The sequence below is a fragment of the Kitasatospora sp. NPDC057692 genome, from assembly GCF_042799475.1.
In the GTDB taxonomy this organism is placed as follows: domain Bacteria; phylum Actinomycetota; class Actinomycetes; order Streptomycetales; family Streptomycetaceae; genus Kitasatospora.
This window is the reverse complement of record NZ_JBHVIV010000025.1, coordinates 1-57,671: the sequence shown is the minus strand read 5'-3', so window position 1 is coordinate 57,671 and position 57,671 is coordinate 1. Positions and strand designations below refer to the sequence as shown.

39 protein-coding genes (1 of these 39 running past the window's edge) are annotated in these 57,671 nt (G+C 76.4%); 33 read left to right on the top strand and 6 right to left on the bottom strand.

The annotated features are described in order from the left end of the window. Both ACFVFS_RS16435 and ACFVFS_RS16430 read right to left on the bottom strand, forming a co-directional pair. Positions 1–282, bottom strand: partial view of a serine hydrolase domain-containing protein gene (locus ACFVFS_RS16435; RefSeq protein WP_380624592.1) — the 5' end (the start) only. 924 nt of this gene lie to the left of the window's left edge; 282 of the gene's 1,206 nt are visible here — the first part of the coding sequence; it begins with the start codon at positions 280–282; the stop codon falls past the left edge of the window. Positions 283–598: 316 nt separating this feature from the next. Continuing rightward, positions 599–1,159 carry a hypothetical protein gene (locus ACFVFS_RS16430; protein ID WP_380624590.1) on the bottom strand — a complete coding sequence of 187 codons (561 nt, stop codon included), beginning with the start codon at positions 1,157–1,159 and terminating at the stop codon, positions 599–601. Between the two features lie 324 nt (positions 1,160–1,483). Between ACFVFS_RS16430 and ACFVFS_RS16425 the strand changes: the two genes are divergently transcribed. The 3 genes from ACFVFS_RS16425 to ACFVFS_RS16415 all read left to right on the top strand — a co-directional run bounded on the left by ACFVFS_RS16425 (position 1,484) and on the right by ACFVFS_RS16415 (position 6,978). Further along, the gene (locus tag ACFVFS_RS16425; protein WP_380624588.1) at positions 1,484–1,930 is read left to right on the top strand and encodes a hypothetical protein; all 447 of its coding nucleotides are present in this window, start codon (positions 1,484–1,486) and stop codon (positions 1,928–1,930) included. A gap of 137 nt (positions 1,931–2,067) precedes the next feature. After that, positions 2,068–2,751, top strand: a complete 684-nt coding sequence (locus ACFVFS_RS16420; protein ID WP_380624586.1) for a hypothetical protein — start codon at positions 2,068–2,070, stop codon at positions 2,749–2,751. Positions 2,752–2,796: 45 nt separating this feature from the next. Then, positions 2,797–6,978 carry a CHAT domain-containing protein gene (locus ACFVFS_RS16415; RefSeq protein ID WP_380624584.1) on the top strand — a complete coding sequence of 1,394 codons (4,182 nt, stop codon included), beginning with the start codon at positions 2,797–2,799 and terminating at the stop codon, positions 6,976–6,978. A 315-nt stretch (positions 6,979–7,293) separates the two neighbouring features. Here ACFVFS_RS16415 and ACFVFS_RS16410 read toward each other — a convergent pair whose 3' ends face one another. Continuing rightward, complete coding sequence (locus ACFVFS_RS16410; protein WP_380624582.1) at positions 7,294–9,822, bottom strand: ABC transporter permease; 2,529 nt, start codon at positions 9,820–9,822, stop codon at positions 7,294–7,296. A gap of 438 nt (positions 9,823–10,260) precedes the next feature. On the opposite strand from ACFVFS_RS16410, the gene ACFVFS_RS16405 reads away from it, so the two are divergent. From ACFVFS_RS16405 to ACFVFS_RS16360, 10 genes are all read left to right on the top strand, one after another. Beyond that, positions 10,261–13,566 (top strand): amino acid adenylation domain-containing protein, encoded by a 3,306-nt coding sequence (locus ACFVFS_RS16405; protein ID WP_380624580.1) that lies wholly within the window; start codon positions 10,261–10,263, stop codon positions 13,564–13,566. After that, entirely contained in the window at positions 13,563–19,196 is a 5,634-nt protein-coding gene (locus ACFVFS_RS16400; protein ID WP_380624578.1) for an amino acid adenylation domain-containing protein, read from the top strand. The genes ACFVFS_RS16405 and ACFVFS_RS16400 overlap by 4 nt, the downstream gene beginning before the upstream one ends. Further along, positions 19,193–20,740 carry a class I adenylate-forming enzyme family protein gene (locus ACFVFS_RS16395; RefSeq protein ID WP_380624576.1) on the top strand — a complete coding sequence of 516 codons (1,548 nt, stop codon included), beginning with the start codon at positions 19,193–19,195 and terminating at the stop codon, positions 20,738–20,740. Before ACFVFS_RS16400 ends, ACFVFS_RS16395 begins: the two co-directional genes overlap by 4 nt. After that, complete coding sequence (locus tag ACFVFS_RS16390) at positions 20,737–23,757, top strand: amino acid adenylation domain-containing protein (protein WP_380624574.1); 3,021 nt, start codon at positions 20,737–20,739, stop codon at positions 23,755–23,757. The genes ACFVFS_RS16395 and ACFVFS_RS16390 overlap by 4 nt, the downstream gene beginning before the upstream one ends. Positions 23,758–23,798: 41 nt before the next feature. After that, on the top strand, positions 23,799–24,023 hold the full coding sequence (locus ACFVFS_RS16385) for an MbtH family protein (RefSeq protein WP_380624572.1): 225 nt from the start codon (positions 23,799–23,801) through the stop codon (positions 24,021–24,023). After that, on the top strand, positions 24,020–24,292 hold the full coding sequence (locus tag ACFVFS_RS16380; protein ID WP_380624570.1) for a hypothetical protein: 273 nt from the start codon (positions 24,020–24,022) through the stop codon (positions 24,290–24,292). Before ACFVFS_RS16385 ends, ACFVFS_RS16380 begins: the two co-directional genes overlap by 4 nt. Beyond that, positions 24,289–25,758 carry a condensation domain-containing protein gene (locus ACFVFS_RS16375; protein WP_380624568.1) on the top strand — a complete coding sequence of 490 codons (1,470 nt, stop codon included), beginning with the start codon at positions 24,289–24,291 and terminating at the stop codon, positions 25,756–25,758. The genes ACFVFS_RS16380 and ACFVFS_RS16375 overlap by 4 nt, the downstream gene beginning before the upstream one ends. After that, positions 25,755–27,695, top strand: a complete 1,941-nt coding sequence (locus ACFVFS_RS16370) for a N,N-dimethylformamidase beta subunit family domain-containing protein (RefSeq protein WP_380624566.1) — start codon at positions 25,755–25,757, stop codon at positions 27,693–27,695. Before ACFVFS_RS16375 ends, ACFVFS_RS16370 begins: the two co-directional genes overlap by 4 nt. 493 nt (positions 27,696–28,188) lie before the next feature. Next, positions 28,189–29,172 (top strand): RICIN domain-containing protein, encoded by a 984-nt coding sequence (locus ACFVFS_RS16365; RefSeq protein WP_380624564.1) that lies wholly within the window; start codon positions 28,189–28,191, stop codon positions 29,170–29,172. 82 nt (positions 29,173–29,254) lie between these two features. Further along, positions 29,255–29,761 carry a MarR family winged helix-turn-helix transcriptional regulator gene (locus ACFVFS_RS16360; RefSeq protein WP_380624562.1) on the top strand — a complete coding sequence of 169 codons (507 nt, stop codon included), beginning with the start codon at positions 29,255–29,257 and terminating at the stop codon, positions 29,759–29,761. On the opposite strand, the gene ACFVFS_RS16355 is transcribed toward ACFVFS_RS16360, so the two are convergent. Next, positions 29,734–30,264: a GNAT family N-acetyltransferase gene (locus ACFVFS_RS16355; RefSeq protein WP_380624560.1), complete on the bottom strand. Its 531-nt coding sequence runs from the start codon at positions 30,262–30,264 to the stop codon at positions 29,734–29,736. The genes ACFVFS_RS16360 and ACFVFS_RS16355 overlap by 28 nt on opposite strands. Positions 30,265–30,660: 396 nt before the next feature. Then, positions 30,661–31,623, bottom strand: a complete 963-nt coding sequence (locus tag ACFVFS_RS16350) for a BTAD domain-containing putative transcriptional regulator (RefSeq protein WP_380624558.1) — start codon at positions 31,621–31,623, stop codon at positions 30,661–30,663. Positions 31,624–31,927: 304 nt separating this feature from the next. On the opposite strand from ACFVFS_RS16350, the gene ACFVFS_RS16345 reads away from it, so the two are divergent. The 14 genes from ACFVFS_RS16345 (at position 31,928) to ACFVFS_RS16280 (ending at position 48,469) form a co-directional block, all read left to right on the top strand. After that, positions 31,928–32,671: a hypothetical protein gene (locus tag ACFVFS_RS16345; protein ID WP_380624556.1), complete on the top strand. Its 744-nt coding sequence runs from the start codon at positions 31,928–31,930 to the stop codon at positions 32,669–32,671. A gap of 48 nt (positions 32,672–32,719) precedes the next feature. Further along, the gene (locus ACFVFS_RS16340; RefSeq protein WP_380624554.1) at positions 32,720–33,859 is read left to right on the top strand and encodes a hypothetical protein; all 1,140 of its coding nucleotides are present in this window, start codon (positions 32,720–32,722) and stop codon (positions 33,857–33,859) included. A gap of 38 nt (positions 33,860–33,897) precedes the next feature. Continuing rightward, positions 33,898–34,329 carry a hypothetical protein gene (locus ACFVFS_RS16335; protein WP_380624552.1) on the top strand — a complete coding sequence of 144 codons (432 nt, stop codon included), beginning with the start codon at positions 33,898–33,900 and terminating at the stop codon, positions 34,327–34,329. 173 nt (positions 34,330–34,502) lie between these two features. Continuing rightward, positions 34,503–34,649, top strand: a complete 147-nt coding sequence (locus ACFVFS_RS16330; RefSeq protein WP_380624550.1) for a hypothetical protein — start codon at positions 34,503–34,505, stop codon at positions 34,647–34,649. Between the two features lie 15 nt (positions 34,650–34,664). Then, a complete protein-coding gene (locus ACFVFS_RS16325) occupies positions 34,665–35,186 on the top strand; it encodes a hypothetical protein (protein ID WP_380624548.1) in 522 nt (173 codons plus the stop codon). Between the two features lie 127 nt (positions 35,187–35,313). Continuing rightward, complete coding sequence (locus ACFVFS_RS16320) at positions 35,314–35,754, top strand: hypothetical protein (protein WP_380624546.1); 441 nt, start codon at positions 35,314–35,316, stop codon at positions 35,752–35,754. Next, entirely contained in the window at positions 35,751–37,400 is a 1,650-nt protein-coding gene (locus tag ACFVFS_RS16315; RefSeq protein WP_380624544.1) for a hypothetical protein, read from the top strand. The genes ACFVFS_RS16320 and ACFVFS_RS16315 overlap by 4 nt, the downstream gene beginning before the upstream one ends. After that, the gene (locus ACFVFS_RS16310; protein ID WP_380624542.1) at positions 37,397–37,930 is read left to right on the top strand and encodes a hypothetical protein; all 534 of its coding nucleotides are present in this window, start codon (positions 37,397–37,399) and stop codon (positions 37,928–37,930) included. The genes ACFVFS_RS16315 and ACFVFS_RS16310 overlap by 4 nt, the downstream gene beginning before the upstream one ends. Beyond that, complete coding sequence (locus ACFVFS_RS16305) at positions 37,923–39,263, top strand: baseplate J/gp47 family protein (RefSeq protein WP_380624540.1); 1,341 nt, start codon at positions 37,923–37,925, stop codon at positions 39,261–39,263. The genes ACFVFS_RS16310 and ACFVFS_RS16305 overlap by 8 nt, the downstream gene beginning before the upstream one ends. After that, on the top strand, positions 39,260–41,641 hold the full coding sequence (locus ACFVFS_RS16300) for a hypothetical protein (RefSeq protein ID WP_380624538.1): 2,382 nt from the start codon (positions 39,260–39,262) through the stop codon (positions 41,639–41,641). The genes ACFVFS_RS16305 and ACFVFS_RS16300 overlap by 4 nt, the downstream gene beginning before the upstream one ends. Then, on the top strand, positions 41,638–43,401 hold the full coding sequence (locus ACFVFS_RS16295) for a hypothetical protein (protein WP_380624536.1): 1,764 nt from the start codon (positions 41,638–41,640) through the stop codon (positions 43,399–43,401). The genes ACFVFS_RS16300 and ACFVFS_RS16295 overlap by 4 nt, the downstream gene beginning before the upstream one ends. After that, complete coding sequence (locus ACFVFS_RS16290) at positions 43,398–43,733, top strand: hypothetical protein (protein ID WP_380624534.1); 336 nt, start codon at positions 43,398–43,400, stop codon at positions 43,731–43,733. The genes ACFVFS_RS16295 and ACFVFS_RS16290 overlap by 4 nt, the downstream gene beginning before the upstream one ends. Beyond that, a complete protein-coding gene (locus ACFVFS_RS16285) occupies positions 43,730–47,536 on the top strand; it encodes a hypothetical protein (RefSeq protein ID WP_380624532.1) in 3,807 nt (1,268 codons plus the stop codon). Before ACFVFS_RS16290 ends, ACFVFS_RS16285 begins: the two co-directional genes overlap by 4 nt. A gap of 156 nt (positions 47,537–47,692) precedes the next feature. After that, positions 47,693–48,469: a peptidoglycan-binding protein gene (locus ACFVFS_RS16280; RefSeq protein ID WP_380624530.1), complete on the top strand. Its 777-nt coding sequence runs from the start codon at positions 47,693–47,695 to the stop codon at positions 48,467–48,469. A 91-nt stretch (positions 48,470–48,560) separates the two neighbouring features. Here the strand turns inward: ACFVFS_RS16280 and ACFVFS_RS16275 are convergent, their stop codons facing one another. Beyond that, on the bottom strand, positions 48,561–49,205 hold the full coding sequence (locus ACFVFS_RS16275; protein ID WP_380624528.1) for a GntR family transcriptional regulator: 645 nt from the start codon (positions 49,203–49,205) through the stop codon (positions 48,561–48,563). Positions 49,206–49,345: 140 nt separating this feature from the next. Here ACFVFS_RS16275 and ACFVFS_RS16270 point away from each other — a divergent pair, with 140 nt between their 5' ends. From ACFVFS_RS16270 to ACFVFS_RS16245, 6 genes are all read left to right on the top strand, one after another. Then, entirely contained in the window at positions 49,346–51,331 is a 1,986-nt protein-coding gene (locus ACFVFS_RS16270) for a beta-galactosidase (protein WP_380624526.1), read from the top strand. A 9-nt stretch (positions 51,332–51,340) separates the two neighbouring features. Further along, the gene (gene gcvPA, locus ACFVFS_RS16265) at positions 51,341–52,726 is read left to right on the top strand and encodes an aminomethyl-transferring glycine dehydrogenase subunit GcvPA (RefSeq protein WP_380624524.1); all 1,386 of its coding nucleotides are present in this window, start codon (positions 51,341–51,343) and stop codon (positions 52,724–52,726) included. Then, positions 52,723–54,297, top strand: coding sequence for an aminomethyl-transferring glycine dehydrogenase subunit GcvPB (gene gcvPB, locus ACFVFS_RS16260; RefSeq protein ID WP_380624522.1), 1,575 nt, complete (start codon positions 52,723–52,725; stop codon positions 54,295–54,297). The genes gcvPA and gcvPB overlap by 4 nt, the downstream gene beginning before the upstream one ends. Beyond that, the gene (locus tag ACFVFS_RS16255) at positions 54,294–55,397 is read left to right on the top strand and encodes an ATP-NAD kinase family protein (protein ID WP_380624520.1); all 1,104 of its coding nucleotides are present in this window, start codon (positions 54,294–54,296) and stop codon (positions 55,395–55,397) included. The genes gcvPB and ACFVFS_RS16255 overlap by 4 nt, the downstream gene beginning before the upstream one ends. Further along, positions 55,394–56,167: an SDR family NAD(P)-dependent oxidoreductase gene (locus ACFVFS_RS16250; RefSeq protein WP_380624518.1), complete on the top strand. Its 774-nt coding sequence runs from the start codon at positions 55,394–55,396 to the stop codon at positions 56,165–56,167. Before ACFVFS_RS16255 ends, ACFVFS_RS16250 begins: the two co-directional genes overlap by 4 nt. An 82-nt stretch (positions 56,168–56,249) precedes the next feature. After that, positions 56,250–57,569, top strand: coding sequence for an ABC transporter substrate-binding protein (locus ACFVFS_RS16245; protein ID WP_380624516.1), 1,320 nt, complete (start codon positions 56,250–56,252; stop codon positions 57,567–57,569). The last annotated feature ends 102 nt before the right edge of the window (positions 57,570–57,671 follow it).

Below are 57,671 nucleotides of genomic sequence, written 5' to 3'. Positions count from 1 at the left end.
GCCGAAGGCCCGCAGGTAGGCGCCCCGGCCGGGCATCCACAGGCCGACCTGTACGCCGGGGATGCCCGCCTGCCGCATCACCCGCTGGATCGCCTCGTCGAGCTGCTTCTGGAGCGCCGGGCTCAGTTCGGGGGTGCCGCCGGCGTCCCCGGCGGCCGTGGCGGCTGCCGTGGTCACGGGCGCGGGTCCGGCGGCCGGTGCGGCGCCGAGCGTCAGCGGCACGAGCGTGGCGACGGCGAGCACGGCCGCGGCGAGCGTGCGGGTCGGGGAGCGTCTTCTCATGGTGCGGGGCCTCTCTGCGGTTCGGAGGGGGTCTGCTGAGCCGATCGTCGGCGACGGCGGGCCGACGGGCCGTCCGTCCGAGGCGCGGGCAGGGTGAAAGGACCGGTGTTCCATCCGATCGGCCCTGCGAACGGTCCCGCCGACGGGTCAGCCGCCCGCCGGACGGTTCGCGCGGTGGCGCCGGACGGCGTCGCGATCGGCGCAGCGCCGGGAGCAGCAGCGGCGGCGCCCGCCCTCGGCCTTCTCCGCGACACGACCGGCGGCTACACCCCCGCCCGGACCGTCCTCGCGGCCGCCACCGCCCCGGCCGCGGCCCTCACCGACCGGCAGCGGCGGTCGGGGCAGCCCAGGCGGCGAGGGCGGCGAAGTCCTCGGCGGTGAGGCCGATCCGGGGGTCGACCCGGTGGAGCAGGGCCGGACCGTCGTGGTGCGCGCGGACCCAGTCGCGGTCCGCGTCGGTGATCTGGTCGTCCACCCAGGCGAACGGCCGGCCGGCCGCCCACGCGACGATGTCGGGCGTCTTCCAGAACACCCCGCCCTCCGGCTGCGGCCGGGGCTCGGACCAGGTGATGACGGGGAGCACGGGCAGCCCCAGCAGGGGCGCGAGGAAGTCGTTGGCCTCGTGTTCCCATGTCGTCGCCCAGGCAAGGTCGAACGGCAGCGCGGCGAGGGCCGGGCCGTGTTCCGGGTTGAGCCAGACGCGCAGGGGTTTGGCGGGTTTGTTCGGAAGCCCGTACGCGGTCAGCCGGCGGCGCTCGGCGGCCTCCCAACGCGGCGTCAGCAGCCGGTGCGTGCCGTAGCCCTCGGGTCGCCGGTGAGGCTTGGCCGCGTACGGATTCAGCGGTCCGTCGACGTCCATCAGCAGCAGCGGCCGCATCGTGCACCCCCTCGGTGTGGTCCGTGCACGATAGCGGCCGGCGGGTGGCGCGACCAGCGGATTTCCGCTTCCCGTGGCGGCCCGGGCTCGGGTGTCCGGCCTCGGTGGCGAGGTCGGCGAAGTGCTTCGGAATCGAAATGATCCATGAGGATCGAACGTGTGCGTCAATGCGTTTCGGATTGCCGGTTCCGAAAACGGGCTCGAATTTTTTGCGCCATTATCAAATTTCGCCAAGGGATCTCGTGCGCCAGTGCTCCGGCCGTGGTGGAGTTGGCCTCGAAACGCGTATCCCCAAGCACAGTTGACGCAGCGAAAGAGGACTCCATGCCCCCGATCCCGATCAAGCCCGGCGTCTACAAGATCCACGCCCACATCATCGGTCCGGGCGCCGTTCTGACCGCGACCGAGTACGCCGTCAAGCACGGGGCGCCCGTCATCGTCGACCGCATCAACCCCCTCCCGATCGAACAGGAGTGGGTCATCGAGCCCGCCGAGCCCGTGCCGGGGGCGCCCTACGTCTTCCGGCTCGCCTACCAGGACGCGGCCGGCCTCGTGACGGCCGAGGACAAGCTCTGGGTCAACAACGTCCCCCGCGAGGAATGGGCGAAGTTCACCTTCGAGACCGTCCTCGGCGGTGTCAAGGTGCTGTCGGAGGCCGGTCTCGCGCTGAACGCCGGATTCCGCGGCCAGCAGGCCGATCTCGTCGAGCCCAAGCCCGAGTTCCAGCAGACCTGGACGCTGGAGTTCGTGCGCCCGCTCGACGCGGAATAGGCCGCCGCGCACTCCTCGGGAACAGCGATAGTGGCCCCCGGCCTCACGAGGCCGGGGGCCGTTCCTTGCCGCCACCGGTCGCGTGATAGCGTCGCTCCCTTCTCCGGTGCGCCGGATGAGGTCCCCCGCAGGTGCCCGTGACCACGCCTTCCCAGCAGCTCCGAGCCGCTCTCGACGCGCTCGACGCCGCCTTCGCACCGCTCTCCGAGTCCCCGATCGCGGTCGGCGGCTGCACCTCCTGCTACACCGGAGCCGACTTCGAAGCCCTCGCGGGCCCCGTCGACCGGGTGCCGGACGGGCTGATCCCCTCCGTCGCCGCCGAAGTGGCCTCCCACTGGGACGACTTCGCCGCCCTGTACCGCCGGATGACGCCCCGGATCGTCCGCCTCCTGGTCACTGGCCGACTGCACGTCGACCACGGGCTGGTCGCCTCCCGGCTGCTCGCCGCGGGCTGGCGGGACTGGACGGTGCCGGAGCGGCGGGCACTGGAGGGGGTCTGGGACGCCTGGTGGCGGTCGACCCTGCACGAGTACCCCGGCACCGGTCAGGTCACCGGCGTTCTGGAGGCGATCTCGGTCAGCACGGGAAGCCTCGCACCGTGGCTGGCCGTCTGGGCCGACACCCGGACCGAGGCGGCGGACCATCACCTCGGCGACGCCCTCGACGAGTGGCTCGTCGAATGGGGGCTCGCGGATCTCCGGCTGGGCTTCTACGGTGAACTGCACGCGGGACCAGAGCTGTTGAGCTGGCTGCTCGCCCTGGAGGAGGGCCGGCTCGGCGCCGCGCAGCTCTTCGAGGTCGAACGCATCGCGGACAGCTGAGGCGAGGCGGTCGGGGGAACGGCGGGCGTGGGGAGGGGAGGGCCGGTGGCGGTGGAGGACGAGGCTCGGGCACTGATCGGGCGGGGTCGGCGGCTGCTGGAGGAACACGATGCGGCGGCCGACCCGCGACGGGGCGCGCTGGCCTTGTCCGGGGCGCTCACGGCGTTCGCGGCGGCGCGCGGGCTGCTGGAGGAGGCGGGGGCCGACGGGCCGGCGGGGGCGTTGGCGGAGGCGCGGTTCCTGGTCGGGGTGACGCTCTCGGCGCGCTACTGGAACGCCGTCGGGCAGCCCGAGTTCGCCGAGGACGACGGGATCCGTTCCGGTGTGCTCGCCGAACGGGCCGACGCGGTCGGCCTCTTGGGGATCACGATGGCCGCGTACGACCGGGGCTCGCCGGAGTGGACGGAGGCGGCCCTGCAGCTCGGGATCCTGCTGCACGCGCGCTTCGAGGACGGTGCGACCGCCGGTGTAGCCGATCCGACGGCCCGGCCGGACGACCTGGACCGGGCGGTCGAGGCCCTGCGGCTGGTCTGCCCCGCCCCGGTTCCGCCCGGCCCCTGGACGGCCGCCGGGGAGGACGCGGCCGAGGAGGCGCAGGCCGCGTACGACGCGCAGCACCCCGCGGCGCTCGCCACCCTCGGCTGCGCCCTCGCCGACCGCGCCGACCGCGCTCACCGCGCCGACCACGCTCACCGTGCCCACCTCGCCGACCGCGAGCACGCCGCAGCCGACCGGGCGGCCGCCGACGCCGTGCTGCAGGGCTTCCTCGACCGGCTCCACCCGGCGCCGTGGAGCGGGTCCGGCGGTCCGCCCGGGCCGGTGGACCTCGCGGACCCGGTCGAGTTGGAGGTCCGCGGGCGCCTCGTCCGGCTGCTGCTGGACGAGCGGGACGGGGGCGCGGACGCGCGGGGCACCGCCCGGGCCGTCGCCCACCTGGAGCGGATCGTGGCCGCCACCGCCCCCGGCTCCCCGCACCGGTTGCCCGCCGCCCTGCGCCTGGTCGGCCTGTACTGCTCCGGAGGGCAGGGCCAGGACGAGGGCGAAGACGGCGGCGACGGTGACGACACCGCCCACCAGCTGGCCCGGCTGCGCGAACTGCGCCGGCTCTTCCCGCCCGACCACCCGCTCGGCGGGACGGTGCGCTGGCTGCTCGGCGACACCCTCTCCGGCCTCTCCCAGCGGAAGGGCTACACCGCGAGCGCCGAGGCCCGCGAGGGGGTCGAGGTGCTGCGCGAGGGCGTGGCGGGCATGGCCGAGGACGACCCGGTGCGGCCCGCCGCGCACGGGGTGCTCGGCACGCTCGTCAACGCGCTGCGCCAGCACGAGCCGGAGGTGTACGGCATGGAGGAGGCCCTGCACCACCTGACCCGGGCGCTGGACACCATGCAGGAGGAGGAGTTGGGCGGCCTGCACCGCGGCGACGTCCTCCACCACCTCGCCCACGCCACCCTGGCCAAGGAGGAGTTCTCCACCGACCGGGCCGAGTTGGACCGGGTGATCGGCCTGCTCGACGCCGCCCGTGCGCGGCCCTCGCCGGACAGCCGCCGACCCGGCCACGACCCGGACGGCCCGCTGGCGGCGGCGATGGGCAAGCGGTTCGCGCTCACCGGCTCCGTCGGCGACCTCGAAGCGGCGATCCGCCACCAGCGCGCCGCGTTCCGCCGGGCGGCCCCGGACGACGCCAACCGGGTGGTCTACCTGGAGAACCTCTCCGTCAACCTCTACCAGCGCTACGTCGCCGCCGGCGATCCGCGGGACCTGGAGGCCAGCCGCCGCTACACCGAGGAGGTGCTCGCCCATCTGTCGGTCGCCGAACACGCGGGCCTGGAAGGGCTCGTGGCCACCGAGCGGCCGGTTCTCGAACGGACCAGGGCGCTGCTGGAGTTCCAGGAGGCGGTGACGTCCGGTGACGTCCCCGGGATGACCCGGGCGGTGGAGGCGCTGGAGCGGCTGGTCGCGGCGGTGCCCGAGGACGATCCGCTGCGGCTGCCGGCCCTCGGCGACCTGGGCGCGGCCCTGTTCGTCCTCGCGCTCCACGGGCGGACGGACCTGATGACGAGGGCGCTCGGACTGATGACGGAGGCGGCGGAACGGACCCCGGTGGGCCACCTGTACAGGTCCTTCCTGCGCCTGCGGGCCGCCGCCGCCCTCGGGGCGATCGCCCTGGCCCGCACGGAGGCGTCGTCCTTCGAGCGCCGGGCCGAGACCGCCCTGCGGTACCTCGACGACTTCCTCGCCGACACCGGCGCCGACCCGGCCGGCCTGGAGGGCTCCCGCGCCCACCTGATGCGGGCGGTCCTGCTGCTGACGCGCTACCACCGCGCGGGCCGGCCGGAGGACGCCGCCGGGGCGCTGGCCGCGGCCGGCGCCGTTCGCGAAGGGCTGCGGCACGGGGCGCCGACCCAGCTGCTCGCGGGGGCGACCTGGATCACCGCCATGGCCCACCGCGCGCGGCTCGGTCCGGGCGACCGGCAGGCCGCCCGCGAGGCCGGGCTGGCCACCCTGCGTCAGACGGCCGCCGCCGTCCTGCTCCAGGCGTCGGCCGCCCCGGCCCTCGCGCTGGCCCGGGAGAGCGCGGCCCGCGCGCTGACCATCGCCCGCTGGCACCTCGCCGACCCGGAGGAGGCGCCCGGGGACGCCGATGCCGACCTGCGCGCCGCCGTCGCCGCGCTGGAGCTGGGCCGGGGCCTGGTCCTGCACGCCTCCACCGCCACCACCGACGTCCCGGACCTGCTGCGCACCGCCGGACACCCGGACCTCGCCGAGGCCTGGCTCGCCGGCGGTGCTCCCCAGGACGGCCCGGACGCCGACGCCTTCGGCTTCGACGCGCTGCTCGGCCTGCCCGGAACCCTGCTCGACTCGCTGCCCGGCGGCGCGGACATCCCCGTCCCCGACGACCTGCGCCGCCGTGCCCTCACCGCCCTCGCCGCCCACCCGACCGGGGAGGCGCTGATGGGTCCGCTGCCGCTGGAGGAGATCGCCCGCAGCCTGCGCGCGGCCGGCGCGGACGCCCTGGTGTACCTGCTGCCGCCGGGCGCCATGCGCAGCGGCGAGGCCCTGCTGGTCACGCCCGGCGAGGACGGTGCGGGCGCTCTCCACCTGCTGCCGCTCACCCTCGTCACCTCGGACGCCGTCCGCTCCGACACGGTCGGGCCGCTCACCGCCTACCGGCGGGCGCACCGCGACCGGCAGGCCACCCTCGACACCCTGCCGCCGCGCCACCCGGCCCGGGCCGCCGCGCGGCGCCGCTGGCAGGCCGCGCTCGCCGAACTCTGCGACTGGGCGGGCATCGCGGCGCTGCGCCCGCTGCTGCGCCACCCCGCCCTGCGGGTGGCCGCCCGGCGCGGGCCGCAGGCGCCGCCGCGGCTGGTGCTGGTGCCGTTCGGCGAGCTCGGCGGCATCCCCTGGCACGCGGCGCTGCTGAGCAGCGGGCTGCGGGACGGCGGCCGGCCGGTGCGGGCGGTGGAGCGGGTGGCGATCTCGTACGCGGCGTCCGCGCGGCAGTTCTGCGAGGTGGTCGGGCGTCCGCGGCTGCCGCTCGCCGAGCGGCCGGTGATCGTCGGGGACCCCACCCGGGAGCTGATGTTCGCCGAGGCCGAGGCCGAGTACCTGCATGCCGACCACTATCCGCACGGCACGCTGCTCGGCTACGTCGAGGACGCGGTGGGGGCGGGCACCCCGGCCGAGGTGCTGGCGGAGCTGCCCGCGCCCGGGCGGGCCGGGGCGTCCGTCCTCCATCTGGCCTGCCACGCGCTGCCGTCGGAGCGTTCGCCGCTGGACGCCTACCTCGGCCTGGCGCCGGACCCGCGTGCCGGGGACCGGCTGGGGCGGCTGCCGGTCGGCGACATCCTGCGCCAGGCCCAGGGCCGCCCGCCGGGCTCGCCCGGCGGCCTGGTGGTGCTGGACGCGTGCGTCAGCGACCACACCGGCGGGGACGTGGACGAGGCGCTGACGCTCTCCAGCGCCTTCCTCGCCGCCGGGGCGACGGGGGTGGTCGGCTCGCGCTGGGAGGTGGTGGACGACATGGTGTGCGTGCTGATGTACGTCTTCCACGGCCGCCTCGCCGCCGGGGATTCGCCGGCCGAGGCGCTGCGGCGCACCCAGCTGTGGGCCCTGGACCCGGACCGCGGGCTGCCGCCGGGCGCGCCGGCCGAACTCGTCTCGCTGGCCCGCCGCGACCCCGGCGCGCTCGACGTCTGGGCGGCCTTCGTCTACCAGGGCGGCTGACGGGCGGGCCGTCAGGGGAGGCCGAGGTGCTTGCGGGCGTCGGCGACCTGGCGCAGGACGGCGTGTGCCTCGGCGGTCCCGCCGAGGTCGGCGGCCCCGGCGAGCAGGGCGGCGGCGTCGTCGCGCCGGTCCTGCTGGGCGGCGAGGTGGCCGAGGCCGACCAGGTTGGCGGCCGCGCCGGGCAGGAAGTCGAGTTCCCTCCGCAGGCGGGTGGACTCCTCCAGCCGTTCGCGGGCCTCGTCGAGGCGGCCGGCGGTGTGGGCGGCGATGCCGAGGTGCCGCAGCGCGGCGGAGGCCTTCGTCCGGTGCGGCGTCCTACGTCGTGCGCATGGCGGCGACGGCGGTCATCCGGGCGACGCGGCGGGCGGGCAGGACGGCGGCGGCCAGGCCGGTGAGGACGGTGAGGACGATGGCGCCGAGGACGGGGAGGACGGGCGGGCCGCCGAGGGTGCCGAGGGTGGCGGTGACGGAGCGGGCTCCGGCCCAGCCGTAGCCGAGGCCGAGGGCGGTGCCGAGCAGGGCGGTGGCGAGGGAGAGCAGCAGGGCCTCCAGGGTGAGCATCCGGCGCAGCTGGGTGCGGGTCATCCCGATGGCACGCAGCATGCCGATCTCCCGGGAGCGTTCGCTGATGCTGAGGACGAGCGCGGCGGCGACGCCGAGGCCGGCGATGACGACGGAGAAGCCGAGCAGGGCCATCGAGATCAGCATCATCCGGTCGAGCAGCGAGCGCAGGCTCTCGGCCTGGGCGGCGGTGTCGGTGACGGTGAGTCCCGGGTGGGCGGCGAGGGCGCGGTCCATGGCACGGCGGGCGGTGGGGCGGTCGGCGCCGGGGGCGGGGGTGATCCAGACGGTGGTGGCGGGGGCGCCGGGCGCGATCCGGTCGAGGGTGGCCGGGGTGACCAGCAGGGTGGCGCCGCTCTGGAGGGCGAACGGGAGGGGGCTGCGGCCGGGTTCGACGCGCAGGGCGGTGTCGGGGCGGCCGGCGGCGCCGGCCGCGGTGAGGGCGCGGCCGTCGTCGAGGCCGCCGAGGGCGGTGGCGTCGGTCAGGGCTCGGGCACGGTCGAGGTCGTCGGCGGTGGGGCTGAGCCGGGCGGGGTCGGCGGCGGCGACCAGGACGTCGCGGCCGTCGACGCGGACGGTCGCGGAGCGGACCGGTGTGACGGAGAGTTCGCGCGCCCCGGTGAGCGCCGTGAGCGCCCCGGCGGGCACGGCGCCTCCACCGGCGCTCCCCGAACCGCTCCCCCCGGCGCTCGTCACCGAGAACACGCCGGGCTGGCGGGCGGAGACCAGGGGCACCAGCGAGTTGGAGGTGATCTCCAGCGCGGTGACCGCGCCGACCATCATGGTCACCCCGAGCAGCAGTGCGGAGCCGGTGGCGCCGGTGCGCAGCGGGTTGCGGCGCAGCTGCTGGGTGGCGAGCCGTCCGGCGGTGCCGCCGAGGCGGCGGGCCGGGGCGCCGAGCAGGGCGACGGTGGCGGGCAGCAGCCGGTGGGCGAGGCGCAGGACGCCGAAGAAGCTCGCGATGGCGCCGACGGTGACGGCGAGCAGCGAGAGCGGAGGTGCGGCGAGCGTGCCGGCCACCACCAGCGCGGCGCCCGCCACCAGCAGGAACACCGCCCACGCGGTGGCCCGGACGCCGGTGCCGGTGCCGCCCGCCGTGCCGTGACCGCCGGCGTCGAGCGCGGCGATCGGGGGGACGGCGGAGGCGGCCTTGGCGGGGCCGCGGACCGCGAGCAGGGTGAGCAGGACGCCGAACAGCGCGGCGAGGGCGCAGACCAGCGGCGAGGGGGCGAGCGAGAGGTGGACCGGGCCGAGGTCGGCGGCGGCCGCGACGGCCTGGCCGGCGGCGCAGACGCCGAGGCCGAGCAGGACCCCGGCGGTGGAGGCGCCCGCGCCGAGCAGCAGGCCCTGCCGGCGGATCATCCGGCGGACCTGGGTGCGGTCGGCGCCGATGCAGCGCAGCAGCGCCAGCTGACGGGTGCGCTGGGCGAGTACGACGGTGAAGGTGTTGCCGACGACCATCCGGGCGACCGCGAGCGCGATCAGCACGAAGGAGAGCGCGGCGACCAGCACCACGCCGTACAGGGTGCCGCTCGCCCGGGTGGCCTTCTGCACGGAGGCCTCCCGGGTGTGCACCTCGGGGGCGGGGCCGCCGCCGCTGCCGAGCGCCTCGCGCAGGGCGTCGACGGTGCGGGTCGCCGAGGTGCCGGGGGACAGGCGCAGGTCGAGCTGCTCCGCGGCGGCGCCGGCGGCGTACCGGCCGACGGCGTTCTCGGGGACGCCGATGACGGGGTGTCCGGAGAGGCTGGGTGCGCCGCGGCCGTCGAGGGTGCCGGTGAGCCGGGCGGTGGTGGGGGCGCCGTCGGCCCCGGTGAGCCGGACGTCCGCGCCGGGGCGGACGCCGAGGCGCTGCGCGGTGTCGGCGTCGAGCAGCACCTCGCCCGGCCCGGCGGGCCACTGCCCGGACTTGAGGAGCTGCCAGCGCAGGGCGGGGTCGGCGGCGACGGCGCTGACCGCCGCATCCCCGTCGAGCGGGCGGCCGTCGGCGGTCAGCAGCCCGCCGCGGCCGGTGAGGCGGGGGGCGAGCGCGGCGACCCCGGGCACCTGCCGGGCGCGCTCGGCGGCGGCGGTGTCGAGTCCGCCGCCGGCGAGCGGGCGGGTGATCTGGACGTCTCCGGGGCCGACCTCGGCGGCGGCGGACTGGCTGAAGGAGTCGACCAGGGCGCCGCTGCCGCTGACCGAGGCGATGAGGAAGGCCACCCCGAGGGCGATGGCGGCTCCGCTGAGGAGGAGCTGGCGCAGCTGCCCGCGGAGCTCGGCGAGGGTGTGGCGGTAGGTGGTCATCGTTCCCGGTCTGTCGTCGAACGGCCGGTGGCCGGCCCGTTGTCGCTGGTCACCGGCGGTGTTCGCGGTGATCGGCTTCGAGCCTAGGGGCCGGGTCGGGCCCGTCCGATCGGCGGAAGGTCGCGTTCATGATCACTCCGGTGGCGGAGGACGGGACCGTGTTCCTCCTCCCCGGGAGGTACGCCGCCCCCGACCGGGGTCGGTTGTCCCGGGGCGTCCCCGCTCGTCCCATTGGTCACCGTGGCCCCAGCAGTCAAGGTGGTCCAGACCATTGACGCTCCGCGCGGGGGCTTCCTAGCATGATCGACGTCGCGGCGGCCATACGGGGGCCCGCCGCCGATCCGCCGAGCGCGCTACTCCCTCCCACCCTGCGGGCATGTGGCCGGGCGCTGTCCGAGTTACCGCCGTTCCGCCGCGAGGCGAGTGCCGAGGAGTGTCATGCCCACATCCACCCAGGAGTCCGTCCACGAACCCGGCCGGAACGCCGAACCCGCCCTGACCGCCGCTCCCGGCCTGACCGCCGAACCTGCCCGGGACACCGGGCGGCCCGCGCCGTCCGCCCTCACCGTCGGCCAGGAGCGGCTCTGGTTCCTCGACCAGCTGGACCCGGGCGACCCCTCCTACAACATCCCGCTCGTGCTGCGCCTCACCGGCGAGCCCTCGACGGAGTCGCTGCGCGCCGCCCTCGACGGCGCGGTGGCCCGGCACGAGGCGCTGCGCACCCGCTTCCCCGCCGAGGACGGCCGACCCGCCGCCGTCACCGACCCGCCCGGGCTCGTCCCGCTCGACCTCGCCGACCTGCGCGGACGGTCGGCGGACGAGGTGGCCGCCGCTCTCGCCGAGCGCGTCAACCGCGGCTTCGACCTCGCCGCCGGACCCCTGCTGCGCGCCGCCCTGCTGCGCACCGGCGAGCGGGAGCACGTGCTCTGCCTGGTGCTGCACCACATCGTCGCCGACGGCTGGAGCCTCGGCCTGCTGCGCACCGAACTCGCCGAGCGCTACGCCGCCCACCGCGCCGGCGACCCCCCGCCCGAGCTGCCCGCCCCGCCCTCCTACGCCGCCCACGCCGCCGCCGAACGCGCCTGGCTGGCCGGGCCGGAGGCCGCCGAGGCGCTCGCCCACTGGCGCGGGCGGCTGACCGGCGCACCCGCCCTCGACCTGCCGCTGGACCGGCCCCGGCCCGCCGGACCGAGCAGCGCGGGCGCCTTCCACACCCGGATCCTGCGCGGCCTCGGCCCCGAACTCGACGCCTTCGCCCGCGCCCGCCGGCTCACCCCGTTCATGGTGCTGGCCGCCGCCTACCAGGCCCTGCTGCACCGCTGCACCGGCCAGGACGACTTCTGCGTCGGCGTGCCCACCGCCGCCCGCACCACCGTCGACAGCGAACGGACCGTCGGCTACTTCTCCTCCGCGCTCGTGCTGCGCGCCGACCTCGCCGGCGCCCCCACCTTCGACACCCTGCTGCGCCGCGTCCGCACCGACTGGCTCGGCGCGCTCGGCCACGGCCGGGTGCCGTTCGAGCAGCTCGCCGAGGAGCTGCGCCCCGACCGCGACCCCGGGCGCACTCCGCTCTTCCAGACCCTGCTCACCGTGCACACCCAGGACGGCGGCGCGCTCGGCGGGCACGCCTTCGCGGACCTGGACTGCGTCGAGACCGACGGCGGCCACACCGCCGCCAAGTTCGAGCTCGCCCTGGACGTCCGCCCGGACGGCGAGGACCTGCAGGCCGTCTTCGGCTACCGCACCGACCTGCTGGACGAGCCGTGGGTGGTGCGGCTCGGCCGCCGCTTCGACACCCTGCTGCGCGCCGCCCTCGCCGCCCCGGACACCCCGGTGCACCTGCTGCCGCTGCTCGACGCCGACGAGCGCGCCGAGGCGGCGGCCGGCTCGGCGGGGCCCGCGCTGCCCGCGCACCCGGCGACCGTGCTCGACGCGATCGACCGGGCGGCCGCGGAGCTGCCGGGCGCCACCGCCGTCGAGGCGCGGGACACGCGCCTCAGCCGCGCCGAACTCGCCGCCGCCTCCCGGGCGCTGGCCGCGCGACTGGCGGCGGCCGGGGTGCGGCGCGGGGACCTGGTGGCGTTCTGCCTGCCGCGCGGGCCGCACGCCGTGGTCGCCATGCTCGCCGCCTGGCGGGCCGGCGCCGGCTACCTGCCGCTGGACCCGGAGTACCCGGCCGCCCGGCTCGCCTTCATGCTGGCCGACAGCGGCGCCACCGCCCTGGTCACGGCGGACGGCGCGCCCGTCGAAGGGCTGCCCGCCGCCGTGCCGGTGCTGCCGGCGACCGGGGGAGCGGACGCCCCGTCGGTGGACCCCGCCGCTGCCACCGGGCCCGACGACCCCGCCTACCTCGTCTACACCTCCGGCTCCACCGGCACCCCCAAGGGCGTGCTCGTCCCGCAGCGCGCGCTCGCCGCCCGGGTCGCCTGGATGCGCGAGGGCTACCGGCTCACCGCCGCCGACCGCGTCCTGCAGTACGCCTCGCTCTCCTTCGACACCTGCGCGGAGGAGGTGTTCCCGGCCCTCGCCGCCGGCGCCGCCCTGGTCGTCGCGGAGGCCGGTGCCGCGCTGCCCGACCAGCTCGCCGAGCCCACCGCCGCCGGCCTCACCGTCCTCGACCTGCCGACCCCGTACTGGCACCAGCTGGTCGCCGACCTCGACGCCACTCCCTGGCCGGCGGGCCTGCGACTGCTCGTCCTCGGCGCCGACCAGGTCCGCCCGGAGGCCGTCGCCGCCTGGCGCGCCCGGTTCGGGGACACCGTGCGGCTGGTCAACTCCTACGGGCCCACCGAGACCACCGTCATCGCCACCACCGCCGAGCTCGGCGCCGCCGACACCGCCCGGCGCCCCCCGATCGGCCGGCCCATCGGCGGCACCACCGTCGCCGTGCTCGACCGCCACGGCCGGCCCGTGCCGCCCGGCACCCCAGGCGAGCTGGTGATCGGCGGGGCCGGCGTCACCGACGGCTACCTCGGCCGCCCGGGCGCCACCGCCCGCGCCTTCGGGCCCGACCCGGACGGGCCGCCCGGCGCCCGCCGCTACCGCACCGGCGACCTGGTGCGCCGCCGCGCCGACGGCGCGCTGGAGTTCCTCGGCCGGATCGACGCCCAGGTGAAGGTGCGCGGCTACCGGGTCGAGCCCGGCGAGGTCGAGTCGGCGCTGCTCGCGCGGCCCGGCGTCGGCCAGGCCGCCGTGCTGGCCCGCGCGGACCGGCTGCTCGGCTACGTCGTGCCGGACACCTCGCCCGGGGCGCCCGTTCCCGACCCCGCCGCGCTGCGCGCCGACCTCGCCGCCGCCCTGCCCGCCCACCTCGTCCCCAATGCCGTCCTCGTCCTCGCCGCGCTGCCGCTCACCCCCAACGGCAAGCTCGACCACCGCGCACTGCCCGACCCCGACACCCGCCCCGAGCTGCGCGCCGGCTACCTCGCCCCGCGCACCGAGGCCGAGGAACTGGTCGCCGAGGTCTGGCAGGACGTGCTGGGCCTGGACCGGGTCGGCGTCCACGACGACTTCTTCGACCTCGGCGGCCACTCCCTGCTCGCCACCCGGGTCGTCGCCCGCATCCGCGCCGCGGCCGACCTCGCCGTGCCGCTGCGCACCCTCTTCACCCACCGCACGGTGGCCGCCTTCGCCGACGCCGTCGAAGCCGCCCTGGTCGCCGAACTCGACGCGTTGTCCGACGACGCCGCCGAGGAGCTGCTCGCCGCGCAGGACGCCCTGGAAGGGACCGCAACGCCGTCATGAGCACCGACACCGCCCCCACCCCCACCCCTTCCGGCTCCTCCGCGGGAACCGCCGGGGGGACCTCCGCAGGGACCTCCGCCGGGCTCACCGCCGCCAAGCGCGAACTGCTCAGCCGCCGCCTGCGGAGCCGCACCGCCCCCCGGCAGGCGATCGCCCGCCGCGCCGCCGACGCGCCCGTGCCGCTCTCCTACGCCCAGGAACGGCTCTGGTTCATGGAGCAGTTCGCCCCCGGCACCGCCGCCTACAACATCCCGGTCGTGCGCCGGCTGCGCGGCCCGCTCGACGTCCCCGCGCTGCGCCGCGCCCTGGACACCGCCGTCGCCCGCCACGAGACCCTGCGCTCGCGCTACCCGGCCACCGACGACGGCCGCCCGCTGCTGGAGATCGACCCGCCCGGCCCCGCCGACCTCACCCTCGCCGAGGCCGACGGCGCCGAGCACGCCGAACGGCTGGTCGACGAGGCCGCCGCCGTCCCCTTCGACCTGGAGCACGGCCCGCTGCTGCGCGCCCACCTGATCCGGCTCGCCGCCGACGACCACGTGCTGCTGCTCGTCGTCCACCACAGCGTCAGCGACGGCTGGTCCAGCGAGGTGCTGCTCGGCGAGGTGCTGCGCGGCTACGCCGCCCACGCCGCCGGACACCCCGACCCGTTGCCCGAACTCGCAGTCCAGTACGGCGACTTCGCGATCTGGCAGCGCGAGCGGCTGAGCGGCGACCGGCTGACCGCCGAGGTCGCCCACTGGGCCCGTGAGCTGGCCGGCGTCGAACCCCTCGAACTCGCCTGTGCCGCCCCCCGCCCGCCGCGCCAGACCTTCGACGGCGCCGGCTACGGCTTCGAGGTCGACCGCACGCTGCTGGACCGGCTGACCGCCCTCGGCGCCCGGCACGACGCCACCGTCTACATGGTGCTGCTCGCCGCCTTCCAGAACCTGCTCGCCCGGTTCAGCGGCCAGCGCGACTTCGCCGTCGGCTCGCCCATCGCCGGCCGACCCGAACCCGAACTCGAAGCACTGGTCGGCATGTTCGTCAACGTGCTGGCACTGCCCGCCCGGCTGGAGGGCGACCCCTCGTTCACCGAGCTGCTCCGCCGCACCCGCGACACCTGCCTGGAGGCCTACGCCCACCAGGAGCTGCCCTTCGCCCAACTGGTCACCGAGCTCAAGGTTCCCCGCGACGTCAGCCGCCCGCCGGTCTTCCAGGCCGTCCTCGCCGTGCAGAACTACGCCGTCCAGCGCGAGGCCGAAGGCTCCGGCGGACTGCCGCTCGACGTCCAGCCGTTCGGCGTGCGCGCCAGCGGCACCCGGTTCGACCTGGAGCTGTTCCTCCAGGAATGGCCGCAGGGCCTGCTCGGCTCCTTCAACTACAACACCGACCTCTTCGCCGAGGCCGACATCGCCCGGCTCGCCGAACACCTGGCCCGGCTGCTCGCCGCGATCGCCGACCGCCCGGACGCCCCGCTGTCCACCCTCGACGACCTCCCCGAGGCCGAACGCGCCTTCGAGGTCGAGCGGTTCAACGACACCGCGGCCGCCCGGCCGGCCACCACCCTGACCGCCCTGGTCGCCGAGCAGATCGCCCGCACCCCCGACGCCGTCGCCGTCGCCTTCGAGGACGGCGCGGCCCTGACGTACCGCCAACTCGACGCCGCCGCCGACCGGATCGCCGTCCGGCTGGCCGCCGAGGGCGTCGGTCCCGGCAGCCTGGTGGCGATCAGCGCCGAGCGCTCGCCGGAACTCGTCGCCGGACTGCTCGGCGTGCTGCGCACCGGCGCCGGCTACACCCCGCTGGAGCCCGGCTACCCCGCCGAACGGCTCGCCTTCCTGCTCGCCGACAGCGCCGCCCCCGTCCTGCTCACCCAGCGCCGGCTGCCCGTCCCCGACGGCTGCGCCGCCCGCGTCCTGCTCCTCGACGACCCCGCCGAATGGCCCAAGGTCCGCGCGCGGACCCCGCTGCCCGCCGGGCCCGCCCCCGACGACACCGCCTACCTGATCTACACCTCCGGCTCCACCGGCCGCCCCAAGGGCGTGCCCAACACCCACCGGGCCATCGCCAACCGCCTCCAGTGGATGCAGGACGCCTACCGGCTCGACCCCGAGGACCGCGTCCTGCAGAAGACCCCGGCCGGATTCGACGTCTCCGTCTGGGAGTTCTTCTGGCCGCTGATCACCGGCGCCCGGATCGTCCTCGCCAAGCCCGGCGGCCAGAAGGACGCCGGCTACCTGCGCGACCTGGTGGTGCGGGCCGGCGTCACCGTCGCCCACTTCGTGCCCGCCATGCTCACCGTCTTCCTCGCCGAGGACGGCATCGAGCGCTGCACCACCCTGCGCCGCGTGGTGTGCAGCGGCGAGGCCCTGCCGCCCGACACCGCAAGGGAGTTCACCACCCGCCTGGCCGGCTGCGCGCTCGCCAACCTGTACGGGCCCACCGAGGCCGCCGTCGACGTCTCCTCCTGGGAGTGCGAGGGCCCGCTGCGCACCGTCCCGATCGGCCTGCCGATCGACAACACCCGCCTGTACGTGCTGGACTCCGCCCTGCGGCCGGTTCCGCCCGGCGCCCCCGGCGAACTCCACATCGGCGGCACCGCCGTCGCCCTCGGCTACCACCGCCGCCCCGGCCTGACCGCCGCCCGGTTCGTCCCCGACCCCTACGGTCCGCCCGGCACCCGGCTCTACCGCACCGGCGACCTCGCCCGCCGCCGCCCCGACGGCACCCTCGAACACCTCGGCCGGATCGACCAGCAGGTCAAGATCCGCGGCCTGCGGATCGAACCCGGCGAGACCGAGGCCGCCCTGCGGGCCCAGCCCGGCATCGCCGACGCCGCCGTCGTCGTCCGCGAGGACCGGCCCGGCGACAAGCGGCTCACCGGCTACCTCGTCGCCGCCCCCGGCGCCGAGGAGCCCGACCCGGCCGCCCTGCGCGCCGCCCTCAAGCGGACCCTGCCGGACCACCAGGTGCCCGCCGCCTTCGCGGTCCTGCCCGCCCTCCCGCTCACCCCCAACGGCAAGCTCGACCGCCGCGCCCTGCCCGCCCCGCGGGTACGCCGCGACGCCGGGGCCGCCAAGCCCGCGACCGAGGCCGAGCGGGTGCTCGCCGAGATCTGGGCCGAGGTGCTCGGCCTGCCCGAGGTCGGCACCGACGAGGACTTCTTCGACCTCGGCGGCCACTCGCTGCTCGCCACCCAGGTCGTCGCCAAGGCCCGCAAGCGGCTCACCGAGGCCGGTGCCCGCCCGGTCAGCGTGATGGACCTCTTCACCTGCCGCACCGTGCGCGACCTCGCCGCCCTGGCCGCGCTCGACGAGCGGGACCGCGGACCGCGCCGGCTGCTGCACCGGCTCACCCGGCCCGTCCCGGCCGAGCGCCGCCGGCTCACCCTGGTCTGCGTCCCCTACGGCGGCGGCAGCGCCGTCGTCTACCAGCCGGTCGCCGACCTGCTGCCCGCGGACACCGAACTGTGGGCCGTCGCGATCCCCGGCCACGACATCGGCGTCACCGAACAGCACCTTCCCTTCGACGAGTTGGCCGAGCAGCTGGCCGCCGAGGTGCGCGAGCGGGTGGACGGGCCGGTCGTCGTCTACGGCCACTGCGGGGTCGGCACCGCCCTCGCCGTCGCCACCGCCCGCCTGCTGGAGGCCTCCGGCCGGGAGCTCGAAGCCGTCTACGCCGGCGCCCAGTTCCCGTTCGCCAAGCCCCGCAGCAGGGTGCTCACCGCGCTCAGCGGCATCGCCGCCCTGGAACCGCTGCTCGGCGACCGGGTCTACCTCAACTGGCTCACCGGCATGGGCGTCGACACCTCCGAACTCGACCAGGAGCAGGTCCGGTTCATCGTCGGCAACATGCGCCGCGACTCCAAGGCCGCCGAGGCGTACTTCACCCGCGCCATCGCGGAGGTCGCGGCCGGAGCGCCCCGGCTGCGCGCCCCGCTGGTCTCGCTGGTCGGCGACCACGACCCGGCCGCCGACTTCTACCAGGAGCGGTACCGCGAATGGCTGCTGCTCGCCGAGCGCTCCGCCGTCGCGGTGCTCGACCAGGGCGGCCACTTCTTCGTCAAGTACCGCGCGGCGGAGGTCGTCGAGGCCGTCACCACCGTGCACCGCGCCGTCCTCGCGGGGGAGACCGGCGCCCTGCCCGCGCGCGGACCGGACAGCTCCTGGTGGTTCCACGGCGAGACCGGCGAACCGGCGCAGCAGGAGTCGGCGGCGGCGGAGGAGCCCGCCGCGGAGGGGCCGCAGCCCAGTATGGGCCGCTTCCTGGCCGTCGCCGCCGGGCAACTGGTCTCCATCACCGGCTCGGCGCTCACCGAGTTCGCGCTGCCGATCTGGATCCTGCTGGAGACCGGCTCGATGGCCCGGTACGCGCTCTACGCCGTCATCGCGATGCTGCCCGGCATCGTCGTCGGACCGCTGGCCGGCGCCCTGGTCGACCGGCTGGACCGGCGCAGGGTGATGCTCGCCGGGGACGTCGCCGCCGGCGCCACCCAGGCCGCCATGCTGGCCCTGCTGCTGGCGGGACAGCTGCACTCCTGGCAGGTCTACGTCCTGCTCGGCGTGCTCTCCGTCGCCCTCACCTTCCAACGCCTCGCCTACGCCTCCGCGGTGCCCCAGATCGTCCCCAAGCAGTACCTGGGCCACGCCAACGGGGTCGTCCAGCTCGCCTTCGGCGCGGCGCAGTTCATCGTCCCGCTGGTCTCCGTCGCGCTGCTGGCCGCGATCGGCCTGCGGGGCATCCTGATCATCGACGTGGTCAGCTACACGATCGCCGTCGGCATCCTGCTGGCGGTGCGCTTCCCGCGCACCCTGCCGTGGACCAGGCGCGAGCCGCTGGTCGAGGAGATCAAGCAGGGCTTCGGCTACTCCTGGCGCCAGCGCGGCTTCCGCTCCATGCTGCTCTGGTTCGCCGGGCTGAACGTCTTCCTCTCCCCGCTGTTCCTGCTCACCACCCCGATGGTGCTCGCCTTCTCCGACCTCGACGGCGCCGCCCGGGTGGCCGTCGCCGGCGGTGCCGGCGCCCTGCTCGGCGGCATCGCCATGGGCTTCTGGGGCGGACCGCGCCGCCACCGGCTGCGCGGCATGCTCGGCCTGGCCGCCGTGCTCGCCCTGGCCGGCGCCGTCACCGGCCTGCACGCCGGACTCTGGGTGATCGCCGCCGGGGCGTTCGGGATGTCCTTCGCGCTCTCCCTGGTCAACGGCGTCTACTCGACGATCGTCCAGGTCAAGGTCCCGCAGCGGTTCCACGGCCGGGTCTTCGCGCTGAACACCCTGGTGGCCTGGTCCACCCTGCCGCTCGGCCACGGCGTCATCGCCCCGCTCGGCTCGGCCCTGTTCGGCCCGCTGATGGAGCCGGACGGCGCGCTCGCCCCGGTCTTCGGCCCGCTGATCGGCACCGGGCCCGGGCGCGGCATCGCGCTGATGTACGTGCTGTTCGGGCTCGCCATGCTCGTCCTGGTGGCCGTCGGCCTGCGGCTGCCCGCGCTCGCCCGCTTCGACCGCGAGGTGCCGGACGCCGAGCCGGACGACCTGGTCGGCCTGCGCGAACGCGCCCGCGCCGCCGCGGCCCGGGCCGCGGACCGCCGCTCCGCCGACGTCCGCTCCGCCGACCGCCGCTCCTCCGAGGGCACCCGGGAGGCCGTGTGAACCGCGCCGTCCCCACCAGCCTGCCCGAGCTGCTCGCCCACCGGGCCGCCGCCCACCCCGACCGGACCGCCGTCGTCAACGGCGCCGACCGGCTGGACTTCGGCGCCTGGCAGGCCCGCTCCGGAGCCCTCGCCGCCGCCCTGCGCGCCGCCGGACTGCGCCCCGGCGACCGGGTCGGCCTGCGCCACGGCACCGCGGACTGGACGGCCTACGCCGTCGCCCACCTCGCCGTGCTGCGGGCCGGCGGCGTCGCCGTCCCGCTCTCCGACCGGCTCGCCCCCGCCGTCACCGCGCACGCCCTCGCCGACTCGGGCGCGGCGCTGCTGCTGCACACCGGCGGCGCGCCGGACGTCTCCGCGGTGCGCGCGCTCACCGAGGCCGACGCCGTCGGCCACCCCGCCGAGCCGGACCTGCCGCCCGCCGACCCGGGTGCGCCCGCCCAGATCCTCTACACCTCGGGCACCACCGGCACCCCCAAGGGGGTCACCGCCACCCACGCCAACCTGGTGTACGGCTGCACCCTCGACGAGCGCCGCCGCCCGCTGCGCCACTCCCGGGCCTTCCTGCACGCCTTCCCGGTCGGCACCAACGCCGGGCAGACCATGCTGGTCAACGCGCTCAACGCGCACGCCACCTGCGTGGCCGCACCGCAGTTCACCCCGCTGCGGTTCGTCCGGCTGATCGCCGAACACGGCATCGGCAGCGTCTTCCTGGTCCCCGCCATGGCGATCGAACTGCTCGCCTCGGCCGCCCTGGCCAAGGCCGACCTGGACGGCGTCCGGCTGGTCGGCTCCACCGCCGCCGCGCTGCCGCAGCCCGTCGCCCTCGCGCTCAGCCGGGCCTTCCCTCGGGCCCAGATCGCCAACTACTACACCTCCACCGAGGCCGCGCCCGCCCAGATCACCCTGCTGTTCGACCCCGGGCACCCCGACTCGCCCGGCGCGCCCGCCTCGCTCGCCGACCTGCGGATCACCGACGCCGACGGCCGGCCGCTGCCGCCCGGCGAGGCGGGCGAGCTGTGGCTGCGCTCGCCGACCGCGCCGCGCGGCTACCTCGGCGAGCGGGACGGCACGGTGTTCCAGGGCGCGTGGGTGCGGATGGGCGACCTCGGCCGGATCGACGCCGACGGCTTCCTGCACCTGCTCGACCGGGAGAAGGACGTGGTCAAGTCCGGTGCCCACAAGGTGTCCACGCTGCAGGTCGAGAACGCCCTGCACGCCCACCCGCTGATCGCCGACGCCGCCGCGTTCGGCGTCCCGCACCCCGTGCTCGGCGCGGTGGTCGCCGCCGTGCTGGTGCCCGTGCCGGGCGCCGAGCCGCCGACCGCCGCCGCGCTGCGCGGCTTCCTGCTCGGCCACCTCGCCGCGCACGAACTGCCCGCCACCGTGCTGTACCGCGACGCGCTGCCGCGCAACGAGGGCGGCAAGGTGCTCAAGCGGGAACTGCGCCGCCTGGTGACCGGCGACGGCCCCGATCTGCCCTCCGCCTCCGGCGAGCCCCCCACCTCCGGCGAGACCCCCACCACCAGCGAGGCCATCCGATGACCGTCCCCCTCAGCCCCGCCCAGCACGGCGTCTGGCTCACCGAGCAGACCCTCGACGCCGGCGCCGCCTACCACCTCGCCGTCACCGTGGAGTTCACCGGCCCGCTGGACGCGGCCGCCCTCGCCGGGGCCTGTGCCCGGGTGGTCCGGCGGCACCCCGTGCTCGCCGGGCGGATCGACCCCGACGGCCCCGCCGTGCGGCCCGGGCCCGCGCCGGAGCTGCGGACCGTCGACTGCCCCGCCGAGGACCTCGACAAGCTGCTCGCCGACGAGAGCGCCGCCCGCTTCGACCTCGCGGCCGGGCCGCTCGCCCGCTTCACCCTGTACCGGACGGCCGCGGAACGGCACGTACTGCTGGTCGCCGCCCACCACCTGGCCTTCGACGGCGAGTCCAAGGACCAACTGGTCGCCGACCTCGCCGCCGCCCACCGGGGCGAGGCGCCCGCCCCGCCGTCCGGCGCGGTGGCGGTCGGCGAGCCGTCCGCCGGGGCCGCCGCCGGGTACTGGGCCGAGCGGTGGCGCGAGCCGGGCCTGCCGCTCCTGCCCGGGATGCGGACCGTCACCGACCCGGGCACCCTGCCCGGCCCAGGGGGCTCGGTCGGTCTCCGGATCGACGGCGCCCGGCACGCCGCGCTCGTCGCGACCGCCGAGCGCCTGGGCGTCACCCGCTTCGAACTCCTCACCGCCGCCTGGCACGCCCTGCTGCTGCGCTACGGCAACCCGACGTCGGCCACCGCCGTCGAGCTGTCCGTCCGCCGCCCCGGCGAGCCGTTCGCCGTCGGCCTCGCCGTCAATGAACTCCCGCTGTTCACCGCACCCTTGGCGGACATGCCGTTCGCCGGGCACGCGCTCGCGGTGCGCGCCGGGCTGCGCGGCCTCTACCCGCACCGGGCCGTCCCGCTGGGGCGGGCGGTGCGCGGCCTCACCCCGCGCACCGCGCTCACCCCGCTCTCCGTCAGCTACCGCCGCCGGCCCGTCGGCGCGCCGCGGCCCGACTTCGGCCCCGGCCTCGCCGCCACCGTCCGCTGGATCGGCTTCGCGGGCACCGCTCGCAACCTCCTGAACCTCCAACTCGTCGACTCCGACCATGCGTTGGACATCAGCCTGCAGTACCGGGCGGAGGCCTTCGCGCCCGGGGCCCCGGAGCGGATCGCCGGCCACTTCGCGACCCTGCTGGACGGCGCCCTCGCCGACCCCGCCACCCCGGTCGGAGGCCTGCCGCTGCTCGGCGCCGACGAGCGCGCCGCCCAGCTCGCCTCGCCCGCACCGCGACCCGGGCTCACCGCGACGACCGTCCCCGCGCTGTTCGCCGCCCGCGCGGCCGCCGCGCCGGAGGCCGTCGCCCTGGTCGCCGAGGGCGTCGCGTACCGCTACCGGGACCTCGCCCGCCTCGTCGCGCACGCCGCCGCCGCGCTCACCCGGCACGGCGCCGGGCCCGGCACCCTGATCGGCATCGCGCTGCCGCGCGGCCGGGACCAACTCGTGGCGGTGCTGGCCGTGTTGGCGTCCGGAGCGGCCTACCTTCCGCTCGACCCCGAGTACCCCGCCGAGCGGCTCGCCTTCCTGCGCGCCGACTCCGGCCTCGCCCTGCGGATCACCCGCGAGCCCGCCGCGCCCGGCGACCTCGACCCGGCCGAGCTGGCGCCCACCGACGCGGTCGTGGAGCTCTCCGCCGGACCCTCGCCCGAGCACCCCGCGTACCTCCTCTACACCTCCGGCTCCACCGGCACCCCCAAGGGCGTCGAGGTGCCGCACGGAGCGCTCGCCAACCTGCTCGGCGGCCTGCGTGACCACCTCGGCGCCGGCCCCGAGGACCGCTGGCTCGGCCTGACCTCGCTCTCCTTCGACATCTCCACCGTCGAACTGCTGCTTCCGCTGATCACCGGCGGCCGCGTCGTCCTCGCCCCCGAGGGCGCGCACCGGGACGGGCCCGCGCTGCTCGACCTGATCGCCCGCGAGAAGGTCGGCCACGTCCAGGCGACGCCCAGCGGCTGGCGGGTGCTGCTGGAGGCGGGCCTGGCGCGGTCCCGCTCCGGAGGTCTGACCGCGCTCACCGGCGGTGAGGCGCTGCCCGCCCCGCTCGCCGCCGACCTCACCGCCGCCACCGCCCGGCTGGTCAACGTCTACGGACCCACCGAGACCACCGTCTGGTCCACCCTCGCCGAACCCGCCGCCCCGGACGGCCGGGTGAGCATCGGCGAGCCGCTCGCCAACACCCGCGCCTACGTCCTCGACGAACGCCTGCAGCCCGTGCCGTACGGGCTGCCCGGCGAGCTGTACCTCGGCGGCGCGGGCGTCGCGCACGGCTACCGGGGCCGCCCCGGACTGACCGCCCGCCGCTTCCTGCCCGACCCCTACGGCCCGCCCGGCTCCCGGGTCTACCGCACCGGCGACCTCGTCCGGCGCCGCCCCGGCGGCGGGCTGGAGTTCGTCGGCCGCGCCGACACCCAGGTCAAGCTGCGCGGCCACCGCGTCGAACTCGGAGAGATCGAGGCCCGGTTGGCCGAGCACCCCGCCGTCGCCCAGGCCGCCGCCGCCCTGCACGGCCCGGACGGGGACCGCCGCCTCGCCGCCTACCTCGTCCCCGTCGGGCCGACCGCACCCGCGCCCGAGGAACTGCGCGCCCACCTCGCGGCCACCCTCCCGGCGGCCGTCCTGCCGGGCACGTACACCGTCCTGGACGCCTTCCCGCTCACGCCCAACGGCAAGCTGGACCGCGGCGCCCTGCCCGAACCCGCCGTCGAGCGACCCGGTCCGGTCGACGCCGGTCCGGCGGGGGAGCCGGAGTGCGACCCGACCGCCGCCGCCGTCCTCGCCATCTGGCGCGAGGTGCTGCGGCTGGACGACCTCGGCCCCGACGAGGACTTCTTCGACCTCGGAGGCCACTCCCTGCTGATCACCGCGATCGCCGCCCGGATCCGCCAGCAGCTGGGCGTCGCCGTCCCGTTGGACGTCTTCTTCGACACCCCCACCGCCCGCGGCGTCGCCGCCGCCGTCACCGATCTGCGTCAGGAGTGAACCCCGTGAGCACCGAAGCGCGCGTGAGCGCCGAAGCCCCCATGAGCACCGAAGCCCCCTACCGGGTGGTCGTCAACGACGAGGAGCAGCACGCCCTCTGGCCCGCCGGATCCCCGCTGCCCGCCGGCTGGCGCGCCGAGGGCTTCACCGGCACCGAGGAGGAGTGCGCCGCCCACGTCGACCGCGTCTGGCCGGACATCCGCCCGCTCAGCCTGCGCCGCCGGCTCGCCGAGCAGGCCGCGGCGGCCGGGGAGGCGGCCCGGTGAGCGCCCCCGCCGACCTGCGCCACCGGCTCGCCGAGCTGGTGTCCGCCGCCACCGACGGCGGGCTCACCGTCGCGGACCTCCTCGACTCCGAGGAGTCGCTGACCGCCCTCGGCGTCTCCTCCCTCGCCCTGCTGCGGCTCGCCGACGGCCTGGAGGAGGAGTTCGAGGTGCTGATCGACCTCGGTGACCCCGCCCTGCACTCCGGCGGCCTGACCGCCCTCGCCGCCCGGCTGAACGGTCACGCCGCCGTCGTGGAGCCCACCGGATGAGCGGATCGACCATCGCGGCGGGCCCCGCGACGGCCCTGGCCGTCCCCTTCGGCGGCGCCCGGTCCGGCCGCGCCCCGCTGACCTGGGGCCAGCGAGCCATCTGGCACGCCATCGGCCGCACCGCGCCCAACGACCACTACTTCAACCTCGGCCGGATCCTCCCGCTCGCCGACCGCGGCGCCCCCGTCGACGAGGCAGGGCTGGCCGTCGCCCTCGCCGCGCTGCTCGGCCGGCACGAGGCGCTGCGCACCCGGCTGGTCCTCGACGAGGACGGCGAACCCGGCCAACTGCTCGCCTCCGAAGGCGAGATCGCCGTCGAGGTGCGCGACGAGCCCGACCCCGCGCGCACCGACCGGGCCGCCGAGGAACTGCTGGCGGGCCTCACCGGGCGGCGCTTCGACTACACGGGGGAGTGGCCCGTGCGGTTCGGCGCGGTGCGCTGCGCCGGACGGATCACCCACGCCGTGTTCGCCCTGTGCCACCTCGCCTCGGACGGACACGGCGCCGAGGTACTGGTGCGCGACCTGCGGCTGCTGGTGCGCCGAGGCTCGGCGGGCCGCCCCGTCGCCGTCACCCCCTACGACCTCGCCCGGCAGCAGCACGGCCCCGCCGGGCGCCGCCGGGGCGCGGCGGCGCTGGCCCGCTGGGAGGCGGACCTGCGGCGGATGCCGGTGACGATGTTCCCCGAGCCGGTGGCGGAACCGCTCGCGCCCCGGTTCTGGACCGGGCGACTGGTGTCGGCGGCGCTGCCCCGGGCGGTGGACGCGCTCGCGGCCGTCCACCGGGTCAGCGGCTCCACGGTGCTGCTCGCCGCGGCGGCCGCGCTGGTGGCCGCCGACCGGGGCCACCCGGCGGCGGCCGTCATGCCGATCGCCGGGAACCGGGCCGCCGCCGACCACCGCGACCTGGTCGGCACGCTCTCCCAGGACGCCCTGGTCGTCCTGGACCTGCCCGCCGACCTCGACGGCGGCGCCGTCTTCACCGACCTGCTTCCCACGGCCTGGCGGGCCGCGCTGGCCGGCTACCGGGCGGCCGCGTACGACCCGGTGGAGTGGGACGCCCTGCTCGCCCGGATCGCCCGCGAGCGCGGCACCGAGGTGCACCCGTACTGCTGCTTCAACGACATGCGGCTCGTCGAACGTCCGCTGTCGGCCGACGAGTTGCCGAGCCCGGAGGAGCTGTCCGGGCTGCGCCGGCGGACCGTGCTGGACTTCCCGGCCACCCAGGAGCTGGTGGCCTGCCGGTACTGCCTCCACCTCACCGGCGACGGCTCCGCGCTGACCGTCACCCTCACCGCCGACACCGCGCATCTGCCGCCGGCGGCGATCCACGCCCATCTTCGGGCGATCGAGGAGGTGGTGGTCGCCTCCGCCGCGGGCGCCCCGCCCCGGCTCGCGGCGCTGCCCGGCCTGTTGGGCGGGTTCGCCGCCGGCCAGGCCACCGGCCACCGGGACACGGCCCCGTGACGGCGGCCGGCGCCGGGGGCGTCGCGCGTCCGCTGGCGGCTGCCGAGGCGACCTCCTGCCTCCAGGGCGGCCGGCTCCGCTTCCGGCTCGGCGCCCGGGGCACGGACGGGCGTCCGCTGCGCGGCCGGGTGGTCGTCACCGACGAGGTGAGCGGGGAGGTGCGGCTGAAGGCGGCGCTCGCCGGCGTCACCCGGTGGGACCTCGACGTCCCCGCGCACTGGCCGAGCTCGCTCTACCGGGCGAGCTTCCACGACGAGCGCCCCGAGCGGTCGGCGCCCGAGCGCGACGCCGAGCACGAGGTGTGGTTCGTGGTGCGGGCCGCCCGCCCCGGCGCCGGCTCGGGCATCCTCGTCTCCGTCCCGTTCGCCACCTGGCGCGCCTACCACCGGGCCGGCCAGCCCGGCCGCGGCCTCTACTACGCCGAGCAGCCCGACCGCGCGGTCCGGGCCCGGCTCGACGCGCCCGGCGGCGGGCCGCCGCCGGAGCGCTGGGAGGAGCCGCTGCTTCGCTGGCTGCCCCGCGCCGGGTACCCCGTCGAGTACTGCTCCGGCTTCGACCTGGACGACCGGTCCTTCGCGCAGGCCCTGGCCCGCTACCGGCTGCTGGTGGTCAACGGGCACGACGAGTACTGGTCGGCCGGCATGCGCGACAGCGTCGAGGAGTTCGCCCGCCGGGGCGGCAACCTGGCCTTCTTCGCGGCCAACACGGCGTGGTGGCAGATCCGGATCGAGGACGAGCCAGACGGCGGCCGCTCGATGGTCTGCCACCGCGAGGCCGCCGCCGATCCGGTCACCGCCACCGACCCGCGCCGGGCCACCGTCGAATGGTCCGGCTCCCCGGTGGAGCGGCCCGAGAACGGGATGACCGGCGTCAGCTTCCGCCACGGCGCGGGTGCCTGGGGCGACGGCATGGCCGTGATCGGCCGCGAGTCCTACACCGTCCGCTTCGCCGACCACTGGGTCTTCGCGGGCACCGGACTCGCCGACGGCGACGGCTTCGCCCGGGGCTCGCTCGGCTACGAGACCGACGCCGCCGAACTCGACTGGTCCGCCGGTGTGCCGCGGGCCACCGGGCGGGACGGCACGCCGCGCTCCTTCGCCGTGCTCGCCACCGCCGACCTGCGGCACTGGCGGCGCTACGGGCAGGGCGGCTGGGCGACGATGGGCGTGTTCCGGCTCGGCGCCGGCACCGTCTTCAACGCGGCCACCATCAACTGGGGCCGGGCGCTAGGTGATCCGGTGGTCGACCGGATCACCCGCAACGTGCTGGACCGGCTCGGCGGCGCCGCCCCGGCGCCGCGCTGGCACACCGTCGGCCGGGCGGACGGCGTCCGCGCGCTCGCCGCGTGCGAGGGCCTGCTGTTCGCGGTGGCCGCGGACGGCACCACCCTGCTGCACCGGGAGCCCTCGGACCAGAACCTCCCGTGGACGCCGTGCCCGCAGGCCGCGGGCCAGGCGTCCGCGCCGCGGATCCGCTGCCTGACCGCCCCGCGCGAGGCCGCCGGCCCGATCCCGCTCGCCCTGCTCGCGGTCACCGAGGACGACCGGCTCCTGGTCCGCGACCCCGTCCCCGGTCCGGCCCCCTGGACGCCCGTCGGCCGGACTCCGCCCGGCACGGCCGCCCTCGCGATGTGTGACGGCACCCTCTTCGCCGTCACCCCGTACGACGACACCCTGCACCACCGTCCCGCCACCGACCCGGACGCCCCCTGGCGCCCGCTCTGCGGCGCTGCCGGCGCCACCACCCTCACCGTCCTGGGCGGCCGCCTCCACGCCACCACCCCCACCGGCCTGACCACCCGCCCCCCGACCACCACCCCCGACCCCCCTTTCACCCCCACCACCCCCTTCCCCCCGACCCGCACCCTCACCGCCCACACCGGCCACCTCCTCTCCACCACCCCCACCGGCCACCTCCTCACCCACCCCACCGGCTGACACCCACAAGAACTCCCCCCACCAAGAAGAAACGTTCCCTCACTCGCGGTGTCGGGGCTGATGTGGAGTGGGAAGTCGGCTGGGCCGACTTTCTGCGCGCGTGGGGAAACGTTCCCGCGCTTGCCGGGGTCGCTCCCGCTTCGGAGGAATGCTCCTTCACCCGCCGTGCCGGGGGCTGGTGTGGAGTGGGAAGTCGGCTGGGCCGACTTTCTGCGCGCGTGCGGAAGCGCTTCCGCGCTTGCCGGGGCCGCTCGCACCTCGAAGTTGGGGGCTGGTGTGGAGTGGGAAGTCGGTCGGGCCGACTTTCTGCGCGTGCGGAAACGTTTCTGCGCTCCCAGCTCCGCTGCGGGTGCTGACGGGGTGTCTCCCGGTGTGGTGCCGTTGATGGCTCGGGTGGGCAACAGGTCTGGACCGCTGTGGAGTTGAACCGGCCGGTCAGGTCGGCCGAAGGTGCTCTTGCCCGGCCGGGCGCGGCTCGGGGAGGATCGGGCGCATGCGCGACCGGGACGGGGACGGATCAGAGGGCAAGGAGCCGGGGCGGGGCGGAGGGAAGCCGCAGGACGCCCGGAACGCGGCGGAGTTCGCCGCACTGCTGCGGGAACTGAAGGAGCGGTCGGGGCTGTCCTTCCGGCAGCTGGAGGAGCGCGCGGCCGAGCGCGGGGAGGTGCTGCCGCGCAGCACGACGGCCGATCTGCTGCGGCGCGACACCCTGCCGAGGCAGGAGGTGCTGCTGGCCTTCCTGCGGGCCTGCGGGGAGGACGCCGACACCGGCGCCTGGCTCGCGGCGTGGCAGCGGATCGCCACAGGCCCCTGCCCGGAGCCGGACGAGGACCCCGCCGCCCCCGCACCGCCGCCGCCTCCCGCGCGCCGACCGGGACCCCGGCTGCTCGCCCTCGCCGCTGTCGCGGCAGCGGCCCTGCTGGGCGGCGGCGCCTACCTGCTGACGGCGGACGACGGGGCGGCGGACCGGGCCGCCCCGGGCCCGGGCGCCCCGCCGTCCGGCACCTACCGGATCCGCTCGGACGCCTCGGGCCTGTGCTTCTCCGAACGCGAGGACGAGGGCAAGGGCCACGTCTACCAGGCGGACTGCGCCGCGGCCTTCCCGGTGTACTCCCTGGAGCCGCTGGACGCCGGGCTGTTCCGGCTGCGCTCGCTGCACCCGGTGTTCGGCTACGGCTGCCTCGGGGTGGACAAGGGCAGCACCCGGCCGGCCGCTCCGGCGGCGGACGACTACTGCGGCGGCCGCGGCATCTCGGAGCGCTTCCGCCTGGAGCCGGCCGCGGGCGGCGGCTTCCGGATCGTGCCGCAGCACAGCGGCTCCTGCCTGACGGTGCCGGGCGGGGCCGATACGACGGCCCGCACCCCGGTGGTCCAACTGGCCTGCGATCCGGCCGAGTCCGGCCAGGTGTTCCGCTTCGAGGCGGTGCCCGCCCCCACGTCCGTCCCCGACATCACCGCCCCGCCCCAGGCGTACTGACCAGCGGCGATGGCGACCGCTCCCGGCCGGGGGCGGCGGGGCGGTCCGGTACGGTGTGGGCGAGGAGAGGAGGGCGGGGCGGATGGCCACGGTGCCCGAGGACGGTCTGAGCGCGGACGAGGCGGTGCGCGCGATGCTGCTCCTGATGCCGAGGGTGGCGGCGCGGTTGAAGCGGACGCCGGTGCCGGAGGCTTTGGGTTCGGCGAATCTGGCGCCCCGTCATCTGTCGATGCTGTCGTACCTGTTGTTCGACGGGCCGATGCCGGTGAACCGGTTGGCGGCGCGGTTGGAGGTGGCGCCGACGACGGTGAGTCTGATGGTGAGCGATCTCTGCCGGCAGGGGGTGGTGGAGCGCAGGGAGGATCCGGGGGACCGGCGGCGCACCATCGTCGCCATCACCGGGGAGCCGGAGACCAGGGCGGCGATCGAGGGCTGGCTGGCCAACGGCGCGGCCGCCTGGCGCCGCGCCTTCGAACCGCTCGCGCCCGAGGAGCGCGCCCTGTTCGTCCGCACCATCGAGGCGTACGAACAGGGCGCCGCCGGCCCCGCGCGGGCCGGGGGCTACCGGTCGACCGGCATCGACATGTAGACGGCGCGCTCGCCGTAGCACTCCGGGACGGCCACCTCGCGGTGCGCGCGGTAGCCGAGCAGGGTGAGCAGGATGTCGGTGCGGCGCACCGCGACCATCGAGATCCGCTCGAAGCCCCGCCGGCGCGCCTCCTCCCGCAGGTGCCGGATGAAGCGCAGGGCGAGGTCCCGGCCGCGCAGTTCCTCGGTGATGACGAGGTCGTGCACATGGAGGTTGGCCGACTCGAAGACGGCCTCCTCCGGGCTGCTCAGGTCCGGGCACCGGTAGAGCGGGTACGGCAGGCTCAGCAGGTAGCCGACGACCAGGCCGTCGTGTTCGGCGACGTAGCAGGTGTCGGGCGAGGCCTGGCCGCGGGAGTACAGCGCCTCGCGGCCCTCCGAGAGGCCGTCGGCGGCGTACGCGGCGGCCTCCAGCTCCACCACGGCGTCCCAGTCGCCCTCCGCGAGCCGGCGGAACACGACCGCCTCCGTGACGCCCGATTCCGTACCGGTGGCCGCCGTCATCCGCGCACCGTTCCGGTCGGCTCGGCTGCGGCCAACTCGGTTAGCAGGCGGGCGTGTTCGTTTCGGTCGGCGGCGTGCACGGCCCCCGTTGCGAGGGTCGTGATCATCGCGCCGCGGGCCCGGTCGGCGGGCAGGGCGGGGCGGATTCTTCTCATGCCGCTTCTCCGATGGGTGAGCTGAGTGGTCGTCGGATGCCGAGGGGGTGATCCGCCGGGCCCCGAGGGGCGCCCGCCCGCGGCGGGACCGGGGCCGCCCCCACAGCGCCGCGTCCCGGGCCCGCCGGGGGGCGCGGACCTGGGACGCGGTGAATTCGCGCTGCTGACAAGCGCGTTCACCAGGCCTCAGGCGATTCGAAGCCCGGCCTTCCGACTACGGTGGACTAGACCAACAGGGGTGTCAACGCGGGTCGCCCGCACAGTCCCCGCCGTGCCGCTCCACACTGCCCGAACGGGCAAGCGTCCCGCCCGGGGCGGACTCCCGGACCCGCTCCGGCAGGGGGTCCTGGCGCAGGATGGCGCGGTGGACCCCGGCGAGCTCCGCGCCGGGCTCGATGCCGAGCTCGTCGACGAGCCGGCGGCGGGTCCGCTGGTAGAGCGCGAGCGCCTCGGCCTGCCGACCGGTGCGGTACAGGGCCTGCATCAGCAGCGCCTGCGGCTGCTCCCACAGCGGGTGGCCGGAGGCCAGTCGCCGAAGCCGCGCCACCGCCTCCTCCGACCGGCCGAGTGCGAGGTCCGCCTGGGCGACCAGCTGTTCGGCGCCGAGCCGGAGTTCGTCCAGCCGGGCGGCCTCCCACTGGAACGCGGGCAGGCCCTGGAGCTCACCCAGGGCGGGGCCCCGCCAGAGTGCCAGCGACTCCCGGGCCGACACATGGGCGGCGACCGGGTCGCCGGCGGCGAACGACGTCCGGGCGTCGTCGAGGAGCCGCTCGGCGCGCCGGTAGTCGAGCTGGTCGTCCTGGACGACGAGCCGGTAACCGGACGGGCCGCCGAGCAGGTGCGGCGCGGATCCGCCGGTGTCGCCCGGGCGGGCCAGGGCGGTGCGCAGGCGGGAGACGTAGCTCTGCAGGGTGTTGAGCGCGCTCGCGGGCTCCCGCCCGCCCCAGACGTTGTCGATCAGCGGCCCGACCGGCACCGGGCGGCCGGGGGAGAGCAGCAGGGTGGCCAGCACCGCCCGCTGGCGGGTGCCGCCGATCGGCAGGCTCCCGCCGTCGAACCGGATCTCCAGCGGGCCGAGGGCGCGCAACTCCCAGGCCCCGCCCGCGCCGTACGCTCCGCCGTCGGCCCGGCAACCCGCTCCGTCCGCCCGACCGCCCACTCCACCGGATCTGCCGCCCGCTCCGCCGCCCGCGCTGCCGATCACGCTGCGCCACCTTCCATGTCGTTCGTGTTCCCGGTTGTTCCAACCGTGAGCGAGCAGCGTGCTCTCTGCGCGTAGACGGCCACTCAACAGCGACTAAACGCTTGACCGTGTGCAGACTTCGTTGACGATCCAGCGCCGTTCTACCCGGCTTCTCCTCCTCGTGTACGCGTCATGCACGCCGGTTGCACGCGGTTTGCACGCGCCGACGGACACGCTCTGTGGCGGATGACGGAACCCCGGACCGGACCGGACCGAGCGGTTCACCGGCAGACCGGGCAGACCGGACAGACCGAGAGGGGACGAGATGGACTTCCGCGACCGCACCATGGTCCGACTGGCCGATCCGGAGCAGCGGGACCGGCTGTTCGACCAGCGGTCGCTGGAGAACCTGGTGGCGGCCGGCTACGAGACGGCCGCCGATGTGACCGGCCCGTACCGGGCGGCCTTCGACGAGCTGCGGCTCGGCGTCCGCCTGGATCGCCCGGTCACCGCCGAGGGCGGCTGGTCCGCGCCCGGCGGAACCCGCCAGGAGGGGCGGTTCACCCTGACCGGCCTCGCCGCCGGGCCCACCGCCGACGTGCTGTGGCGCGGCAGCGTGACGGTGCGCACCGGCGCCGGCGTCGACCGGGTCGGTGCCGTGGACGCCGCGCCCCACGCTCCGGCCGACGGGCCGGAGCTGACGGTCCGCTACCGGCCGGGCGCGGGGGCGCCCCGCCCGGTGGTCCTGCCGGTGCTGGCGGCCCTGCTGGTCCGCGAGTCGGTCCGGCCCGCCGACCTGCTGGCCGAGAGCCGGGCGCTGGCCGACGCGCTGGGCGCGCTCGGCGCGGCGCCGGCGCCGGGGCCGGTGCCGCCGGCGCCGCGCGGCCGGGCCCAGGTCGGCTGGCTGGTGCCGCCGGCGGTGTTCGACGACCCGGACTGGCCCGGCGGCGCCGCGGCCGCCGGCCCCGCCGAGCAGCGCGCCGCCCGCGCGGCGGCGGCCGGGCGACTGCTCGCCGCCCAGGGAATCGCCCTGCTGGTCGTCCCCGACACCGCGACATCCCAGAACTGACCGCTTCCACCGACCGGTTCACCGGCGGGAGAGCAGGAGAGGAAAGCCATGCCCACTGCGTACCCCTTCGTCGACATCGAGATCGACAAGTCCGGGCTGACGCCCCGCGTCCAGCCGTCCAGCGGGGTGATCGCGATCGTCGGCACCACCCCGGACGGCGCGAGCGGCGGCGGCGCCGCCGTCAACGTCCCGTACGTCGTCACCACTCCGGACGAGGCGCGCGCCCTGTTCGGCCAGGACACCGTGCTGCAGAAGGCGCTGCTGCTCGCCCTCACCCAGGACCGGGTGCCGCAGAAGATCTACGGCGTGCGCGCCAAGGGCACCGAGCACGCCGCCGGGCTGGCCGCCCTGGAGGCGGTCGACGACGTGTCGGTGGTCTGCCTGGCCGGCGTGACCGACATCGGCACCGACACCCCGCCGGCCGGCCTGCTGGCGCTGCGCGCGCACGTCGAGGAGATCTCCGCGAAGGGGCTGCGCCGGATCGGCGTCGCCATGATCGACCCCAAGGTGGAGAAGGCGCCGGACTACGTCGCGAAGGTGGTCACCCCGGCGCTGCTCAAGCTGCGCAGCGACAGCGGCCGGATGGTCCTGGTCGCGGCCCGGGGCGCGGACGGCGACGTCGCCGCCGCCACCGCCGCGGTGATCGCCGCCCACCCGCCGCACGTCTCGCTGCTGCTCAAGCAGGTCAAGGGGGTGCGGATCGCGAAGGAGAAGCAGTACGGGCCGTCCGAGATCATCGAGCTCTCCAAGGCCGGCCTGAACCCGGTGATCGACCCGGCGCTGATCGCGGGGGAGGGCCTTCACCTGGCCGAGGGCCAGACCTTCACCACCGACCCCGCGTACGGGTACATCGACCTGCGGCGGGTGGTGGACCACGTGGAGTTCCTGCTCCGGGCCGGGCTGATCGGCAGCGTCGGCGACGCCCGGATCACCCGCACCGGCCTGACCATGCTCAAGCAGCGCACCGAGGGCATCCTCGGCGGCCTGCTGCGCGAGGCGGTCATCGCGGGGTTCGAGGTGCGGATCCCGGTGCTGGAGGTCCTCGGCCGCCCGGAGACGGAGTGGACCCAGGCGGACCGGGACGCCGTGCGCGCCGCGCGCGAGCAGCGGGCGGTCGACGTCCAGACCTCGATCACCTACGGCCCGGCCGTGCACCGCCTGCACGTCAAGCTCGCCGTCACCTACTAGCCACCCGCCAACGCCGAGGACCCTGGGAGCCCGCCACCATGGCCGACTGGAACACCCGCCTGGCCGTCGCGTACATCGACGACGCCGGCAAGAGCGCCGAGATCGCCCCGATCGACTCGATGTCGACCACCTTCAACCTCAACGCCGAGCCGCTGCACTCGCTCGGCGCGACGCACATCGGCGTCGTCTACCAGCCGTCGCAGGTCAACTTCTCGATGACGGTGAAGGCCATCGGTCCCGCCGCCGCCGAGCTCACCGCGATCGCGCTGCGCGGCGGCCGCTTCGACATCGTCCTCCAGGAGCAGTCGGGCACCGACTGGTCCTTCCGGACCGTGGTCATGTCGGACTGCGTGATCACCGCCTCCGCGCAGTCGGCGAGCGTCTCCGGCGCGCCGACCGCGACCTTCTCCGGCTTCTCGCTCGCGGCGAAGGTCGAGGGCAAGTCCGGTCCGGCGGTCGCGATCCCCTGATCCGCGCGCCCGCCCGGCCCGACGCCGGCGGCCGCACCCGGCCGCCGGCCCGGCACCGCCGGACGCCGACCCGGTCGGAGCCCGGCCGGGTTCCGTTCGACCGGACCCCGCGACCGGGGACCGCCCGACCGGACCCCGCACCGCCAGAACCCGCCACGAACCGAGGAGCGCACGTGCCCGAGGCCGCGCACTACCACTTCCCGGTGGAGATCGAGGTCGCGCACGCGCCCGAGGTCGACCACCAGGCCATCGCCGACCTCGTGCTGGAGCGGCTCACCGCCCAGCTGGAGGCGCTCGATCCCGCCCCGCGCCGGGACTGAGGGGGGGAACCGATCGTGTCCAGTTTCCAGCGGTACGGGCCGCCGTCCCTGGTCCTCTCGGACGGGCTGGCCACCGTGCCCCTGTGGGCGGTGACCAGCCTGGACCTGAGCCGCCAGTACACGTACGAGCGGATCGGGCCCGCCGAGGTGCGGGAGACCGTCGTGGTCTCCGGGCTGCTGGTCGGCGCCGAGCGGTTCGCCTGGAAGGCGGCGCTGGAGGCGCTGGCCGAACACGACACCGGGACCGGCGCGTTCGCGGCCGGGTCCGCGCTCGCCGGCCTCGGCGAGGCCGGCGCGGGGGCCGCGGACCGGCCGCTGACCCTGCTGGCCGAGTCCACCATCCGCACCGACCTGCGGATCGTCTCGCTCTCCTTCGCCGAGCGGGCCGAACGCCGGGAGGTCGTCGAGGTCTCGCTCACCCTCGCCCACGCGCCCGAGTGGAAGGGCGGACCGGGCGCGCCGGCCGACGCGGCGGTGGCGGGCCTCTCGGCCCTCGCCGACTGGGAGGGCCGCCGGGACCGGGACGGCCGCCGATGACCTCCCACCTCCGTGCCCCGACGAACCGACCCGCGAACCGGACGAACCGCCTGGTGAACCGAACGAACCGCCCGACCCCACCGATCCGCCCGACCCCACCGAACCGCCCGCCGAGGGAGGGACACCGTTGAGACCCACCGCACCGATCCTCCGGCTGCTCACCCCCGCCGAGCCCGACCCGCTGCCGCCCGGCGCCACCGTGGTCGACGCCGCGCTGGACGGCGGCCTGCCCGAGTACCTGCCGCTCCACCCCGACCTCGGCGTGTTCGTGGCCGCGGTGCTCGGCCGCGCCGACACCTGGCACGACGCCGACCCGGCCGCCGTGGTCTCCACCCCGGCCGACCCGGGCCGGACGTTCCGGCTGGTGCTGCGGGCCGGCGGTGCCTACGCCGGTGCGCTGCCGCTCACCGCCGGGGCCCGGCGGACCGTCGACCTGCCCGGATCGCCCCGCGTCGCCACCGAAATCGCCCTTCTGGACTGGGAGTTGCGGGCCGGTTCGGTACGCGGCGCGGGCCGCCACGGCTCCCGGATCCGGCTCGCCTGGTGGGACCTCGGGGGTGCGCCGTGAGCGACTGGGCCCTGCGGATCACCGGCGGCGCGGCGCCGCTGGAACTGTCCGGCGCGCAGACCCGCGGCGTGGTCACCCTGCGGGCCGAGGCGGCGCTGCCGTCCGGTCTCGCCGCCGCCACCGTGCGGCTGACCGTGCGCGGGCTGGCCGACGCCGTCGCCGACCGACTGCTCGCCGGGACGGGACCGTTGACCGTCGAGCTGTACCTGCACGGCGCGGCGGCCGACCGGCCCTTCGACCCGGCGGCCCGGGTGGCGGCCGCGGTCGTCGAGCGGGCGGTGCGTCACCGGGGCCGGTACGGGCCGGAGTTGCGGCTGGACGGGATCGACGAGGCCTACCACCGGCTGTCGGCGGCCTCCCGCACCCCGGTGCCGGCCGGCGACCACCGTACGCAGGCCGCCGAGGTGGGCCGCCGGGCCGGCGTGGACGTGCAGGCGCACGGCGCGGCCGTCCGGAGCGGACCGCTGGCCGCCGGGCCCAGCCACCTGGAGCACCTGGCCGGCCTCGAAGCGGCCCTGGCCGAGCACGACGGCCGCGGCGGGCGCGCCCTCGCGCTGTTCCGGGACGGGGTGCTGCACCTCGGCGCCCGGCCGGCCGCCCTGGTCGCCGTCCACGACGTCCGGCCGCGCTGGACCGAGGAGTTGGCCGGCGCGCGCGCCGACCGGCCCGGTGTCCGGCTCGGGCTCCCCGGTGACGCCCGGCTGCTGCCGGGCGACCTGGTGCGGCCCGGGGACGGGGCACGGCCGCTGTACGTCACGGCGGTGCGGCACACCCTCGACCGCGGGCACGGCTTCACCACCGTGGTCGCCGCCGTCGCCGTCACCGGGCCCGACGCGGCCTGGGACGGCCGGCCCGGTGCCGCCGACCGCGTCACCCTCCGCTCCGAGCCGGCCGCGGACCCGGCCGCCGCGGCCGCCCGGGCCGTCGCCGGACTCGGCCGCGCCGCCGCGGCCCGGGCCGCCGTGCCGGAGGCCGCCGAGGTGCGCGGGGCGGACCGGCACACCGCCACCGTCTGGCGCGGGCTCGCGCCCGGCGACGGCGAGCCGATGCAGCACCGGCGGCTGGACACCGCCCGAACCGAGCCGGACCGGCTCCCCGGCGTCGGCTACGCCACCCCGTTCGCCTGGGGCCGCTACGGGCTGGTGCTGCCGCGCTACCCCGGCACCCGGGTGCTGCTGGTGCCCCGGCGGGGCCGGGCCGACGACGCGGTGGACGTGGGCGCGCTGTGGCGGGACGGCGAGGGCCCGGCCGCCAGGCCCGGCGACTGGTGGCTGCACCTGCCCGCCGCCGTGCCGGCCGGACAGCGGAGCGGGGTCGCCGACGACCGGCCCGGCGCCGACCCCGGCGACCGCGCCAGCAACGACCTCACCGACGCCGACGGCAACCGGGTCATCGAGGTCGGCGAACTGACCGTCCGGGTCGGGCGGAAGGCGCTGCACGGCGCCGGCGTGCGCCCCGAGCGGTCGGGGCGGGAGCAGGCCGTCACCATCGAGCACGCCGACGGCGGGGCGTCCGTGGTGATCGCCGCCGACGGCACCATCACGCTCACCGGCAGGAACCTGAGATTCGAGGCACAGGAGACCATCGCGATGAAGGCGGAGAACGTCAAGGTCGCCGTCACCGGGCACATGGACGTGACCGGATGACCGCCGCCTGGAACCTCGCGGTCGGGCCGCCCGCCGAGCCGGCGCCCGCCATGACCGGCCCGTCCGGCGTCGCCCCGTCCGGCGTCGCCCCGTCCGGCGTCGCCCCGACCGCGACCGCCCCGACCGCGACCGGCCCGTCCGCCGTCGCCCCGTCCGCGGCCGACCCGCTCGCCGCCGACCTGCTGCTGCGCGACGGCGACCTCGCCGTCGTCACCGGCCCGGACGCCGTCCTCCAGTCGGTGCGCCTCGCGCTGACCACCGCGCTCGGCACCGACCCGCTGGACCCGGGCTTCGGCTTCGACGGCCTGCGGGTGCTCGCCGAGGAGCACACCCCCGAGCTGGTCCGCGCCCGGATCCGGGTCGCCGTCCTCGCCGTCCTGCGGCGCGACCCCCGGGTGCGGCGCGTCCTCGACGTCCGGGTCGACGACCCGTCCGGCGCCGACCGGGCCCTGGTGGTCGGCGCCGTCCTGGAAACCGACACCGGCGCGGTGCTGCCGGTGACCCTCACCACCGGAGTGCAGCGTGCCTGACCAGTCCTTCCCGTCCGACCCCGGCCTCCTGCAGCCCGGCGAGGCCCCGTACGGCGTCACCGACCGCGGCTTCGTCCCCAAGCCGTACGCCCGCCTGGTGGCGGAGCGCTTCGAGCTGGCCCGCGAGGTGTTCGGCGCCGACCTCGACCTCGGCCCCGGCTCGGTGATCCGCCGTCTGCTGGAGGTCACCGCGCTGGAGGACGCCCGTACCTGGTCGGCCCTCGCCGCCTCCTACGACGACGCCTTCGTCTCCACCGCCGGCGGCGAGGCGCTGAGCGCGCTCGGCGCCGAACTCGGCCTGCCCCGCCCCTACCTGGAGGCGGCCGGCGAGCTGCGGCTCACCCTGCGCGGCACGCCGTCCGTGCCGGTCGTGGTGCCGCGCGGCGTGCGCCTGCTGACCCCGCGCGGCGACGACGTCGCCACCGACGCCCGGGTGGAGCTCTCCGTCCAGCAGCGCCAGGCGACCGTTCCGGTGGTCGCCTTCCGCCCCGGCCCGGAGGGCAACCTCGACCCGGCCAGGGCCGAGCAGCGGATCACCGCCTGGAACCCGCAGGACCCCTGGCGCGCCGAGTTCCTGGCCGGCGCGGGCGCCGGAGCGGGCGGCGTCGAGATCGAGATCGACGGCGCCACCGCCCGGCTCACCGGCGGCGAACGGCGCTGGCCCGACGCCCGCTACCGCCGGCTGCTGCTGCGCGCCCCGCGCTCGCTGTGGAACGCCGAGGCGATCCGGCTGGCCGCCGCCCAGGTGCCCGGCGTGCGCCAGGTGCAGGTCAGCGACGTCTACGGCGGCCTCGACATCCACCAGTCGATCTTCGGCACGCTCGACGGCAACTTCATCGACCGGCTGTTCGGCGACGAGGCCACCGCGGCGAGCCCGTTCGGGCTGAACGTGCTGGTGGCGCCGACCCCGGCCGCGATCTGGGGCGGCCCCGGCGGCGGGGGACTGCACGACGCCGTCCGCCGGGCGATCGACGACCTGCGCCCGCTCGGCGTGGTGCCGCGCATCCAGCCCGCCGTGGAGGTCGGGGTGGTGCTCACCGCGCGGCTCGTGCTGCGCGGCTCCACCACCCCGCCCGACCAGTTGAAGGCCCGGCTGCTGGCCCGGGTCGCCGAGTACGTCGACGGCCTCGGCCTCGGCGAGGAGGTCCGGCACGCGGCGGTGCTCGCCGCGATGATGGCCGAGCCCGGCATCGCCGACGTCACCGGCCTCACGCTCGCCAAGTACCCGCCCGCCCTCGGCGCCGCCGCGGCGCCCGCCGGCGGTCCCAACCTGCGGCTGGCGGCCAACGAGATCGCCGTGCTCGTCGAGGACGCGAAGGGGCTCACCCAGTGACCGCGCCCACGCCCGTCGAGACCCCCGCCGCCGCCCACCGGGTGATGGCCGACCACCTGCCGGGCCCGCTGCGCGCCGCCGTGCAGGAGGAGCCCGTCCCGCTCGCCGCGGCGGACGGCCGCCTCACCGGCCGACTGCCGGGCGCCGCGGCCGGCGGCCGACCGCTGGTGCTGGCCGGCCCGGCCCGCGACCTCGCCGAGCGGGGCCTGCGGCTCACCGCCACCGTGGCGGGCGCCGTCCAACCGCCGCTGCTCGTCCCCGCGTACGCCGAGGCCGACGCGCTGCGCCCGCTGCCGCTCGGCGCCGACTGGCCGCCCGGCGCGCCGTTCGAGCTGGCCGCCGCCTGGCTCGACGGCGACGGCACCGCCCACCCGCTGCCCGCCGCCGAGGCCGCCGACCTGCTGCGGGTGCGCCACCTGGCCGGCACCACCGCCCGGCTGCTGTACGTGCTGGGCGCGCCCAAGGCCGAGATCCGCCGCACCGCCCGGCAGATCGCCGCCTCCCGCACCCTGGCCGGGGCCCGCTCCGGAGCCCTCGACGGGCTCGGCGCCGAACTGGGGGCGCCCCGCTTCGCCGAGCGCCTCACCGTGCGCCCCGACGGCGCCGCCGTCGAGCCGGCCCGGGAGGACGACGAGGAGTACCGGGCCCGCCTCGCCGTGCTGCGCCCCTGGGCGGTCCCCTCGCCGCAGGGCCTGGCCGGGCTGCTCAACGGCGCGGCCGGGGAGGGCGGGGCGCTGGCCCGCTTCGCGGTCGCCGCGCCGTTCGGCGTCGAGGACAGCGCCAACGGCCTGGCCATGGCGTTCCGGGTGGTCGCGCCCGGCGGCGAGGCCGACCGGCTCGCGGTCCTCGACCGGGTCCGCGCCGTCCACCTGGTCCAACCCGGCCCGGACGGCGACGCCGTGCACGCGGACCGGCCGCAGTCGGCCGACCGCCGGGCCCGTGACGCCCAGCTGCGCGCCGCCCTGCGCACCGGCTGGACCTTCGCCGACCGCGCCGCCGTACGGCCCGCGCTGGCCCGCGGCCTGGCCGCCGCGCTGGTCCGGCTGGCGGCCTGCCGCAGGGCCCTCGGCCTGGCCGCGCCCGGTACCGTGCTGCGGGTCCAGGACCCGGCCGGCGGCAGCCGCTACGAACTCGGCGTCGGCGCCGACCTCACCCCGCTCACCGCGGCCGAACTCACCGCCCTCGCCGCCAGGGTCCGCAACCCCGGCCCGAACCCCGCCCCGGCCGTCGACCCGGAGACCCGCGCGCTGATCGCCGAACTGCGCCCGCCCGCCGACCCGGCCGACGACCCCGACGGCCGCTGGCTGCTCACCCCCTGCGGCCTGGCCACCGTGCACCGGCTCGCGGGGGACCGCCTGTTCGTCTCCCACCTGCCGCTGCACGGCATGGCCGTCGACCTCGACGCCGACCTGCTGCGGGCCCGGTACGCGGCCCGGCAGGACGAGGGCACCCACGCGGTGCTCGGCGACGGGCTGGCCGCCGCGCTGCGGGCCTGGGCGCCGGACGGCGCGGGGACGGTCGTCCTCGCCGATCGGGCCGCGGCCGTGCAGCGGCTGCGGACCGAGGCCCAACAGCTCGGCGCGGGCGATCCGGCGGTCGCCGCGTTCCGTGCCGCCGGGCTGCCGGCGGTCGCCAACCCGCTCCCGGCCGTCGAACAACTGGCGGTGCTGCCCGCCGAGTTGTACACCGTGATCACCCTGCCCGGGCAGCTCGGCACCGACCTGCTCGCGGGCCGCGCCGAGGCGGTCGGCAAGCTCCGCCGGCTGGTCGGCCTGCTGCGCGACCAGTGGCTGGTCTCCGCCCTGCCGGTGGTGCTCGCCCCGGCCGGCGGGGCCCGCGGCCTGGCCCTGGTGCTCGGCGCCGTCCCGCTGCCGCAGGTCGGCACCAACCTCAACCGCCGCCGCGCGGTGGGCTTCCGCTGGCAGACCGTGCCGCTGCGCGGCTCGCTGACCCTGTCGGCCACCACCGGCCCCGGCACCGCGGTGCGCACCGCCGACGGCGGCGCCGGCGTCGTGGTCGCCCTCGGCTACGCCCGGCGGCGGCGCACCGACCCCTACGAGTTCAGCGTCGACCTGCCCGGCGGCACCCTCGACCACCGGCAGTACGAGGCGCTGATGAACCTGCTCGACCGGGTCCACCCGGCGGGCATCGCGGTCGACACCTCGCCGATCCGGCGCGGCCGGGTGGTGCTGGGCGCCGGCCCCGACCCGACCCCGCTCAGCCCCGAACAGTCCCGGCTCTACCGGGACTACCGCCCCGGCCGCGGCCGCCTCGCCGACCGGGTCTTCAAACCGATCACCGCGGGACTCCAGGTCGGCGTACGCGCCACCGTCCGCGTCGACACCTACCTCAAGCCTCGCCAGGGGGAGAAGCCGTGACCCAGCCCGTCCCGCCGATGCAGCGGCCCCGCTACTTCGACTACCAGTTCCTGCGCGCCGACGACTTCGACACCGAGCAGCGCTACCACCGCTCCCGCCGCGAGCTGCTCACCGCGCTGTTCTACAGCCCGGGCGTGGTCACCGGTCTCACCGTCACCGGCACCGACGCCGCTGTCACCGTCGCCGCCGGCCACGCCGTCGACCGGCAGGGCCGGCTGATCGTCCTGCCGGCCTCCGTGCAGGTCCCGGTGCCGGGTGCCGGCGACCTCACGCTGCTGGTCACCGTCCGCTACAGCGAGCGGGCCACCGACCCCAGCGACGAGACCGGCGTGCCCGGCGAGACCCGGTGGACGGAGGAGCCCAAGGTCGAGGTGGCCGGCACCGCCGGGGCGGACCAGATCGTGCTCGGCACCTTCCGCCGGGCGGCCGGCAAGGGCACGGTGACCGCCACCGGCCGGGTCGCGGCCGGCCTGGTCATCCCCGGCCAGTACACCGTGAAGGGCGCGCTGACGGCGGAGGGCGACATCACCGGCGCCAACCTGACCGGCAAGGACGTCCGGGCCGGCGGCGCGATCGTGCCCTCGGTCGGCAACACCGCCGCCAACGGCATCATGTTCCCCCGCGACCCGGGCGGCGGCACCGGCGACGAGGCCTACCTCCGGTACTTTCCCTACAACGGGGAGAACACCCAGCTGGTGATCGGCACCGGCAACGACCCCGACGACCTGATCGACTTCTTCCAGGCCGCCAGGACCCGCCTGCGGATCGGCGGCGGCATGCTGCACACCGGCAAGCTGGACGGCAACACCGCCGTGCAGGGCGAGGTCCTCGGCGCACTCGGCTTCCACGGCAGCGGCGTCCAGCACGCCCAGTTCTCCTTCCGGGCCGGGCGCGGCTTCGAGTTCGTCGACCGCAGCGCCGACTGGCCGTCGCTGGACTACGCCGCCGACAGCAAGCCCTACGCCGACGTCTACGCCCGCAACCTCATCGTCAACGACGTCTCCGCCCGCAATCTGGGCGTCAACGACGTCCGCGCCACCGGGGACGTCTTCCTCGGCCGGGACAAGACGCTGGTCGGCACCGGGAACCTCTACATCGCGGCGCCAGGCAAGACCGTCATCAGCAACCAGTACTGGAGCGGCAACGGACTGCTCCACGTCCAGGGCGGCCTGTCGGTCGGCGCCACCTACGAGCCGGTGGACAACCGGGTCACCGCCTGGGACGGTAACTTCGGCGGCGGGGTCTACATCGGCGGCAACGTCGGCGACATCGGCAGCGCGGGCCTGAGGCTCTACGGCAACGGCGACATCCGCAGCACCGGGATCGTCTACGCCAAGGAGAAGAAGTTCCTCATCGACCACCCGCTCGACACCGAGCGGAAGTACCTCCTGCACACCGCGCTGGAGGGGCCCGAGAACGGGGTCTACCAGCGCGGCGAGGGCCGGCTCGCCGACGGCCGGGCGGTGGTCGAACTCCCGGAGTACTTCGAGGCGCTGACCCTGGTCGAGGGCCGGACCGTCCAGCTCACCCCGGTCTTCGAGGACGACGACGAGCCGCTCTGCGCGCTGGCCGCCTCCCGGGTGCGGGACGGCCGCTTCACCGTCCGCACGGTCGACGGCTCCCCGGCGACGCACGCCTTCCACTGGGAGGTCAAGGCCGTCCGCGCCGACATCGAACCCCTGGAGACCGAGGTCGACAAGGCCGCGTTCGACCGCCGGCACGAGGAGCTGGCGGCCGCGTCCGCCGGGGAGCCGGCATGACCGCCACCCCCGGGGCGCACTCCGTCACCGCCACCGCCGGAACCGTTCCGGCCAACGGCACCTGGAAGGCCGGGCCGGTCGCCACCGAGAGCGCGTCCCGGCTGCGGGTCGACGGCCGGCCGCCGCTGTTCGCGGCGCGCGACACCTTCGTCTTCACCGCCGCCAACGGCGCCGTCTCCCAGAGCACCGTTCGCCTCGACGCCGCCGGCACCCGGCTGCGCTGCGACGGGCGGCCGGTCCTGCTGGCCGGCGACGCCGCGTCCGACGCCGGCGGCAACACCCTCACCGCGGCCGACCCCGGCCGCCTGCGGACGGAGCGGTACCCCGCATGATCCCCCAGGTCACCGTGCCGATCCGGCTGCGCCTCGACGCGACCGCCGCAGCCGGGGGCTCCTACCGCCCCCGGCTGCGGGCCGCGCTCACCCGGGCGCTGGCCCGGGCCGCCGCCGACGCGCCGGCCGGGACGGTGGCCGCGCCCACCTTCCGCTGGTCCGGGCCAGGCCTGGACGGGCTCCCGGCCGGGGCCCGCGACCGCCTGGAGCGCGACGTGGCCGCCCTGATCGGGGAGCTGACGAAGGCACCGGCTCCCACCGCCGCCCCGCAGGCCCGCCCCGGCGCCCTCCCGCCCGGGTTCACCCTGCGGCCCCGCTCCGCCTACGACATCGCCGAGGAGGGCCGCCCGGCCGTCTGGCTCACCGAGACGATGACCGTCCGCGAGGCGGCCCGCCGCCTCTACGGCCGGCCGGACGACTGGCAGCTGCTCGTCTACTGGTACAACCGCGACCTCTGGGCCGAGGAGCACGACCTCGCCCGCGGCCTGCCGGACGTCGCCGACCGCCCGCTGCCGGCCGGCCGGCGCCTGCGGGTCGAACCCGGCCTGCTGCCCGAACAGCCGCGCGCCCAGGTCCAGGTGGCCGCGGCCGAGCGGGCGATCGGCGAACTCGACCAGACCGGCGGCGTCCGGCTCGTCGTCGAGGGCTCCGGCCCGACCGGGGGCGGCCCGGTCCCGCGCGGCAGCACGGTGCGGATCGGCCTCCGGCTGCCCGCGGACGCCTACCCCGTCCGGGCCGAGTGGCGGCTGCGCCCGGACCCGGCCTACCGGGCGCTCGCCGGCGGCCTGGTGGACGCGGTCCGCACCGGCCCCTCCGGCCTCCTGGCCGGGCCGGAGAACGCCGAACCCCACCGCTGGGACCTGCCCGCCGACGCGGCCGGACTGCACGTCGTCTCCTGCCGGCTCTTCCGGGACGGCGAGTTCTGGCAGGAGGTCTGGACCTCCCTGCTGGTGCTGAACCCCGAGGACCTCGCCCGGATCGTGCTGCGCTCCGGCGCCGCCGCCCCGGTGGGCCCGGCCGCGCTGCGCGCCGGGCTGCGGACCGCGTACGAGGAGCGGATGCGGAGCCTCGCCGCGCCCGGCGCCGCGCACGGCGGCGGCCCGTACCTGGTCGCCGAGCCGGAGGGCCGGGCGACGCCCGGCAGCGAGGTCCGCTACCAGCTGCTCTGGCCCGACCACCCGGCGGAGGAGGTGCGGCTGCGCTGGCAGGTCCGCGCCCTCGACCCGCCGCCGCCCGGCGAGTTCCGCGGTGAGCTGGGCCGGGGCGAGGCGGCCGTCGCCTCCGGCCTGGTCCGGCCCGAGATCCCGACCGGATGGCTCGCCCCGGGCCGTGCCTTCAACGACTTCTGGCGGATCCGCTGGGCGGACCGGCCCGGGCGCTACGAGATCGGCTGCGAGCTGACCTGGAGCCGGGGCGTGCGCCACGCCGTCCTGGAGCAGCAGGTCGCGGTCGAGCCCGGCAGCCGTCCCGGGGCCGCGCCGGAGAGCCCGCGCGCGGCGCTGCAGCGGCTGGCCGAGGACCTCGCCTTCGTCGACCGCACCCTCGCCCGCGGCGAGGCGGTGGGGCTGCGCGCCGCCTGGGTGGCGGGCGAGGGCGAGCCGACCGGCGTCCCCCTCCAGCTGTACGTCACCACCGCCCCCGACGCCCCGGCCACCGGGGTGAGGCTGCGGATCTGGGACCACTCGCCCGCCGGGCGCCGCCGGTTCTACGAGGGCGCCGGCGACACTCCGCAGGAGGCGCTGGACCGGGCGCTCGCCGACCTCGCCCGGGTGCCCTACCCCAAGGGCGTGGTCCTCGCGGAGACGGACGGCTTCACGCTGGCCGGGCAGGTGTTCCCGGCCCGCGCCGTAGCGCTGCGCTGCTCGGGTGAGATCCCGCTCGCCTCCTTCCTCGCCACCTCCTCGACCTTCCTGTTCATCGGCGGCGCCGTGCTGTCGATCGCCGGCGCCCCGTACGTCGGTGCTCCGCTGATCGCGCTGTCGCAGGCCGGCGGGACGGCGGCGGCCGTCGTCCGGCTGGGCGACCGGGCGCTCTCGGGGGACCTTCACGCGGACCAGCAGACCCTGATGGACGTGCTGGACCTCGGCGGCAACGTCACGGGGGCCGTCGGCAAGGGCGCGAAGGTGCTGCGGATCACCAGGGGGGCCGGGGCGCTGGAGTTCGTCGCCCGGCTGGACGGCGTCCTCGGGAACACCCAGCTGGTCGTCTCCAACGCCGACCTGGCCTACCGCCTGGACGCGGCGGTGGCGAGCGGCGAACGGCGGGAGATCCTCGGTGTGCTGGGGGAGGCGGCCGCCTCGGGCGCCCTGCTCAAGCTGGGCGCGCTGGCCGAGCACGCGGCGGAGGACGGGAGCGCCGCCGCCGGGGGAGCGCCGGTCGTGCTGCGGCACGCCACCGTCGACCCCCGGTTCGTCGAGGCGCTGCCCGCCGAACTACGGGACTCCGTCGAGGTGCTGGAGGACGGCGGGCGCACCGTCCAGGTCCGGCACGCCTACGACCGGCTGGGCCGGGCCCGGATGTGGATCGCCGCCGGTCCGGACGCCACCCCCGAGGACGCGGCGCACCACCTGGCCGCGATCCGCGCGGTCCAGGACGCCCAGGGCCTGCGCGGGGGCGTGCGTACCCTCGTGGAGCAGGCCGGAGTCCTGTTCGGCGGCGGGTACGTCCCGGTGCCCGGCACCCGGGCCTGGGACGCCGCGCGGGAGATCGAGAAGCTGACCGCGATGATCACCGCCGAACGCGGCAGGAGCCGCCCGGACCGGGCGGCGATCGCCGACCTGAAGCAGCAGCTCGCCGAGCACCGCCGGACCCTGGCCGACCGGAGCACCGAGCAGGGCGGGGTGATCGCCGCCGAGGACCGGCGCGGCCGCAAGCGCGGCGAGGGCCCGGTGCGGCTGGACCCGGCCGGCCAGGCCCGGGCGGCGGAGAAGGTCCAGCGCACGGACCGGGCGCTGGCCCTCTCGGCGGCCGCCACCGGGGAGCAGACGGCCGCCGCCGACGCGGCCGGCCAGGGGCTCGCCGCCCAGGCCGGGGTCCGCCCGGACCGCCCGACCGCGCTGGACGGCTGGTTCGGCCGGACCGGCCGGCTCCCGGACGAGGAGCGCATCGCCGAGCTCGACGCCCTCGTGGCGCGGGGCGGCCGGTCGCCGCAGGAGCTGGCCTACCTCGCCTGGCTGCGGCGCTCCTGGGCGCTGCGGCACGAGGCCGAGGAGGCCGGCGGCGCGGTCCGGGCCGGCGGGGGAGAGAAGGCCAACCTCAGCACCGCGCGCGAGGCCGGGGCCGAGGAGGTCCGGGAGAAGAGCCGGCCGCTGATCGAGGTGATGCGCACGAAGGGGCCGAACTACCGGGACCGGAGCGGGATCGACTTCGACGAGGTGACCGGCCGCACCGCGTGGGACACCAGGGTGGCCCGGGCGGAGGCCGAGAAGAAGGAGAAGCCGGAGCTGGACACCGACCACCTGGTGGCGCTCGACCGGATCACCAAGCTGGACGAGCTGGTCCCGGTGCTGCGGCTCTACGTCGTGGCCTCGCGCGGCGTCCAGGCGGAGCTGTACGAGCACCTCAAGGGCCTCGGAGACCATCGGGACAACCTCCGCCGGATGGAAGCCTCCGCCAACCGCAGCAAGAACAACCGCAGTTGGCACGAGCTCAGCTACGACGACGCGGCCCGCTACGGCTACACGCCGGAGCAGGTGAACGCGGTGCGGAAGCTGGAGGACGAGGCGCTGGACGCGATCCTGCGCCGGATCGAGGAGCTGCGGGTCACGTACACGGCCCGGGTGTACGGCGCCACCGGGCGCTGACCCCGCGGCCCGCCGTAGGTCCGCTGCACGCCTGCTGCACGCCTGGTGCACGTCCGCTGCACGCGGACTGCACGGGCCGGGCGGCAGGCTCGGAGCAGCACGGACGCGGGCCGGGGGACGGCCCGCGCAGCACGGAACGAGGAGGGGGCAACGGCCATGAAGTTCGTCAGTCGCGCCGAGTGGGGCGCCCGGGCGGCCCGCAACGGCCACCAGGCGGTGCCGGCCAACCAGGGCGTCAAGGTCCACTACCTGGGCGGCCCGTACAGCGCCGATGAGCACGGCACCTGCGCGGGGTACATGCGCAAGGTCCAGAACAGCCACATGGACGGCAACGGCTGGTCGGACTTCGCGTACAACCTCGCCGTCTGCGAGCACGGGTACGTCTTCGAGGGCCGGGGCCGCAACGCGCAGAACGCGGCGAACGGCAACACCACCCTCAACCGCAACCACTTCGCCGTCCTCGCCTTCGTCGGCGACAGCGGCCACACCAGTCCGACCGCCGAGCAGACCGCCGGCCTGCGGGACGCCATCGCCTACCTGCGCGCCAGCGGCGCCGGCCGGGAGATCCGCGGCCACCGGGACGGCTACGCGACCGACTGCCCCGGCGGGCCGCTCTACCAGCTGGTCACCTCCGGCGCCCTGGAGCCGGGCGCGGGCCCCGGCGCGGGCACCGAAACGCCCGGCGGCTGGGCGCCGTTCCCCGGCTCGGAGTGGTTCCGCTCCGGCCCCCGCAGCCCGCTGATCACCGCGATGGGCCGCCGCCTGGTGGAGGAGGGCTGCGGCGCCTACCAGCAGGGCCCGGGCCCGCAGTGGAGCGAGGCCGACCGCCAGAGCTACGCCCGCTGGCAGCGCAAGCTCGGCTACGCCGGAACCGACGCCGACGGCTGGCCCGGCGCCTCCTCCTGGTCCCGCCTGCACGTCCCGAGGTCCTGACCCCCGCTCACCGCCGAGCCGAGGAGAGCCGAGCCGGCCCGAGCCCGCCGCCCGTACCCCGGGCGGCGGGCTCGGCCCGTGGTGGGCAGGCTCAGTCCTCCGGCAGGTGCGCCAGCATCCGCTCCATGCCGTTGATCCAGTTGGCCCGCAGCGCCGCGATGGCGCCCGGGAGGTCGTCCTCCAGGAGCCGGCGGGCGATCTCGCAGTGCTCCTCCGACTCGCGGGCCACCGGCTCGTCCTCGGCGACGACCAGGTTCTCGTAGCGCCGCATCCCGGCCTTGACCCGGGTGAGCAGGTCCAGCAGCCGCTCGTTGGCGCAGCCGCTGAGCAGCAGGCCGTGCCATTCGTCGTCGCGCCGGTCGACGGTGGCGTGCGCGGCCACCTGGTCGGGGAAGCCCCGGGCGAGGTCCAGCAGCCGGGGGGCGATCGTCCGCAGGTGTGCGGGGTCGGAGGACTCCAGCGCCAGCGCCTCCAGGGCGGCGACGATGGCGACCAGTTCGCGGAACTCCTTGCGGCTGACGGGCGCGAAGCGGAAGCCGCGGCCCTGGCTGCTCTCCAGCACGCCCTCGCCCGCCAGCGCGATCAGCGCCTCCCGCAGCGGGGTGCGGCTGACGCCGAGTTCGGCGGCCAGCACGGCCTCGTTGACATCGGTTCCCGCCGCGAACTCGCCGCGGGTGAGCCGGTCCATCAGCTCGTCGCGGATCTGCTCGCGCAGCGGACGGCGCTCGATCGCCATCGCTCCCCCTGACTTCCGGACTGGCTTCCGGATTGAGGCACACCTCTTGACCCGCCCCAGTGTACTGCACTATGCATTTTGAATACAAAATGCGGGACGACGCGAGACACGGGGTTCCTCGACCCCGGGGGAGGCGGAGCATGGGCCTGACACGGGTACCGGGTCTGCTGTTCGGCGGTGACTACAACCCCGAGCAGTGGCCCGAGGAGGTGTGGCAGGAGGACGTCCGGCTGATGGCCGAGGCCGGCGTCAACCTGGTCACGGTCGCGGTGTTCTCCTGGTCCCGGCTCGAACCCGGTCCCGGCGCCTACGAGTTCGGCTGGCTCGACCGGGTGCTCGATCTGCTCCACGCGCACGGCATCGCCGTCGACCTCGCCACCGCGACCGCGACCCCGCCGCCCTGGCTGGTCCGCGCCCACCCGGAGGTCCAGCCCGTCGACGCCGCCGGCACCCGGCTGGAGTTCGGCTCGCGCCAGGGCTACTGCCCCTCTTCCCCGGTGTTCCGCGCCGCCACCGTCCGGCTGGCCCGGGCGATGGCCGAGCGCTACCGCGAGCACCCGGCGCTGGCGATGTGGCACGTGAGCAACGAGTACGCCGACCACACCGCCGAGTGCTTCTGCGAGGAGTCCGCCCGCGACTTCCGCCGCTGGCTCAAGGCCCGCCACGGCTCGCTCGACGGCCTCAACGCCGCCTGGGGGACGTCCTGCTGGGGCCAGCACTACACCGACTGGACGCAGGTCGAACCGCCCCGCAAGGCCCCCGGCCCGGTCAACCCGGCCCAGCTGCTGGACTGGCGGCGGTTCTCCAGCGACGCGCTGCTCGCCTGCTTCGAGGCCGAGCGCGCCGTCCTCAAGGAGGTCACCCCGGACGTCCCGGTGACCACCAACTTCATGAGCGTGCTGCGCGACCTCGACTACTGGGCGTGGGCCGAGGGCGAGGACGTCGTCACCGACGACGCCTACCCGGACCCGGCCGACCCGCGGGCGCCGGTGAAGGCCGCGCTCAGCTACGACCTGATGCGCTCGCTGAAGCGGCAGCCCTGGCTGCTCCTGGAGTCCGCGCCGAGCGCGGTCAGCTGGCGCGCGGTCAACGTCCCCAAGGACCCCGGCGTGATGCGCCTGCACAGCCTCCAGGCCCTCGCCCACGGCTCGGACGGCGTGATGTTCTTCCAGTGGCGCCAGGCCAGGTACGGCCCGGAGAAGTTCCACTCGGCGATGCTCCCGCACGGCGGCACCGGGACCCGCCAGTGGCGCGAGACGCTCGCGCTCGGCGCGGACGTCCGACGGCTGGCCGAGGTGGCCGGCAGCACCACCCGGGCCGAGGTCGCGCTGCTGCTCGACTGGGACAGCTGGTGGGGCCTGGAGGCCCCCGAGTCGATGCCCACGGACCGGCTGCGGCTGCACGAGCTGCTGCTCTCCTGGTACGCGCCGCTGCACGCCCGGGGCGTCGCCGTGGACCTGGCCCCGCCGGGGCGCGACCTCTCCGGCTACCGGCTGGTGATCGCCCCCAACCTCTACCTGTGCACGGCCGCGCACGCCGCCGCGCTGGCCGCCTTCCCCGGACAGCTGGTGGTCGGCCCGTTCAGCGGCGTGGTCGACGCGGCCGACCAGGTGCACGACGACGGCGCGCCCGGTCCGCTCGGCGAGCTGCTCGGGGTGCGCGTCGAGGAGTGGCGCCCGCTGCCGGACGGCGCGGCCCAGGAGGTGGTCACGGCGGACGGGACCGTGCTGGCCGCCCGCACCTGGACCGAGTGGCTGGAGACCGCAGGGACCACCGAGGTGCTCGCCCGCTACCGGGGCGGCCCGCTGGACGGCCGCCCGGCCGTCACCCGGCGCGGCGCCGCGACCTACCTCTCCTGCCTGCCCGAGGATGTGACCCCCTTCCTGGACGCGGCGCTGGCCGCCGCCGGCGTCACCGGCGTCACCGGGCTCGACCTGCCCGCCGGCGTCGAGGCCTGCCGCCGCGGCCGCTACCTCTTCCTGCTCAACCACGGAACCGGGCCCGCCACCGTGCCCCTGCCCGAGCCCGGGACGGACCTGCTGACCGGCCGCGCGCTGCCCGCCGGCCCCGTGACCCTCGGACCGCGCGACGCCGTGGTCCTCAAGCCCCGACCGACCACGCCCTGAGGAGTGTGCGTGTCCCACCCCTACATCCCCAACGCGGGGCCCGAGACGCGGGCGGCGATGCTCGCCGAGATCGGCGCCCCCGACATCGCGGAGTTCTACCGCGACATCCCCGCCGACCTGCGCCTCGACCGCCCGCTCGACCTGCCCGAGCCGTTCGCCGACGAGCGGGGCCTGACCCGGCACGTGCGCGGCCTGCTGGCCCGCAACACCGACCCGGCCGCGCTGCTGAGCTTCCTCGGCCACGGCTGCTACCCGCACTACGTCCCGGCCGTCTGCGACGAGGTCAACGGCCGCGGCGAGTTCCTCACCGCCTACGCGGGCGAGCCCTACGAGGACCACGGCCGCTTCCAGGCGCTCTTCGAATACGTCTCGATGATGGCCGAGCTGCTGGAGATGGACGTCGTCAACGTGCCCGTCTACGACGGCTACCAGGCCGCCGGCACGGCGCTGCGGATGGCCGCCCGCCGCACCGGCCGGAACCGGGTGATGGTCAGCGGGGCGGTCGCGGCCGACAAGCTGGCCAAGATCCGCGACTACCTCGCCCCGGACGTCGAGGTGCTGCTCGCCCCGGTGGCCGACTCCGGCGAGCTGGGCGAGGTCCGGCTCGACGACACCTTCGCCGCCCTCTACCTGGAGACGCCCACCGTGCACGGGGTGGTCGAGACCCGCGGCCGCGAACTCGCCGCGCTGGCCCACGGCGCGGGCGCCCTGCTGGTGGTCGGCACCGACCCGATCTCGCTCGGCGTGCTGGCGCCGCCCGCCTCCTACGGCGCCGACCTGGTCTGCGGGGACATCCAGTCGCTTGGCATGCACCCCCAGTACGGCGGCGGCCAGGCCGGGTTCATCGCGAGCCACGACGACGAGCGGCTGGTCGCCGAGTTCCCGTCCCGGCTGTTCGGGATCGCCCCGACCGAGGTCCCCGGCGAGTACGGCTTCGGCGACGTCTTCTACGACCGCACCTCCTTCGCGCTGCGCGAGGAGGGCAAGGAGTGGGTGGGCACCGCGGCCGCCCTGTGGGGCATCACCGCCGGCGTCTACCTCGCGCTGATGGGCCCGCGGGGGATGCGCGAGCTGGGCGAGACGATCCTCGCCCGCACCCGCTATGCGATGGGCGCGCTGGACGCCGCCGGGGCCGTGGTGCGCCACCGGGAGTCGGTGCACTTCCGGGAGTTCGCCGTCGAGGTGCCCGACGCCGACGCGCTGCTCGCCGCCCTGCGCGGCCGCGGCATCCTCGGCGGGGTGCGGCTCGGACCGCGGGAGGTGCTGGTCTGCGTCACCGAACAGCACTCCGTCGCCGACATCGACACCCTCGCGGTGGCCGTGCGGGAAGCCCTCGCCGCCCCCGCTGCCGCCGCCGCACCCGCCGTCCCTTCCACCGCCGGAGACGCCCAGTGAGCTCGCACGCGGCCCCCGAACCGTTCGCCGCCCTGCCCGTGGCGCCCAAGCCGGGCCTGCGCCGCTTCCACCAGGCCCGCTGGGACGAGGAGATCGTCTTCGAGCTGTCCCGGCCCGGCCGGCGCGGCGTGGGCGTGCCCGCCCCGGACGCGCCCCTGGTCGAGCTGCCCGAGGGCGTCGCCCGGCGCACCCCGCCCGCACTGCCCGAGCTCTCCCAGAACCAGGTGGTGCGGCACTACTTGAGGCTCTCCCAGGAGACCCTCGGCGCCGACCTCAACATCGACGTCGGCCAGGGCACCTGCACCATGAAGTACAGCCCCAAGGTCAACGACTCCTTCGCCCGCGACCCGCGCGTCGCCGCCCTGCACCCGCTGCAGCCGGAGGACACCGTGCAGGGCGTGCTGGAGATCTACTGGCGGCTGGAGCAGATCCTCAAGGAGATCTCCGGCATGGCCCGGGTCTCGCTGCAGCCCGGCGCCGGCTCGGCCGCGATCTACGCCAACATCGCGATGATCCGCGCCTACCACGCGGCCCGCGGCGAGGGGGAGCAGCGCGACCAGGTGATCACCACGATGTTCTCGCACCCCTCCAACGCGGCCTGCGCCAAGGTCGCCGGGTACGAGGTGATCACCCTGATGCCGGACGCCGAGGGCAACCCCGACATCGAGGCGCTGCGCGCCGCCGCCGGCCCGCGCACCGCCGCCCTGCTGATCACCAACCCGGAGGACACCGGGATCTTCAACCCGCGGATCCGCGAGTTCGTCGACCTGGTGCACGCGGCGGGCGGCCTGGCCTGCTACGACCAGGCCAACGCCAACGGCATCCTCGGCATCACCCGGGCGCGGGACGCCGGCTTCGACCTCTGCCACTTCAACCTGCACAAGACCTTCTCCACCCCGCACGCCTGCGGCGGTCCGGCGGCCGGGGCGTGCGGGGTCTCCGAGGCGCTGGTGCCGTTCCTGCCCGGGCCGGTCGTCGACCGCGAGGGCGACGCCTTCACCCTCGCCGCCCCCGAGCGCTCGGTCGGCAAGATCCGGCCCTTCCTCGGCGTGACGCCCAATGTGGTGCGCGCCTACGCCTGGGTGATGGCGCTCGGCGCGCGGGGGCTGCGCGAGGTCGCCGAGACGGCCGTGCTCAACAACAACTACCTGCTGGCCAAGGTCGCCCGGATCCCCGGCGCCTCGGTGCCGTGGGGGGAGCGGCGCCGGGTCGAGCAGGTCCGCTACTCCTGGGAGCGGCTCACCGAGGAGACCGGGGTGCACTCGGAGGAGATCGGCATCCGGGCGGCGGACTTCGGCGTGCACTACTGGACCAGCCACCATCCGTACGTGGTGCCCGAGCCGTTCACCCTGGAGCCGACCGAGTCCTACTCCAGGGAGGACCTCGACGAGTACGCGGCGATCCTCGCGCACGTCGCCGACGAGGCCCGCAAGGACCCGGAGTTCGTGCGCGGCGCGCCCTACCGGCAGACCGTGCACCGGATCGATCCGACGGCGCTGGACGACCCGGCCCAGTGGTCGCCCAGCTGGCGCGCCTACCTGCGCAAGCACGGCGCGAAGCGGCCGGGATGATCGTCGGCCTGATCGTGAACCCGGTCGCGGGCCTCGGCGGGGCGGTCGCCCTCAAGGGCAGCGACGGGCCGGACGTCCAGGCCAGGGCGCTCGAACGGGGCGCCGTCCCCCGGGCCAGGGCGCGTGCCGCCGCCGCGCTGCGCGCCCTGCACGCCCGCCGCCCGGAGGCCGTGGTGCGCACGGTGGCCGGGCCGATGGGGGAGGACAGCGCGCTGGCGGCGGGCGTCCGGTACGAACTCGCCCACCGGCCGGAGGGCCCGGGCACCGGCGCGGCCGACACCCGGGCGGCGGTCGCGGCGCTCGGGACGGTGGACCTGCTGCTGTTCGCGGGCGGTGACGGGACGGCACGCGACGTCCTGGACGCCGGGCCGCGCCCGCCGGTGCTCGGCGTGCCGGCCGGGGTGAAGGTCTACTCGGGCTGCTTCGCGGTGAGCCCGGCCGCGGCGGGCGCGGCCGCCGCCGGCTTCGACGGGCGGACCGCCGAGGCGGAGGTGGTCGACCTCGACGAGGAGGCCCACCGCGCGGGCGGTCTCGGCGCCCGGCTGTACGGGACGCTGCGGGTGCCGGCCGGGCGGGCCCGGCTGAGCGGGCGCAAGACCGGCTCCTCGGCGGCGCCGCCGGGCTCGGCGGAGTCCATCGCCCGGGCGGTGGTGGCGGCCATGCGGCCCGGCGCCGCGTACGCGCTCGGGCCCGGCGCGACCACCCTCGCCGTCGGGCGGGCGCTCGGCCTGGAGCTGACGCCGCTGGGCGTGGACGTCGTCCGGGACGGCGCCGTGCTCGCCCGTGACGTCACGGAGCAGCAGCTGCTCACCCTTGCCATGTCACAGGTGACGCATGGCGTGTTGTCGGTGATCGGCGGGCAGGGCTTCGTGGTCGGGCGCGGCAACCAGCAGTTCAGCCCCCGGGTGCTGGACGCCCTGGCCGGGATCACCGTGCTCGCCACCCAGCAGAAGCTCGCCGCGCTCGGCGGGCGGCCGCTGCTGGTGGACAGCGGCGACCCGCTGGCCGACGCCGCGCTCGCCGGCCACGTCCGGGTGGTCACCGGCCACCGTGAATCCGTGCTGTACCGCATCCAGTCCGCGAGTGAGGAGCTCCCGTGAACAACCCCGCCGCAACCCCCTCCGGCACCCTGCGCCACAAGGTCGCCGTCGTCACCGGCGGCGCGTCCGGCATCGGCCGGGCCACCGCCAAGCTGTTCGCCGCCGAGGGCGCCGCGGTGGTCGTCGCCGACCTCGCGGACGCCGGCGAGGTCGTCCGCGAGATCGAGGCGGCGGGAGGGCGGGCGGTCGCGGTGCGCGCCGACGTCTCCTCCGAGACCGACTGCGAGCGGATCGTCACCATCGCCGTCGAGACCTACGGCGCCCTGCACGTCCTGTTCAACAACGCCGGGATCATCCGCCGCCAGACGGCGCTGGAGATCTCCGCCGACGACTGGGACCGGGTGATGGCCGTCAACGTGCGCTCGGTCTACCTGATGTGCCGCTTCGCCGTCCCGGCGATGACGGAGGGCGGCTCGATCATCAACACCGGTTCCGGCTGGGGGCTGAAGGGCGGGGCCAACGCGCTCTCCTACTGCGCCTCCAAGGCCGCGGTCGTCAACATGACGCGGGCCCTGGCGATCGACCACGCCGCCGCCGGGATCCGGGTCAACTCGGTCAACCCGGGCGACACCATGACGCCCATGCTCCGCGACGAGGCGCGCCAGCTCCAGGAGGAGTGGGCGGCCTTCGAGAAGGACGCCGCCGACCGGCCGATGGGCCGGGCCGGCTCGCCGGAGGAGATCGCGGCCGCCGTGCTGTTCCTGGCCGGCGACGCCAGCAGCTACATGACCGGCTCCGCCCTCGTCGTCGACGGCGGCGGCCTCGCCTGACCCCCACCCCCACCCGCACGGCCCCCGCACAACCCGTACGACCCCGACCCTCACCCCCGCACGAAAGCCCAGGAGGCACCCGTTGTCCGCTGTCACGAGAAGAACAGCCCTGGCCGCCGCCGCCCTCGCGCTGGCCGCCACCGTCTCCGCGTGCAGCGGCACCGGCGGCGGGGGCGGCGTCGGCGGCGGTGACCGGGCCGACGGCGGCAAGGTCACCCTGCGCTGGTCGACCTGGGGCTCGGCCGAGGACACGGCGGTCTTCAAGGCCTTCACCGACGAGTTCTCCAGGAAGCACCCGAACATCACCCTCAAACTGGAGCAGGTCGCCTCCTACGAGGACTACCACCCCAAGCTGCTCACCCAGCTGACGTCCAGGACCGCCCCCGACGTCCTCTACGTCGGCGACGACTACATCGGCAAGCTGGTCGCCGACGGTGTGCTCGCCCCGCTCGACGCCCGGCTCGCCGGACCGGACAGCCGCAGCAGGCCGGCCGACTTCTTCGAGGGCGTCTACGGCGGCGCCAGGAAGGACGGCGTCACCTACGGCGTCCCCAACGACACCAATCCCGAGGTGCTCTGGTTCGACAAGAAGGCGCTGACCGCCGCCGGCATCACCGAGGACCCGGCCGTGCTCAACGAGGCCGGCCAGTGGACGATGGCCAAGTTCCAGGAGATGAACGCCAAGCTGAAGGCGGCCGATCGGATCGGCACGATCTTCTGGAACTGGTACGGCGCCAACTACAGCATGGTCAACGGCTTCGGCGGCAAGGTCTGGGACGGCGGGAGGTTCGTCGCGACCACCGACCCGAAGACCCGCCAGGCGCTGAAGACCCTCGCCGACGGCTACCGGGACAAGACCTTCGCCTCCGCCGACCTGCTGCCCGAGGGCAACAGCGCGGCCACCCAGTTCATCAAGCACAAGGCGGGCTTCTACGCCGGCGGCCGCTGGGTGATCGAGAGCATCGACAAGGGCGGCGACCGGTCCGGCTACGACATCGTGCCGTTCCCCTCCGAGTCCGGCGGGCCGATCCCGGTGGCCGTCGCCGCCTCCTACCTGACGATCAACAAGGACAGCAAGCACCCCGAGGAGGCCTTCACCTTCCTGACCGAGTTCGTCAGCAAGGAGGGCCAGCGGCTGCGGCTCAAGGGCGGCAGCGCCGTCCCCTCCGTCCGCGGCGCCGAGGACCTGGTGACCGAGGGCGACTACCCGCCGCACGCCAGGACCTTCCTGGACGTGCGCGACCGCGGCTTCGCCAACTACCCCGACGAGGTCGCCGTCCCCGGCCTGACCAAGGCGATCAGCGACCAGCTGATGAAGATCTGGGAGGGCAAGGTCGGCTTCGACGAGGGCATGACCCAGCTCCAGACCCTGGTCGACGGCATGAAGGGCCGACAGGGGTGAGCGCCGTCACCCAGGCGGCGGCCCGGCGGCGCCACCCCACCCGCCCCGCGGCCCCCCCCCCCCCCCCCCGGGGGCCCCCGCCCCCCGGGCGGCCCCCCCCGC

Bases quoted from the DNA above. Each gene is read 5' to 3' on its own strand.
- ACFVFS_RS16425 (WP_380624588.1), top strand. From the start codon at position 1,484: ATGCCCCCGATCCCGATCAAGCCCGGCGTCTACAAGATCCACGCCCAC.
- ACFVFS_RS16290 (WP_380624534.1), top strand. From the start codon at position 43,398: ATGACCGCCACCCCCGGGGCGCACTCCGTCACCGCCACCGCCGGAACC.
- ACFVFS_RS16360 (WP_380624562.1), top strand. From the start codon at position 29,255: ATGGCCACGGTGCCCGAGGACGGTCTGAGCGCGGACGAGGCGGTGCGC.
- ACFVFS_RS16410 (WP_380624582.1), bottom strand. From the start codon at position 9,822: ATGACCACCTACCGCCACACCCTCGCCGAGCTCCGCGGGCAGCTGCGC.
- ACFVFS_RS16345 (WP_380624556.1), top strand. From the start codon at position 31,928: ATGGACTTCCGCGACCGCACCATGGTCCGACTGGCCGATCCGGAGCAG.
- ACFVFS_RS16280 (WP_380624530.1), top strand. From the start codon at position 47,693: ATGAAGTTCGTCAGTCGCGCCGAGTGGGGCGCCCGGGCGGCCCGCAAC.
- ACFVFS_RS16275 (WP_380624528.1), bottom strand. From the start codon at position 49,205: ATGGCGATCGAGCGCCGTCCGCTGCGCGAGCAGATCCGCGACGAGCTG.
- ACFVFS_RS16270 (WP_380624526.1), top strand. From the start codon at position 49,346: ATGGGCCTGACACGGGTACCGGGTCTGCTGTTCGGCGGTGACTACAAC.
- ACFVFS_RS16255 (WP_380624520.1), top strand. From the start codon at position 54,294: ATGATCGTCGGCCTGATCGTGAACCCGGTCGCGGGCCTCGGCGGGGCG.
- ACFVFS_RS16340 (WP_380624554.1), top strand. From the start codon at position 32,720: ATGCCCACTGCGTACCCCTTCGTCGACATCGAGATCGACAAGTCCGGG.
- ACFVFS_RS16385 (WP_380624572.1), top strand. From the start codon at position 23,799: ATGAGCACCGAAGCCCCCTACCGGGTGGTCGTCAACGACGAGGAGCAG.
- ACFVFS_RS16390 (WP_380624574.1), top strand. From the start codon at position 20,737: ATGACCGTCCCCCTCAGCCCCGCCCAGCACGGCGTCTGGCTCACCGAG.
- ACFVFS_RS16405 (WP_380624580.1), top strand. From the start codon at position 10,261: ATGCCCACATCCACCCAGGAGTCCGTCCACGAACCCGGCCGGAACGCC.
- ACFVFS_RS16310 (WP_380624542.1), top strand. From the start codon at position 37,397: ATGACCGCCGCCTGGAACCTCGCGGTCGGGCCGCCCGCCGAGCCGGCG.
- ACFVFS_RS16430 (WP_380624590.1), bottom strand. From the start codon at position 1,159: ATGCGGCCGCTGCTGCTGATGGACGTCGACGGACCGCTGAATCCGTAC.
- ACFVFS_RS16285 (WP_380624532.1), top strand. From the start codon at position 43,730: ATGATCCCCCAGGTCACCGTGCCGATCCGGCTGCGCCTCGACGCGACC.
- ACFVFS_RS16365 (WP_380624564.1), top strand. From the start codon at position 28,189: ATGCGCGACCGGGACGGGGACGGATCAGAGGGCAAGGAGCCGGGGCGG.
- ACFVFS_RS16375 (WP_380624568.1), top strand. From the start codon at position 24,289: ATGAGCGGATCGACCATCGCGGCGGGCCCCGCGACGGCCCTGGCCGTC.
- ACFVFS_RS16335 (WP_380624552.1), top strand. From the start codon at position 33,898: ATGGCCGACTGGAACACCCGCCTGGCCGTCGCGTACATCGACGACGCC.
- ACFVFS_RS16400 (WP_380624578.1), top strand. From the start codon at position 13,563: ATGAGCACCGACACCGCCCCCACCCCCACCCCTTCCGGCTCCTCCGCG.
- ACFVFS_RS16355 (WP_380624560.1), bottom strand. From the start codon at position 30,264: ATGACGGCGGCCACCGGTACGGAATCGGGCGTCACGGAGGCGGTCGTG.